41 protein-coding genes and 1 pseudogene are annotated in these 49,908 nt (G+C 66.9%); 24 read left to right on the top strand and 18 right to left on the bottom strand.

The features are described from left to right. The first annotated feature begins 177 nt into the window (after nt 1–177). From VNQ78_RS08820 to VNQ78_RS08805, 4 genes are all read left to right on the top strand, one after another. On the top strand, nt 178–513 hold the full coding sequence (locus VNQ78_RS08820) for a hypothetical protein (protein ID WP_325688766.1): 336 nt from the start codon (nt 178–180) through the stop codon (nt 511–513). Nucleotides 514–596: 83 nt separating this feature from the next. After that, the gene (locus tag VNQ78_RS08815) at nt 597–1,949 is read left to right on the top strand and encodes a ferredoxin reductase family protein (protein ID WP_325688764.1); all 1,353 of its coding nucleotides are present in this window, start codon (nt 597–599) and stop codon (nt 1,947–1,949) included. A 4-nt stretch (nt 1,950–1,953) separates the two neighbouring features. Next, on the top strand, nt 1,954–3,168 hold the full coding sequence (locus VNQ78_RS08810; protein ID WP_325688762.1) for an aldehyde dehydrogenase family protein: 1,215 nt from the start codon (nt 1,954–1,956) through the stop codon (nt 3,166–3,168). A gap of 9 nt (nt 3,169–3,177) precedes the next feature. Beyond that, nucleotides 3,178–4,014 (top strand): alpha/beta hydrolase, encoded by an 837-nt coding sequence (locus VNQ78_RS08805; RefSeq protein WP_325688760.1) that lies wholly within the window; start codon nt 3,178–3,180, stop codon nt 4,012–4,014. Between the two features lie 167 nt (nt 4,015–4,181). Here the strand turns inward: VNQ78_RS08805 and VNQ78_RS08800 are convergent, their stop codons facing one another. The 6 genes from VNQ78_RS08800 to VNQ78_RS08775 all read right to left on the bottom strand — a co-directional run bounded on the left by VNQ78_RS08800 (nt 4,182) and on the right by VNQ78_RS08775 (nt 11,361). Further along, entirely contained in the window at nt 4,182–5,450 is a 1,269-nt protein-coding gene (locus VNQ78_RS08800; protein WP_325688768.1) for an NAD(P)/FAD-dependent oxidoreductase, read from the bottom strand. A 391-nt stretch (nt 5,451–5,841) separates the two neighbouring features. After that, nucleotides 5,842–7,461, bottom strand: coding sequence for an FGGY-family carbohydrate kinase (locus tag VNQ78_RS08795; protein WP_325688758.1), 1,620 nt, complete (start codon nt 7,459–7,461; stop codon nt 5,842–5,844). A 4-nt stretch (nt 7,462–7,465) separates the two neighbouring features. Next, entirely contained in the window at nt 7,466–8,194 is a 729-nt protein-coding gene (locus VNQ78_RS08790) for an SDR family oxidoreductase (protein WP_325688756.1), read from the bottom strand. Nucleotides 8,195–8,209: 15 nt separating this feature from the next. Continuing rightward, a complete protein-coding gene (locus tag VNQ78_RS08785; RefSeq protein ID WP_325688754.1) occupies nt 8,210–9,457 on the bottom strand; it encodes a sugar ABC transporter permease in 1,248 nt (415 codons plus the stop codon). Between the two features lies 1 nt (nt 9,458). Beyond that, a complete protein-coding gene (locus VNQ78_RS08780) occupies nt 9,459–10,250 on the bottom strand; it encodes an ATP-binding cassette domain-containing protein (protein ID WP_325688752.1) in 792 nt (263 codons plus the stop codon). 61 nt (nt 10,251–10,311) lie between these two features. Next, nucleotides 10,312–11,361 carry a sugar ABC transporter substrate-binding protein gene (locus tag VNQ78_RS08775; RefSeq protein WP_325688750.1) on the bottom strand — a complete coding sequence of 350 codons (1,050 nt, stop codon included), beginning with the start codon at nt 11,359–11,361 and terminating at the stop codon, nt 10,312–10,314. Between the two features lie 228 nt (nt 11,362–11,589). Between VNQ78_RS08775 and VNQ78_RS08770 the strand changes: the two genes are divergently transcribed. Then, nucleotides 11,590–12,624, top strand: coding sequence for a LacI family DNA-binding transcriptional regulator (locus tag VNQ78_RS08770; protein WP_325688747.1), 1,035 nt, complete (start codon nt 11,590–11,592; stop codon nt 12,622–12,624). A 116-nt stretch (nt 12,625–12,740) separates the two neighbouring features. Here VNQ78_RS08770 and VNQ78_RS08765 read toward each other — a convergent pair whose 3' ends face one another. From VNQ78_RS08765 to VNQ78_RS08755, 3 genes are read right to left on the bottom strand one after another with little or no spacing between them, the layout of a single operon-like run. Then, nucleotides 12,741–13,379, bottom strand: a complete 639-nt coding sequence (locus tag VNQ78_RS08765; protein WP_325688745.1) for a CDP-alcohol phosphatidyltransferase family protein — start codon at nt 13,377–13,379, stop codon at nt 12,741–12,743. Between the two features lie 21 nt (nt 13,380–13,400). After that, on the bottom strand, nt 13,401–14,351 hold the full coding sequence (locus VNQ78_RS08760; protein WP_325688743.1) for a phosphatidate cytidylyltransferase: 951 nt from the start codon (nt 14,349–14,351) through the stop codon (nt 13,401–13,403). Continuing rightward, on the bottom strand, nt 14,351–14,971 hold the full coding sequence (locus tag VNQ78_RS08755; protein WP_414694053.1) for a lysophospholipid acyltransferase family protein: 621 nt from the start codon (nt 14,969–14,971) through the stop codon (nt 14,351–14,353). The genes VNQ78_RS08760 and VNQ78_RS08755 overlap by 1 nt, the downstream gene beginning before the upstream one ends. A gap of 291 nt (nt 14,972–15,262) precedes the next feature. Here VNQ78_RS08755 and VNQ78_RS08750 point away from each other — a divergent pair, with 291 nt between their 5' ends. Genes VNQ78_RS08750 through VNQ78_RS08740 form a run of 3 tightly spaced genes read left to right on the top strand, consistent with a single transcriptional unit; the run spans nt 15,263 to nt 17,054 of the window. After that, complete coding sequence (locus VNQ78_RS08750) at nt 15,263–16,234, top strand: glycosyltransferase family 2 protein (RefSeq protein ID WP_325688739.1); 972 nt, start codon at nt 15,263–15,265, stop codon at nt 16,232–16,234. 53 nt (nt 16,235–16,287) lie between these two features. Then, on the top strand, nt 16,288–16,704 hold the full coding sequence (locus VNQ78_RS08745; RefSeq protein ID WP_325688736.1) for a DUF6484 domain-containing protein: 417 nt from the start codon (nt 16,288–16,290) through the stop codon (nt 16,702–16,704). Continuing rightward, a complete protein-coding gene (locus VNQ78_RS08740) occupies nt 16,704–17,054 on the top strand; it encodes a hypothetical protein (RefSeq protein WP_325688734.1) in 351 nt (116 codons plus the stop codon). Before VNQ78_RS08745 ends, VNQ78_RS08740 begins: the two co-directional genes overlap by 1 nt. Nucleotide 17,055: 1 nt before the next feature. Here VNQ78_RS08740 and VNQ78_RS08735 read toward each other — a convergent pair whose 3' ends face one another. Genes VNQ78_RS08735 through tssH form a run of 5 tightly spaced genes read right to left on the bottom strand, consistent with a single transcriptional unit; the run spans nt 17,056 to nt 23,943 of the window. Next, on the bottom strand, nt 17,056–17,982 hold the full coding sequence (locus VNQ78_RS08735) for a hypothetical protein (protein ID WP_325688732.1): 927 nt from the start codon (nt 17,980–17,982) through the stop codon (nt 17,056–17,058). An 18-nt stretch (nt 17,983–18,000) separates the two neighbouring features. Further along, the gene (locus VNQ78_RS08730; RefSeq protein WP_325688730.1) at nt 18,001–19,059 is read right to left on the bottom strand and encodes a DUF4150 domain-containing protein; all 1,059 of its coding nucleotides are present in this window, start codon (nt 19,057–19,059) and stop codon (nt 18,001–18,003) included. Beyond that, nucleotides 19,056–20,120 (bottom strand): 3-oxoacyl-ACP synthase, encoded by a 1,065-nt coding sequence (locus tag VNQ78_RS08725; protein ID WP_325688728.1) that lies wholly within the window; start codon nt 20,118–20,120, stop codon nt 19,056–19,058. The genes VNQ78_RS08730 and VNQ78_RS08725 overlap by 4 nt, the downstream gene beginning before the upstream one ends. Then, nucleotides 20,117–21,211 carry a DUF2169 family type VI secretion system accessory protein gene (locus tag VNQ78_RS08720; RefSeq protein WP_325688726.1) on the bottom strand — a complete coding sequence of 365 codons (1,095 nt, stop codon included), beginning with the start codon at nt 21,209–21,211 and terminating at the stop codon, nt 20,117–20,119. Before VNQ78_RS08720 ends, VNQ78_RS08725 begins: the two co-directional genes overlap by 4 nt. 8 nt (nt 21,212–21,219) lie before the next feature. After that, nucleotides 21,220–23,943 (bottom strand): type VI secretion system ATPase TssH, encoded by a 2,724-nt coding sequence (tssH, locus tag VNQ78_RS08715; RefSeq protein ID WP_325688724.1) that lies wholly within the window; start codon nt 23,941–23,943, stop codon nt 21,220–21,222. Nucleotides 23,944–24,117: 174 nt separating this feature from the next. Here tssH and VNQ78_RS08710 point away from each other — a divergent pair, with 174 nt between their 5' ends. The 14 genes from VNQ78_RS08710 (at nt 24,118) to tagF (ending at nt 42,325) form a co-directional block, all read left to right on the top strand. Continuing rightward, on the top strand, nt 24,118–26,340 hold the full coding sequence (locus VNQ78_RS08710) for a protein kinase domain-containing protein (RefSeq protein WP_325688722.1): 2,223 nt from the start codon (nt 24,118–24,120) through the stop codon (nt 26,338–26,340). A gap of 99 nt (nt 26,341–26,439) precedes the next feature. Beyond that, nucleotides 26,440–27,540 (top strand): ImpA family type VI secretion system protein, encoded by a 1,101-nt coding sequence (locus VNQ78_RS08705; protein ID WP_325688720.1) that lies wholly within the window; start codon nt 26,440–26,442, stop codon nt 27,538–27,540. 65 nt (nt 27,541–27,605) lie between these two features. Next, nucleotides 27,606–28,160 (top strand): type VI secretion system contractile sheath small subunit, encoded by a 555-nt coding sequence (gene tssB, locus VNQ78_RS08700; RefSeq protein ID WP_325688718.1) that lies wholly within the window; start codon nt 27,606–27,608, stop codon nt 28,158–28,160. Nucleotides 28,161–28,163: 3 nt separating this feature from the next. Beyond that, on the top strand, nt 28,164–29,678 hold the full coding sequence (gene tssC / locus VNQ78_RS08695) for a type VI secretion system contractile sheath large subunit (RefSeq protein ID WP_325688716.1): 1,515 nt from the start codon (nt 28,164–28,166) through the stop codon (nt 29,676–29,678). A gap of 77 nt (nt 29,679–29,755) precedes the next feature. Then, entirely contained in the window at nt 29,756–30,226 is a 471-nt protein-coding gene (locus tag VNQ78_RS08690; RefSeq protein ID WP_325688714.1) for a type VI secretion system tube protein Hcp, read from the top strand. Nucleotides 30,227–30,247: 21 nt separating this feature from the next. Next, on the top strand, nt 30,248–30,967 hold the full coding sequence (locus VNQ78_RS08685; RefSeq protein WP_325688712.1) for a type VI secretion system baseplate subunit TssE: 720 nt from the start codon (nt 30,248–30,250) through the stop codon (nt 30,965–30,967). Then, a complete protein-coding gene (gene tssF / locus VNQ78_RS08680) occupies nt 30,967–32,820 on the top strand; it encodes a type VI secretion system baseplate subunit TssF (RefSeq protein ID WP_325688710.1) in 1,854 nt (617 codons plus the stop codon). The genes VNQ78_RS08685 and tssF overlap by 1 nt, the downstream gene beginning before the upstream one ends. Continuing rightward, nucleotides 32,784–33,812 carry a type VI secretion system baseplate subunit TssG gene (tssG, locus tag VNQ78_RS08675; RefSeq protein ID WP_325688708.1) on the top strand — a complete coding sequence of 343 codons (1,029 nt, stop codon included), beginning with the start codon at nt 32,784–32,786 and terminating at the stop codon, nt 33,810–33,812. The genes tssF and tssG overlap by 37 nt, the downstream gene beginning before the upstream one ends. After that, nucleotides 33,812–35,101, top strand: a complete 1,290-nt coding sequence (gene tagH / locus VNQ78_RS08670; RefSeq protein WP_325688706.1) for a type VI secretion system-associated FHA domain protein TagH — start codon at nt 33,812–33,814, stop codon at nt 35,099–35,101. The genes tssG and tagH overlap by 1 nt, the downstream gene beginning before the upstream one ends. Before the next feature lies 1 nt (nt 35,102). After that, complete coding sequence (gene tssJ / locus VNQ78_RS08665; RefSeq protein ID WP_325688704.1) at nt 35,103–35,567, top strand: type VI secretion system lipoprotein TssJ; 465 nt, start codon at nt 35,103–35,105, stop codon at nt 35,565–35,567. A 10-nt stretch (nt 35,568–35,577) separates the two neighbouring features. Then, on the top strand, nt 35,578–36,912 hold the full coding sequence (gene tssK, locus VNQ78_RS08660; protein ID WP_325688702.1) for a type VI secretion system baseplate subunit TssK: 1,335 nt from the start codon (nt 35,578–35,580) through the stop codon (nt 36,910–36,912). Nucleotides 36,913–36,918: 6 nt separating this feature from the next. Beyond that, nucleotides 36,919–38,322 carry a type IVB secretion system protein IcmH/DotU gene (icmH, locus tag VNQ78_RS08655; protein ID WP_325688700.1) on the top strand — a complete coding sequence of 468 codons (1,404 nt, stop codon included), beginning with the start codon at nt 36,919–36,921 and terminating at the stop codon, nt 38,320–38,322. Then, nucleotides 38,322–41,846: a type VI secretion system membrane subunit TssM gene (tssM, locus tag VNQ78_RS08650; RefSeq protein WP_325688697.1), complete on the top strand. Its 3,525-nt coding sequence runs from the start codon at nt 38,322–38,324 to the stop codon at nt 41,844–41,846. The genes icmH and tssM overlap by 1 nt, the downstream gene beginning before the upstream one ends. Then, complete coding sequence (tagF, locus tag VNQ78_RS08645; protein ID WP_325688695.1) at nt 41,828–42,325, top strand: type VI secretion system-associated protein TagF; 498 nt, start codon at nt 41,828–41,830, stop codon at nt 42,323–42,325. The genes tssM and tagF overlap by 19 nt, the downstream gene beginning before the upstream one ends. Here tagF and VNQ78_RS08640 read toward each other — a convergent pair. The 4 genes from VNQ78_RS08640 to VNQ78_RS08625 all read right to left on the bottom strand — a co-directional run bounded on the left by VNQ78_RS08640 (nt 42,312) and on the right by VNQ78_RS08625 (nt 48,798). Next, entirely contained in the window at nt 42,312–44,663 is a 2,352-nt protein-coding gene (locus VNQ78_RS08640) for a type VI secretion system Vgr family protein (RefSeq protein WP_325688693.1), read from the bottom strand. The genes tagF and VNQ78_RS08640 overlap by 14 nt on opposite strands. A gap of 64 nt (nt 44,664–44,727) precedes the next feature. Further along, nucleotides 44,728–47,112 carry an ImcF-related family protein gene (locus tag VNQ78_RS08635; RefSeq protein ID WP_325688691.1) on the bottom strand — a complete coding sequence of 795 codons (2,385 nt, stop codon included), beginning with the start codon at nt 47,110–47,112 and terminating at the stop codon, nt 44,728–44,730. Then, nucleotides 47,109–48,059 carry a M15 family metallopeptidase gene (locus VNQ78_RS08630; RefSeq protein WP_325688689.1) on the bottom strand — a complete coding sequence of 317 codons (951 nt, stop codon included), beginning with the start codon at nt 48,057–48,059 and terminating at the stop codon, nt 47,109–47,111. The genes VNQ78_RS08635 and VNQ78_RS08630 overlap by 4 nt, the downstream gene beginning before the upstream one ends. Continuing rightward, the gene (locus tag VNQ78_RS08625; RefSeq protein WP_325688687.1) at nt 48,022–48,798 is read right to left on the bottom strand and encodes a PP2C family protein-serine/threonine phosphatase; all 777 of its coding nucleotides are present in this window, start codon (nt 48,796–48,798) and stop codon (nt 48,022–48,024) included. Before VNQ78_RS08625 ends, VNQ78_RS08630 begins: the two co-directional genes overlap by 38 nt. 94 nt (nt 48,799–48,892) lie before the next feature. Between VNQ78_RS08625 and VNQ78_RS08620 the strand changes: the two genes are divergently transcribed. Then, nucleotides 48,893–49,483, top strand: coding sequence for an OmpA family protein (locus VNQ78_RS08620; RefSeq protein ID WP_325688685.1), 591 nt, complete (start codon nt 48,893–48,895; stop codon nt 49,481–49,483). Between the two features lie 123 nt (nt 49,484–49,606). Then, nucleotides 49,607–49,908 (top strand): annotated as a pseudogene (locus VNQ78_RS08615) (ShlB/FhaC/HecB family hemolysin secretion/activation protein); the annotation flags it as partial.

Genomic DNA, 49,908 nt, shown 5'->3' with positions numbered 1-49,908 from the left:
TCGCCTGAGCAGGGCAAATCGGGACTTCTGTTGGGCGTCGCGACATCACCCACCAGAGCACTCGCAAGATCATGCGACCGGATGATCAATATCATCCGGCGCTTCGTCCGATGACGGGCCGGTAGATAACTCACCCGCATGTGCCACCGGGGGCAACGAGACAGCAGCAGGATCCTGTTGGGTGAATGGAAGGCGAATATCCATACGCTGTCGGCAACCCGTGTCGTCCCAGAAATGAAGACATCCGCTTTGCCGAAGACTGGCGCCGAAACCCGTACAAATCTGAAGCCGGAGGAAAAAGAAACGGCGATGAAAACCGCCGCCTTCGAAAAGAAATCAATCCTTCGCCCTGCCATTCCCCGCCACATGGCTTCCCCGGCCAGAGAGATCGTCAACCGCTTTACCTTCCTGCTATCCCGGTACCCCAAACCGGGTCGGCCTAAATCCATGCCGCCGACCGAAACAGCGGCCTCTCAAATCAACCGGTTTCGCAGCCTGTCTTCAAAGGCTTAGGAAACTGGTCATGCGAGGTTGGTGGGGCGGCGAGGATCGGATATGCTGCGCGGGCCGGATCATTCTGCATAGCGAGGTTCGTCATGGGCAAGCTCACGCGTATCTTCTGGATCATGCTGGCGGTGCCGATCGCCTTCTGGCTGCTGACGGATAGCACGGTTTTCCAGGCCCCATCCTTTTTCCCCCTGCGCAGCGCGATGGTCCAGATTACCGGGATCCTCGCAATCGGCTGCATGAGCGTCGCGACCGTCATGGCGCTGCGGCCACTCTGGCTGGAGGCGCGGGTGGACGGGCTCGACAAGGTCTATCGCCTCCATAAATGGCTTGGCATCGCCGCGCTGGTAGCAAGCGTCCTGCATTGGCTGTGGGCGAAGGGGCCCAGATGGGCGGTGGAATGGGGATTGATGGCGCCGCGTCCCCGCGGACCGCGTCCCACGCTCCAGGACCCTTTGCAGATAGCTTTCAGCCGGCTGCATGGCCCGGCCGAACAGGTGGGCGAATGGGCCTTCTATGCCGTTCTGGTCCTGATCCTTGTCGCGCTTTTGCGTGTCATTCCCTATCGCGCGTTTTACAAAACCCACCGGTTGATCGCCGCTGTCTATCTGCTGCTGGTGTTTCATGCGGTGGTGCTGATGAAATTCTCCTATTGGTCTTCGCTGATCGGTGTTCTGATGGCGGTGCTGCTCGGCTGGGGCACATATGCTGCGATCGTGGCCCTCCTGCGCCGTATCGGTGCAAGCCGGCAGGTGCAGGGGGATATCCGCACGCTTCACTACTATCCCGGCGTTCAGGTTCTCGAAACCGAGATAGGCATAGCCGATGGCTGGCCGGGCCATAAGGCCGGCCAGTTCGCCTTTGCCCGCTCCGATCCATCAGAGGGGGCGCATCCCTATACCATCGCCTCGGACTGGCGGCCCGAGCGGCCGGGCATCACCTTTCTGACGAAGGAGCTGGGCGATCATACCAGCCGCTTGCGCGAGAAGGTGGCAGTCGGGCAGGCAGTGCGGGTCGAGGGGCCCTATGGTTGCTTTACCTTCGACGATGATCGCCCCCGGCAGATCTGGATCGCCGGCGGGATCGGGATCACCCCCTTCGTCGCACGGATGAAACATCTGGCATGGCAATCGCGAGCGGATGGCAGGACGGCGGGACAATCCATAGATCTGTTCCACAGCACGGCCGATGTCGATCGCGAAGCACTCGACAACCTGGCCGCGGATGTCCGCTCCTCGGCGGTCCGGCTGCATCTGATGGTAGATGCGCGCGACGGACGCCTGACGGGGGAGCAGATTCGCAAGGCTGTGCCGGGATGGGAGGAGGCCAGCATCTGGTTCTGCGGCCCCGTCGGCTTCGGGAACGCGCTGAAGCAGGATTTCGCCCGGCACGGCTTTCCCGTGCAGGAACGCTTCCATCAGGAATTTTTCGATCTGCGCTAGGATTGTGCGACGGCTCTACCCGCCGCCGCGAGATCGAGAAGATGCGCCAGTCATCGTGGACCACGTCCAGAATGCGGAACGGCCATCGCAATCCACAAATTTTCAACCGAAAGCTGCGGCTGGTAGCCCCGGCCGCAGCATTTTTTTAAAGGGACAGCTGAACATTTCGCCCGGAGGATCTTGCGATCGGAAGCCGCGCGGGATCAGCTATGTCGGATCTCTGATCACGCCCTGGAACTTTCCAGCGGCCATGGCGACACGGAAGATCGGCCCCGCGCTGGCGGCCGGTTGCACGGTGATCCTGAAACCTGCAACTGAAACGCCCTTGACGGCCTATGCTATGGCCCGGCTCGGGGCCGAGGCCGGAGTGCCTCCGGGCGTCGTCAACGTGCTGACCACGACGCAGCCCGCACCGGTGACCAACGCCATGCTGGCCGATCCGCGGGTGCGCAAGCTTTCCTTCACCGGATCGACGGGGGTTGGGCGGGTGCTTCTGGCCGAGGCGGCCAAAAGCGTTGTCTCATGCTCCATGGAATTGGGTGGAAACGCGCCTTTCCTCGTCTTCGACGACGCCGATCTCGCGGCGGCGCTGGATGGGGCGATGATCGCCAAGATGCGCAACGCGGGCGAGGCCTGCACGGCCGCGAACCGCTTCTATGTCCAATCCGGTATCCATGACGCCTTCGTCCCGGGCCTGACCGAGCGGATGGCGGCGCTGCAGGTCGGTCCGGGCACCGATCCGTCGACGCAGGTTGGCCCGATGATCAGCACGAAAGCCGTGCAGAAGATCGACCTCCTGGTGACCGAGGCCGTCGCCTCCGGCGCCCGCGTGACGACAGGTGGCAGGCCCCTGCCCGGCTCGGGCTATTTCTATCCGCCGACCGTGCTGGAGAACGTCCCCGCCGGCGCCCATATCGCGCGTCAGGAGATCTTCGGGCCCGTTGCTCCGGTCTATCGGTTCGAGACCGAGGAAGAAGCGATCGCGCTGGCCAATGATACGGAATATGGCCTTGCCGCCTATGTCTATTCGGGCGACCTTTCGCGCGCGTTGCGGGTGGGCAGGGGCATCGAATCCGGTATGATCGCCATCAACCGGGGCCTCATGTCCGATCCGGCCGCGCCCTTCGGCGGGGCCAAGCAAAGCGGTCTGGGACGTGAGGGCGGAGTGACCGGCATCCTGGAGTTCATGGAACCCAAGTATTTCGCGGTGAATTTCTAGGGGGGGCGGATGCCGCAGGATCTTTATCACAACCGGAGTTTCATCCCGGATTTCGACGCGATCATGGCCGAGACTGCGGCCCGGTCGCGCGAATTGTCGGCAAGGGTCGATATGCAGGTCGACATCCCGTATGGCCGCGGCCCAAGGGAAAGGATGGACATCCTGTTGCCCTCCGGCATGGCGAGGGGCGCACCGCTCCACATGTTCATCCACGGCGGCTACTGGCGGTCGGGCAGCAAGGAGGACCACCGGCTGGTCGCCGCCCCTGTGCTGGCGGCGGGCGGCGTGGCGGCTTTGGTGACTTATGATCTGATGCCCGCCACACGGCTTGGCGACATCGTGGGGCAGGTCCGTGCGGCGGCGCGGCATCTGGCAAGCCTCGCTCCGGGACTCGGTGCCGATCCGGGGCGTTTCACCGCGTCGGGTCATTCGGCGGGCGCACATCTCGCCTCGTATCTCGCGGCTTTTGGCCCTGGGGAAGAAGCACTTCCGCCCCTGCCCCCGGTGCGCGGCCTGCTTCTGGTCAGCGGCATCTACGATCTTTCGGGTATTCCTGACAGCTTCCTGAAGGATGAGGCCAGGATGACCGCGGCCGAGGCAGCGGCCTGGTCGCCCCTCACCTCGACCCAGATCGACGGACCGTCGCGGATCATCACCCGGGGCGAGTTCGAAACCGCCCCCTTTCAGATGCAGGCCGAAGCCCTCGCGACTGCGCTTGCCGGTGCTGAGCCGAAAAGCGAATTACGCTTGGAAAAAGGACGCAATCACCTGAGTATCGTGCTTGACTTGGCCGGTCCTCGATCACCCCTTGGCGAGCGACTTTCAGGCTTGGTGGCAGGATCATAGGCAACGCGGCCGCCTGACGCGCTTCGAGTGGGGATTGCGACCCGCTTGACGTGTCTGATGCGACATCACCGATAGTTGCCAAGCCTGACCTGCCATCATCCCGCACAGATCGTGCGGGGCAACCACCGCCCCGCCATCGTCGGGGTCCAGCGACAGGGGTATCTCCCCTATCGATCCCGTTCGCCTTCCTTCAGCGTCTCTTTCTGCGTGATCAGCCGGGCCGAGTTCTGCCCTGACAGAAAGGCCCAAAGCCAACTCAGCGATACGAACAGGCGCGAGCGCGTGCCAATCAGGAAATAGATATGCGCGATGCCCCAGATCCACCACGCAAGCCAGCCCCGCATCCTGAAGCGGCCGTATTCGATCACCGCCGCATTGCGGCCGATAGTGGCGAGGTTGCCCATGTGACGATAGCGGAAGGGTCCGGGTGCGGCCGCTCCGCGCAGTCGGGACCGGATGACGCGTGCCGCGTAAGTGCCTTGCTGCTTCGCGGCGGGGGCGACGCCCGGAACAGGCTTGCCGTCGGATTGAACAAACGCGGTGTCGCCCAGCACGAAGATCGCGGGGTCGCTCGGCAAGGTCAGATCGGCCTCCACCCGGACGCGACCAGCGCGGTCGCTTTCCGCGCCCAGCCATTCACTCGCGCCCGAGGCCTGCACACCTGCCGCCCAGATCGTGGTGCGCGCCGGGATGAACTGCCCGGCGACGGTGATGCCCTCCGAGGTGCAGTCGACGACCGGGTGGCCCAGCAAGACCTCGACACCGCCGCGCTGCAACGCCCGGGTCGCGTAACCGGACAGTTCCTCGCTGAAGGCGGGCAGGACGCGCGGTCCCGCTTCGACCAGCAGGATACGGGTCCGATGCGTGTCGATGCGCCGGAATTCCGGCGGCAGGATGCGATGGGCAAGCTCGGCGATGATGCCGACCAGTTCCACGCCGGTCGGACCCGCACCGATGACGGCAAAGGTCAGCAGCGCATCGCGTTCGGTGTCGTCATCGGTAAGCTCGGCGCGCTCGAAGGCCAGAAGCATCCGGCGCCGGATGGTCGTCGCGTCCTCGAGCGTCTTCAGGCCAGGCGCATAGGCTTCCCAGGCATCCTTACCGAAATAGGCGTGCCGGGCACCGGTGGCGAGGACGAGCGTGTCGAACCGGATGCGCCGGCCGCCCTGCAGCACTACCTCGCGCGCGTCGCGATCCACGCCCGTCACGGTGCCGAGAAGCGTCGTCACGTCCTCCCGCCGGCGCATAAGGGACCGAATGGGCCAGGCGATATCCGAGGTCGCAAGCATGGTGGTCGCGACCTGATACAGCAGGGGCTGGAAAAGATGGTGGTTGCGCTGGTCGAGCAGCGTGATCCGACAATTCGTTCCCTTGAGTTGCTGGACGAGCTGCAACCCGGCAAAGCCTGCGCCGACGACAACGATATGATGTGAAATATCCAGTCCTCCTGCCGCTGTTTCGCCCGGGTTTCACAACTGGACGGGACGGAGCGGGTCCAGGTGTCAGCGACACTCTCAAGTTATGGAGTGAAACTGACCAGAGCCACGACAGCAGGAAGGCAGATCGACCCGGCATGATCAAGGTCGTTGTGAACCGCACCGGGTTTGCCCGAGGCTCCAGCTATCGGTGATGCGACGGGCGACCTCACCCTCGAATTGGATGCGGCCCCGAACCGCGAGCATGATCGTGCCGAGGACGATGCACCGAAGATTTGATCGGTGCTAGCCTCGTCCTCAAGCGTGATGGCGATGATACCTTGGCCGCGCCAGGCCGGCTTGTCGCGAGGCGACCGAACCAGTGCCTCGCCGTCAATGCCCCGCGACGCGCTCAGGCCCCGCGCCCGTCCCGCAGCGCCTTTTGCAACGCCTGGAAGGTGGCATAGCGCGCATCGTGGATCACCACTGCGCCGGGATCGGGCTGGTATTCGCGATCCGGGCGTGACATCTCCGCCATCGCCTCGACCATGCCGGGGAAATGGCCCGCCGCGACGGTGCCGAGGATCGCGGACCCCAGCAGCACCGGCTCGGCCGCCTCGCTCGACAGGACGGGCTTGCCGGTGCCGTCCGCCAGAAGCTGGCGCACGAGGTCAAGCTGGCCCGCCCCGCCCGAGATCACGATCCGGTCGACCTGAACACCGGCCTTGCCCTGCGTCTCGATGATCTGGCGCAGGCCATAGGCGATGCCGCAAAGCCCCGCGACATAAAGCGCGATCAGGCTGGCAATGTCGCGCTCCATCCCGAGGCCCGCGATGATCGCGCGGGCATGGGGATCGGCAAAGGGCGCGCGGTTGCCCAGAAACTCGGGCACGACATGCAGGCCATCGGCAAGGGAGACGGCATCGGACAGGGTCCCGACACGGGCGGCCGCGGCCTCGGCCAGCCAGACCGGCAGCGGCTTTCCGTCGGCCTTCGCAGCGGCGCTGGCCTCGGGCAATGCCGGATGGAAGGCCAGAAGCTGTTCGATCGCGGCGCCCGCGGCGGACTGGCCGCCCTCGTTCAGCCACATCCCCGGCACCATGGCCTGATAATAGGGCCCCCAGACCCCCGGCACAAAGGCCGGCTCGCGCGTCGAGGCCATGGTGCAGGACGAGGTTCCGAAGACATAGGCGAGGTTGGTTACCGGCCCATCGCCCATGCCCACGGTCCCGATCCCGCCCGCATGGGCGTCGATCAGACCGGCGCCCACCGGAGTGCCGGGGCGCAGGCCAAGATCGGCCGCCGCCTCGGCCGTCAGGCCAGAGCCAAGCGGCGTTCCGGGCGGCACGATCCTTTGCCCGATCCGCGCGAAATCCTGATCGGCCAGATCGCCAAGCCCGATGGCGCGAAAATAATCCGCATCCCAGCGATCCTCATGCGCAAGGTAGGTCCATTTGCAGGTGACCGTGCAGCTCGACCGCGTCAGATCTCCGGTCGCCCGCCAGCCGAGGTAATCGGCGAGGTCGAAGAATTGCCATGCATTCCTGTAGGTTGCAGGCATATTCTCGTGCAGCCACAGCAGCTTCGGCGTCTCCATTTCGGGCGAGATGACGTTGCCCACATAGCGCAGGACGGCATGTCCGCCGGCGTTGATCCGCTCGGCCTGATCAATGGCGCGGTGGTCCATCCAGACGATGATATTGCGCGCCGCTTCGCCCGAGGCGCTGACGCTCAACGGCCGCCCCTCCGGCCCCAGCACGACCAGCGAGCAGGTGGCGTCGAAGCCAAGCCCCGCGACCTCGGCCGGGTCGATCCCGGCCAGCGCCACTGCCTCGCGGGTCGACGCGCAGACGGCTGACCAGATGTCGTCGCTGGATTGCTCGGCGATGTCCGCGCCCTCGCGCCAGAGGTGGATGTCGCGCCGCGCGCTGGCGAGCATGTGGCCTTGCGCGTCGAAGAGGCCGGCGCGGGCGCTGCCGGTGCCCACATCGATGCCAAGGAAATACGGTCCGGTGCCGGGTGCGCTCGTCATGGCGTTACAGATCGACGCTGTTCGGCAGGATCACCAGATCGCGGATGACCACGTTGCGCGGCCGGGTCAACATGAAAATGACCGCATCCGCCACCTCGGTCGGCTGCATGAGCGAGCCGTTGGCCAGCGCCTCCTCCATCTTCGCCTTGGGCCAATCATCCAGAAGCGCGGTCACCACCGGGCCGGGCAGCACCGCGCCCATGCGGATCCCGTGCTGCGAGACCTGCCGCCGCGTCGCGTGCAGAAAGGCCTGAACCGCGAATTTCGAGGCGGTATAGATCGGCTCCCACACCACCGGCACCACGCCCGCGACCGAGGAGGTGAAGATCACGTCGCCGGTCTTGCGCTCGATCATGCCGGGCAGGACGGCACGCACGCTGCGGAAGGCCGCGTTGATGTTCAGGTTCAGCATCCGGTCCCAGGCGTCGGGATCGCCTTCGGCCGCGGGGCCGCCGATATAGGCCCCGGCATTGGCGTGGAAGATGTCGACCGGACCGGCCAGTGCCTCGATCCCCTTGGCGATGCCGTCAACCTCCGCTCCGTTCAACAGGTCGACGACCAGCGGCTTCGCGTTCGGCCCAAGCTCATCGCAGAGCGCCTGCAGCCGGTCCCCGGCGCGGTCGATCAGCACGACGGTTGCACCCTCGGCCAGCATCGCCCGGGCGCAGGCCAGCCCGATCCCCGAGGCCGCGCCAGTGACGGCCGCGACCTTGCCCTTCAATTGCTCAGACATTCCTGTTCCCTTTCCTTAAGCGCGGCCGTGGCTGGCGCGCGAACGCCGCGCGAGCGAGTCGACGATCACCGCGATGGCCAGAACCGCGCCGGTGATCATGTAGCGCAGCGACGAACTGAGGTTCAGCAGCGTCAGCCCGTTCGAGATCGCCTGAATGACGATCACACCCAAAAGCGCCGACCATGCCGAGCCGCGCCCACCGAAAAGCGAGGTGCCGCCGATCACCGCCGCCGCGATGGCGTTCAGGTTCACGTCACCCGTCCCCGCCTGCTGGCTGGAGGAGGCAAGGCGCGATGCCGCGAGCGTCCCCCCCAGCGCCGCCAGCATCGAGCAGAGCATGAAGGCCGAGATGCGGATGCGGTTCACATTGATGCCGGAACGGCGCGCCGCCTCGCGGTTGCCGCCGACGGCGAACATGGCCCGGCCCCATTTCGTCCGGGTCAGCGCGTATTGCATGATGACGACAAGTGCGACGAACAGCCCGAACATCCACGGAATCCCGCGCCCCATGTTCAGGTAATGGACCGCGCCCAGCAGGATCAGCGTCAGCACCACGACCTTGGCCAGCAGCACCGAAATCCCGCCGGGATTGGACAGGTTCACCGCCGCCCGCCGCCGCATCCGGGCAAGGCCAAGCGCCAGCATCACCGCGCCCGGTGCCAGCGCCAGCAGATAGCTGAACCACGCCGGCATGACATAGATCTGGCCGAACCGAACCATGGGCGAGGCATAGGGCAGGTTGATCGAGCCGGTCCCGCCCAGCAGGTAAAGCTGCAGCCCCAGCATCGCCAGAAGGCCCGAGAGCGTCGAGACGAAGCTGGGCATCCCGAAGCGGTTCAGCAGCGTCGCATAGACAAAGCCCATGACCGCGCCCGCGCCCACCGCGACGAGGATCGCCAGCGGCACCGGCAGGCCCATCCGGACCCAGACCACGCCGAGGATGGCCGAGGCAAGCCCGCTCATCGAGCCGATGGAGAGGTCGATCTCGCCCAGCATCAGGACGCAGACCACCCCTAGCGAGATGCAGCCCACCGCCGCCGCGTCAAAAAGCAGGTTCGCGAGGTTGTTCGGCGCAAGAAAGATCGGGTTCAGCGACCAGAAGACCGTGGCGATCAGGATGAGTCCAACCACCACCGGCAGGATGCCCAGATCGCCCGAGCGCACGCGGTCGATGAAACCTCGGAGCGCGCCCGCGACGCCCTGATCCTGCCGCAGGCGGCTGTCCGACTGGTCGAGGGCGGTTCGGTTCTGCGGATCGGTCATCTCAGCCTTCCAGTTCTTCATGCTTGCGGGCCTGCCGGCGCGAGACCGCGTTCTCGGTCGCGCCGGTGATCGCCGCGACCAGTTCGGCATTCGAGGACTCCGCCGTGAAAACCCCGTTATTCTGCCCCAGCCGCAGGACGACAATGCGGTCCGCGACCGCGCGCACGTCCTCCATATTGTGCGAGATCAGGATGACGCCGAGGCCGCGGTCGCGCACCCGCTCGATCAGGTTCAGCACCTCGGCGGTCTGGGCGACGCCAAGCGCGGCGGTCGGCTCGTCCAGCATGATGACCTTGGGATTGAGCAGCAGCGAACGCGCGATGGCGACCGTCTGGCGCTGCCCGCCCGAAAGCGAGGCGATCGGCTCACGCACCGAGGGGATCCGCGCCGCAAGCTCGCGCAGGAGCGTCCAGGCCCGGACCTCCATCTGGACCTCGTCGAGGCTCCAGGGCGAAATTTCCTGTCCAAGGAACAGGTTAGCGACGACATCCAGATTTTCGCACAAGGCGAGATCCTGAAAAACGGTCGCGATGCCCAGCTCCAGCGCGCTGCCGGGGCTGTCGAGCGTCACGGGGCGGCCCATGAATTCGATGCTGCCCTCGGTCGGCTGGTGGACGCCCGCCAGCACCTTGACCAGCGTGGACTTGCCCGCGCCATTGTCGCCGACCAGTGCCACGACCTCACCCGGATGGACGTCCAGCTCGATGTCCTTCAGCGCCTGAACCGCGCCGAATTGCTTCGAGACGCCGCGCAGCTTCAAGATGGGCGCGGCGGTTTCGCGAGCCTCGGTCATCGCATCTCCTTTCCTTCAGAATGCGTCAGCGCGCGCCAGACAGGCGCGCGCTTCGCTTGGCTTACTGGATAATGCCCAGTTCGCGGCAGGCATCGGCATAATCGGCCGTGCAGATCTCCTCGGGGGTCTGGATCTTCTTGTCGAAGATCTCGGCCTTGATGTTCTCGCGCGTCACGACGGCCGGCACGAAAAGCTGCGAGGGGGTGTCGTAAAGCGTCGTCTTGGCTTCTGGCGTCTCGCCCTTCAGGAAGGTCGCGACGGCCTCGGCGGCGGCGGCGGCCACGATCTCGGACGGTTTCGAGATGGTGTTGTATTGATCCCCCGCGATGATCAGTTGCAGCGCCGCGATGGTCGCGTCGTTCCCGGTGACCGGCGGCAGCGGATCGACGCCCGCAGCCTTCAGCGCGGCAATCGCGCCGCCGGCGGTCCCGTCATTCGCCGCGACGATGCCCTTGATGTCGGCGCCAAAGCGGTTGATCTGCCCAGCCGTGAACTCCTGCGCCTTGGGCGGGGCCCATTCCGGCGTGTCATATTCGGCGAGGGTCTTGTATTCCGACCCGTCCAGCGCGGCGTCGATGCCGTCGCGGATCAGACCCGCCGCCGCATCCGTGGGCGAGCCGTTGATCTGCAGCACCCCTGCCCCGGCCTCGACGCCCGAGGCCTTCAGGTGATCGACCAGCGATTGCGCGATGGCCTGCCCGATGCCCTTGTTGTCGAAGGAGACATAGTAATCCGCCGGCGTATCCGGGATCGGACGGTCATAGGCGATGACCTTGACGTCCTGCGAATGCGCCATCTGCACCAGCCCCGCCGCAGCCGCGGAATCGACCGGGTCCAGAACCACGATCTTCGCGCCCTGCGTGATGACCGAGTTGAACTGCTGCTGCTGCAGCGTCGCATCGGCATTGGCGTTCTGGTAGATCACCGTGCAATCCGGGCACAGCTTTTCCATCGCGGCCTTGAAACCCGGGAAATCATGCTCTTCATAGCGGGTCGAGGCCTGGTCGGGCATCAGGAAGGCGACGGTCGCCGCCTCCTGCGCCGATGCCACGCCGGCCAGCAGCGTCGTCGCAGCCAGCGAGGCCGCCACGAGCGAAAACTTGGACTTCATCTTCCTCTCCTCCACGATGTCGGATGCGACCTTCGGCATGGCCATTTTCCCCCGGCCCCGATCCGGTCGCCCCTTGTTGTTTCCCCGATTCTCCGGCGCACCCCACAGGTGCGCCATCGATGCAGCACGGATGCTCAATCGATGTAGCAAAGTTGTGGCATTTATGCTTAGCTGTCAAGATGATCGTAAATGCAGGTGCAGTGCCGCATCCAGAAGCAATGGCGGAACATGAGCGAAGGCGAAGAAATACCGGCGAAAAGACCCACCATCTATGACCTTGCCCAGATCGCCGGGGCCAGTCCCAGCGCCGTCAGCTCGGTCCTGAACGGGACATGGCAAAAGCGCCGGATCAGCGCCAAGCTGGCCGAGCGGATCAGCCAGATCGCCAAGGAGCAGGGCTATGCCGTCAACCTTCAGGCCAGCATGCTGCGCCGCGAACGCTCGCGCATCATCGGCATGATCATCCCGAAATACGACAACCGCTATTTCGGCGCCATTGCCGAGCAGTTCGAGGCGATGGCCCGCGAACGCGGCCTGTTCCCGGTCATCACCTGCACCCAACGCGACCCCGCGCTGGAGGTCGAGGCGGCGCGCGAGCTGATGTCCTATCAGGCGGAATGCCTGATCGCGACCGGCGCGACCGATCCCGACCGCCTGGCCGAGATCTGCATCGCCGCCGGGATCCGCACCATCAACCTCGACCTGCCCGGCGGCAGCGGCCCCTCGGTCGTGTCGGATAATTTCGGCGGGGCGCGCGATCTCACGCGCCTGATCCTCGACCGGGTCGCGCAGGATTTCGGCACTCGCGCGCCGCTATATTTCATCGGCGGGCGCGGTCAGGACCACAACACGCGCGAACGCCTGCGCGGCTTTCTGGCTGCGCATCGCGAATATGGGCTGGAGGTTCCTGAAGCCCGCCTGCTGATGCGCGGCTATTCCGCCGCCAAGACCGAGGCGACCCTTGCCGCCATCGACCTGCCGCAGGACAGCGGGATCTTCGTCAACTCGACCATCGCGCTGGAAGGGGTGATCCGCTGGTTCCACGCCCGGCCCAACCCGCCCCGGATGCGGTTCGGCTGCTTCGACTGGGATCCGTTCGCGGCATTTCTGGCCCAGAATGCCGGGATGATGCGGCAGGATGTGGGCGCGATGCTGGCGCAGGTCTTCGCCTTTGTCGAGGAACCGCCCCCCGGCGCGCCAAGGATCGAAGTCCCCTGCATCTTCGAACCCGCCAGCGGCGCGGAAACGCTGGTCGGGGACTGAGGCCGCGCGGATCTTCCAGCGGGAGGCGTCGGAGGCGGGTGCCACCTTCGGGGACAAAGCCGTTCGCCCGGATTTTTGCCTGACCCTAGGCGCGCGCCTGCCCGACGGGTTGCCGCCTATCGCTGGCCGCGCAGCTTCCCCACCAGATGAAAGGCGCGGCGCAATGCGGTCAGGGCCGCGCCGAGGCAGACCACCCACAGCGCAAGCGTGAGGATCCCGCCCCGCCCCTGCCACAGGGGCTCGGCCAGCGAAAGGATCGCGGCTCCCGTCACCAGCGCCATGCGGTGCGGCTTGGCCATCGGACCCGAGAAATCGGCCCCTGCCCCGCAATTCACGCCCAACTCGCGCAGATAGGCGGTCAGGAAGGCAAAGCTGACCGCAGCCCAGCCAAGCGCCGGTTGCCCGATCCCCAGCGCCACGCCCATCAGGATCAGCATGTCCGAGACGCGATCGGGAAACTCGTTCCAGAACCCGCCATCGGGCGCGCCGCGCCCGGCCTCGATCGCGACCATGCCGTCAAGAAGGTTGCAGAGCAGCCGCAACTGGACGAACACCGCCCCGCCCAGCAGGAACAGCCAGCGCCCCGGCATGGTCCCTGCGGCCCAGAGGCATAACCCGGCAATCAGCGCAGCAACCATGCCCGCCATGGAAATCTGGTTCGGCGTGATCCGCGTCGATGCGAGCCAGCGGGTGATGCGAGCGGCCCAGGCGCTCTGGCGGCTGGCGAGGGGACGGCGGTTTGCGGTCTCAGGCATGGGGATCCTCGGATCGGCCGGTCATGGCAAGGCCCAGAAAAAGCGCGTGGCATGGAAAAACAGCGGCGCGGCGAAAATGACGGAATCGAGCCGGTCGATGAAGCCGCCATGGCCCGCGATGGTATGGCCCCAATCCTTGACGCCCCGGTCGCGCTTGATCGCCGACATGACGAGCCCGCCAAGGAAGCCCATCAAGGTGATCATCAGCGACATCGCCCCAGCCTCAAACGGCGTGAACGGCGTCATCCACCACAGCGCGGCCCCGATCAGGGTCGCGGAAAGGCAGCCGCCGACAAACCCCTCCACCGTCTTCGAGGGCGAGAGTTCCGGCGCGATTTTTCGCCTGCCAATCAGCTTGCCCCAGACATATTGCAGCACGTCGCTGAGTTGCACGACGATCACCAGATAGGCGATCAGCAGGGCATTGCGCCCCTCATATCCGGGGATCTTCAGGTTCATCAGCGCCGGCACATGCGAGACGCAGAAGACGCAGATCATCAGCGCCCATTGCATCTCGGCCACGCGGATCAAGAAGTTCCGGGTCACGCCCGACAGGGCCGAAACGATGGGCAGGAACAGGAAGACATAGACCGGGATGAAGATGGAATAGAGCCCGTACCAGTCGATCCAGACCAGCCAGAACTGCACCGGCAGCACCACGAAGAAGGCCGCGACCAGCGACCTGTGGTCGGCGCGGGTCGAATTGGTCAGCGTCATGAACTCGCGCAGCGCGGCGAAGGAGCTGATCGCGAACAGCAAGATCACTCCGCCGCGCCCGCCCAGAAGCGCGACCGAGATCGCGAAGGCCATCACCCACCACGCCCGGATGCGGTCATTCAGGTTCTCGATCGCGGCATTGCGGCCATCGGGCGACAGGTGCCATCGCAGCAGCCCGCCGATGACCGAGGCCGTGACCAGAACCGCCCCGATCCCGGCGATGACCCGCAGAAGGTCGCTTTGAACATCCGTCATCAGTCCCTCTCCGTCCGGGGGCGCAAGGCAAGCAGCGCCTCGCGGGCGCGGTCGAGGAAGGCGGTCTTGTCCTCATCCGGGGCAAGTTGCAAAGGCGCGCCGAAGATCACCTTGCACATCAGGGGAACCGGGATCAGCGCCCCCTTCGGCAGGACACGGTTCAGGTTGTCGATCCAGACCGGCACCAGTTCCACGCCGGGCCGGGCCTGCGCCACCCGGACGATGCCGCTTTTGAAAGCGAGCAGGGCCTCGTCGCCAAGATTGCGCGTGCCCTCGGGGAAGATGATGAGCGACGCGCCCCCGTCCAGAGCCTCGGCCATCTGGGCGATGGGGTCGGTGCCGTTCCGGCCCTGCGGGGTGCGTTCGATCAGGACGCTGTTGAAGACCCGCTCGCCGATGAAGCGCCGCAACCGGTCCCTGCGCCAGTAATCCGCCCCCGCCACGGGCCGCGTGCTGTAACGCTCGCGCAATGGAAGGACCGACCAGAGCAGCACGAAATCGCCGTGGCTGACATGGTTCACATAATAGATGCGTCGCTTGTCCGAGGCCGGCTCGATCCCGCGCCATTCGGGCTGAACCGCGGTCAGGAGGCGGGCGAAGGTGGCAATCCCCCAGCCCATTCCCTTTGCCGCAACCCGGCTCAACAGCGTCTGCTTGTCGGTTTCTGCCTGCACTCTTCCCCTCCGCGGGAAGCCGGGGATTCCAACGGCGACCCGCAACCCTTTCATTTCCCGAACGATCCACGATGTCCGAGGCCGTGTCCAGATCCGGCCTGCCGCGAGGCGACCGGAGCAGGCGCATTGCCCAAGGCACCGCGAACAGCGTAAATGACAGCAAAGGCCTCGGGCGTGGAAGAAGAGCAGATGCAGGACATGTCGATTGCGAACCATCCCAATGCCGGCGGCAGATGAATGACTGACAGGTCCGTCGCCCCAAGCCTACAAGCCCCGGAAGGTCAAGTATCGCAGAACGTCCTGATCCTCATGGCGACCCGAAACGGCGCGCGCTTCATCGCCGACCAACTGGAGAGCATCGCCGCCCAGCATCGCGCGGACTGGCGTCTCTGGATTTCGGATGACGGTTCCAGCGACGGGACGGTCGCCATCATCGAGGAATTTGCTCGCAGCCGACCCGAGGGTCAGGTGCGGCTGCTGCGTGGGCCGGGTGTCGGCGCGACCGGGAATTTCCGCAGCCTGCTGCGCCGGGCGGCGCTTGACGGGCAGTATCTGGCCTTCTGCGATCAGGACGATGTCTGGGACCGGGATCACCTGTCGCGCGGAATGGCTATGCTTTCGGAAATTCCCGACTCTCTGGCCATCTATGGCTGCCGGATGAGGATCTGCGACGCGCGGCTGCAGCAGACCGGCCTGTCGCCTCTACCTGCCCGCCCCCTCGGGTTCCGCAATGCGCTGGTCCAGAACATGCTCAGCGGCAATACGATCGTGATGACGCCCGCGGCTGCCCGGCTGCTGCAGGAGGCCGAGGCGGAGGTCGGAGAAATTCCCATCCATGACTGGTGGGCCTATCAGATCGTGACCGGCGCAGGCGGAACGGCGGTTCTGGATGATCAGCCGGGCATCCTCTATCGCCAGCATGGCGCCAATGTGATCGGGGCGAACCGCGGCCTGCGCACTTTTCCGACCCGTCTGCTGCGCCACCTGCGCGGGCGGCACAAGGACTGGGCAGTCCAGAACAGCGCCGCGCTGCGCGCCTCGGCCATGCGCTTCACACCCGAAAACCGGGACCGGCTTACGGCTTTCGATGATGCCCTTTCGGCCCCGCTGACCCGAAAGATCGCGGCGCTGCGCAAGGCGGGCGTCTATTACCAGAGCCCGCAGGCGCGGGCGGCGTTCTGGCTGTCGGTCGCGCTTCGGGGATTCTAGCGACGGGCACTCCCTCCATGCTATGATCCATCCCAGCAGAGGGAGGATGCGGCATGATCGGCGCAGATATCCGCAACGGCGTGGTCATCGGGATGCTGCTTGGCTTCGAGGGCGACCAGCCGCTGGTTGTCTTTCCCGGCAATCCCTCCTCGCAGGCGATCCCCGCCCGCAGCCTCGCGCGCTTCGAGGCCGCCGATATCGGCGCCGAACTGGCGATCCTGTTCGAGGACGGCGCCCCCGACCGCCCGCTGATCATCGGGCGCATCCTGTCACCGGCCCCCGAAGGCCATGTCGTCATCCGTGACGGAGAGCCGCTGCGGATCACCGCACAGGAGCGGATCGAGCTGCGCTGCGGCAAAGCCTCGATCGTCATGGAAGCGGACGGCCATATCACCATCCGGGGCACCTATCTGGTCAGCCATGCCTCGGCCGCGAACCGGATCCGGGGCGGGTCGATCAACCTGAACTGATGTCCCCCCCCGCCCCCGTCCTGCCCGAGATCCTCCGCCAGCATGCCGAGCAGGCTGCGTTCCTGTGGACGATCTACGACCACGCGCTGCTCCACCCTGAGGATAACCCGGAAATGGACGCCCTGCGCATCGCCCGGTTGCTGGAGCGGCTGGAGGCCCATCTTGACGGGTTGCGCGTGGCGGGCCCCGAAGGGCTGAGAATGGCCGAGGCGCGTCTGGCCGAATATCCCGAACCGGGGGAATTGTTCGTGGTGCGCATGCTGCAACCCGGCGCCGAGGGCTTGCGGGTGGCGGGGTTGGATCTGGGGCGGGTCAGGGAGTATCTCGCGGCAAACCGGCCCTCCCTCTGACCTATTGAGGCGTGAAATCGAGGGGAGCGCGCTCGATCAGGTTTTCGAGGTCATCATTCAGTTTTAGATGGACCCAATCGCTGCCGTCAAAAACATATACAGCGTAACCCGCATTTATGGTCAGAAGATCGCGCGCGACATTCATGTTGAACGCATAGCCAGTTTCGAATCGTGGCAGAAATTCATCGCCTTCCCGGCTGTAGATGCCAAAATCGTCGTTACCCCAATACTCACGCCCGCCGAATTCGGTGACGGAATAGAAATCTGCCTCCGGGCCCTCGATACGCTGCAACTCGTCCCCGGCCACGATGAGGCCTACCCCATCGGCGCAGGCAAGCAAAACCGTGCCATCCGATTTCACGGCGAGGGATTGGATCGCTTCTTCGCCACCCAGATCGACGCGCGAGAAACTTTCTCCGTTCCATGACAGGAAAGTGCCGTAATCGCCGGCCGCAAAGCCCTGACCGGGTCGTGGAAAGCTCATGGCATTCAGGGTTTGGTCGGTGCGGGTCAACAGTTGCCGATAGGCTCCGCCCCGAAAGTGGAACGCCTCACCCTTCTCACCGAAAACGACAACGGATTCACGGTCGTAGCCTGCAATGTTCGGAAGATAGGTCTGGGAAGGAAAGCCGTGAAAGGTCATTTCCCCATCGCGGATCATGTGGATATAGCCGCCGCTCGCCAGAATGAAATGCAAGTCAGGCGAGGCGGCATGGTAGTCCAGCGACCCGCTGTCGAACTCATGCAGCACGGAATAGCTCAGAGGCTCGCTGGCCAGATCGACGCGGATCAGAACCGAGGCCTCGATATCCTCGTCGTCGCTGCGCGCATTCACCAGCAGGAACACGGCATCCTTGGAGAAACAGAACGCATTAGTGATGTCGCACTCGCCATCTCCGGTCGCGAGCACTTGAGGAAGATAGTCCAAACGCGATCTCCTTCCGGGCTAGCAGCCGTGGCATTTCTGGCCCTTCGGAGCCTTGCAGATGCCCTTGGTGCAAATCGGCTTCGCGCGGGCCGCGTCGACCTTTTTCTGTGCGGCTTCCTTCGAATCTCCGGGCTCCACTCCAGCCAGATAAGCCATGTTAATAAGCTTCAGGCATTCCGTCACCTGCTCGCGCTCTTTGGGCGTTTTCTTGGAGCTGTCGGTCTTTGGATGAAACTCGGTAGTGGCCTCGGCCCCCACATCTGCAAAAGCGCCTGCTGTCGGCGGAACACAGGCCTTTTTGCAAGAGGTCGTGCCCTTGGCAGTCTTGCAACCCGCCCGCCCTTTGTTGAGCAGATCCTCGACCTTCTTGGTTTTCTTGTCATGGGGCATGTCCTTCTTGGAACGCTCGCCCTTTTTCTTCTTCACCCGCTTGGCGTCCATGCAAATGCATGGCGCGGCGTCCTGATCGTAACCGGGCCATTTCTTCTTGCAGGCCACACCACCCGAACGGTCCGACATGAAGCCGGCGGCTTGGGCCGTATGCTCGGATTCCTTTCCGGTCGTGGTATAGTCGCAGGGGCTTTTGTTATGGGGATGGCCCTGCAGCTCGATATAAACCGCCTTGCAGTCTCCGCCCGCCGTGTTCAGCAACGCGATTTCAACCCAAGGCGGATCGTTTCCCCCCGGCGAGGCATGATTATGCGTGGCGAGGTCCGAGAACCGGATCACCGGCTCTCCGTCGAATTTCACATCGTTGGACCAGGAGTGGAAGTATTTCTTCCCCGTGTTCTTCGAGGTGATGATCCCCTTTTTCGCGGCGCATCCCGCCTCGGTGCCGGATGTCTTCGCCTCGTCTGACTTGTTCTTGATGTTCACGATCTTGCCGCCGATGAAGACCGTGCCTGTCCCGTTTTCGGTGTCCGAGGCCATGCCGAAGCTGGGATAGGGAACCGGGACGCCCGGCGGGGTCGCGGGGTTCTCGGGCGGGGTGAAGCAGGTGTCGGGGAAAGCGGCGATGGTCTTGGCGTCGACCGCCTTGCCGCTGATCTCAAGTCCGTTGGCGAAGACCCCGCTCATGGCGCGGCCCCGGCGGCGAAACGGTCCTCGACCGAGGCGCGCCTGACCGCGCCGCGCACCTCGTGGAGGACCGCCGCCCCGCAAGCGCCGTCATCTCCCGAGGCTTCGATTAGGACCGGCGATCCCGGCGCATAGCCCTTGCGAACCGCCGCCAGCGCCATGCCCAGCATGGCAGGGACGACCGCCGCGCCGATATTGCCAAGGCCCTCGGCCGGGCTCCACAGGTCTTGGAACGCCGTGCGGCCGCGTTCGAGGCGCAGGGTGACAAGCGCGGTCTGCTTGAAGAAATGCTGCTCTCCCGTCAGGTCGGCGATGCGGTATTCGACATGGGCCAAGTCGCACTCGGCCTCGGTCAGGGCAGCGCGATAGGCGGCGACCATGCCATCGGCCCGCAAGGGCAGGTCCGCGCCGTCCTCTCCCCTCGCATTGCCCAGAAACGCCGCCTCGCGCGCAAGGCCAAGGCCGGTCAGCCGCAGCGGACCACCCTTGCCCAGCAGGACCGCGGCCGCCGCCTCTCCGGGGATGAAGCCGTCGGGATTGCCGTCGGCAAGCAGCCGGTCGAGGCCGCCGTAATGCGCGATGGCGGGGCCGGTCAGATAGCTGTCGAGGCCAAGGACGATCACGCGACCTGCCTCGCCCGAGGCGATCATGCGCCGCGCCCGGTCAAGCGCGACGAAGCCCGAGGGGCGGCCATGCGCAACCAGATGGGCGCGCCGTTCCGGCAGGCCGAGGATCTGCGAGAGCATCTTCAGCAGCAGGGGCGGGTCGGTCACCGGGCGACCGGGACGGCTCTCCTCGGCCAGACACAGGATCAGCGCGGCATCGCGCGCCGCCGGATCCTGGCGCAGGATGTCGGCAATGGCTCCGGCTGCCAGATGCGCCATGCGCTTTGGCCCGATCCAGTTGCGCGGCAGTGGAACACCCGCCCCGATGCGCCAGCCGCCGGGGGCGACGAAGCGGGTCTCGGCAAAGCCGTCGAGGCGCGCGCGCAGGGCGGCAGAGGCCGATGCCCAGTCGAGCCCCACCGCCGTAACCATCCCCGCCGCCTCGATCCCGATCATGGCGGGTTCTCCTCGCCGATGACGGCATAGGCGCGGAGATAGCCCCTGCCCTCCTCCTCGGCGCGCAGCATCGCGCCCGTGGGCGCGCCGACCCATGCGCGCGTGAATTCGGCCATGGTCCGGCGGATCGGCGCCCAGACGCGCCAGACCAGCATCAGGATGCGGGCCTCGGTATCAAGAAGCAGGCTGTCGGGCAGGCATTGCCGGTCGATAACCTCTTCGGCCCCGCGCCAGACGCGGATCGGCAGGCGGGTGTCGGGAAGGTGGAACGCCTCGCGCCCGCGCGGAGTCAGGTGGACCAGCACGACCGGAGAATGTGGCGCGGGAAACGGGATCTGCTGGTCGGGCGGCGCGGATTGGTAATAGCGGTCGTCGAAATCCGCGGGCAGGAACGGCGCGGTTTCCTCGATCCATTTCGCATCATAGGTGCCGCCAAAAGGCAGGCGCAGCGGCCAGCCCCGGCCATAGGGGCCAAGCGACATGGGCCGGTAGCCGCCGTAGGGCGAGCTGATTTCCTGCCCCGGCGCCTCGGTATTCGGCAAGGCAAGTCCCGCTGGATTGCCCCCCGTCGCGGTGGCAAAGCCCAGCCCGACCGGGTTCGGGGCATAGACCGGCACATCGGGGCCGGCAGGGCGGCTGCGATCCGGTCCGCCGAAGGCGGTGTCATAGGAAAACGGCATCCGGGTAAAGGGATAGGGCCGGGTCGCGGTGATTGCGGGCCCAAGCGTGCGCCATTCGCGCTGCCCGACCACGTCGAACTGCTTCGACCAGTTCCCGACCGCCAGCCCCACGCGCAGACGCTCGACCGGGCGGCCTTGCGGAGCATGGGCCGCGCCATTCACCACCACGTCGCACATCGGCTTGCGAAAGGCGAAGTCGCTTTCCCAAAGCGGGGCCGAGAAGCCGGGCGCGCCGGTGAACTCATCCGCCATCACCAGCGGGCGCTGCATGTCCAGCGGCCGGGGCAGCTCACTCTCGCGGTCGGGAAAGGCGAAGCTGCCCTTGACGGTCAGGGTCATGTAGCTGCGGCCCGCCACGTCCATGCCCATCCCCATCTGATGGGGAAAGCCGGTCTGGTCCAGCACCTGCATCGCCGCGCCTATTCGATCGCATAGGCAAAGCCGTCCGCCCCGCCCGTGACGCTGACGCGCGAGATGGTCTGACCCTCCAGCCGCGCCTCGAGAACCTTGCGGCTGAGTTCGGGCAGCAGGCTGCCAGTCAGGATGGTGTCGATCATCCGCCCGCCGGATTCGACCTCGGTGCAGCGGGCGCGAATCAGGTCCATCACCCCCTCACCCACGACCAGCTCCGCCCCATGAGCCGCGCCGAGCCTGCGCGCGATCGAGCGCAACTTCTGCCCCGCGATCGCCTCGATCATCGTATCCGAGAGCGGCAGATAGGGGATCGTCACCAGCCGCCCCAGAAGCGCGGGCGGGAACACCCGCAGCAGCGGCGGACGCAGGGCGGCGGAAAGCGCCTCGATCTCGGCGGGTGAGCGGCCGGATTCCGTCATCTCCATGATCTCGTCGGTCCCGACATTCGAGGTCAGCAGGATCAGCGTATTGCGAAAGTCGATCCGCCGCCCCTCGCTGTCATCCATCATTCCCTTGTCGAAGACCTGAAAGAAGATCTCGTGCACGTCGGAATGGGCCTTTTCCACCTCGTCGAGCAGGATGACCGAATAGGGCCTGCGCCGCACCGCCTCGGTCAGCACGCCGCCCTTGCCATAGCCGACATAGCCGGGCGGCGCGCCTTTCAGGGTCGAGACGGTATGCGCCTCCTGATATTCGCTCATGTTGATCGAGATGAGGTTCTGCTCGCCCCCGTAAAGCGCATCGGCCAAAGCGAGCGCGGTCTCGGTCTTGCCGACGCCGGAGGGGCCGCAGAGCATGAAGACGCCGACCGGCTTTTCGGGCGCGCCAAGCCCGGCCATTCCAGTGCGGATCCGGCTTGCGATCGCCTCCATCGCGTGATCCTGACCGACCACCCGTTCGCCCAGCAGCGCGGCGAGGCCGAGGGCGCGTTCGGTCTGGCTGGCCAGCACCCGGCCCAGCGGGATGCCGGTCCAGTCCTGCACCACCGCCCCGACCGCCAGCCGATCGACCGAGGGCAGGATCAGCGGCCTTTCCCCCTGCTGGCCGGCAAGTTCGGCCATCTTCGCGCGAAGCAAAGCCAGCTTGTCGGTGACGTCGACGGGTTCGGGCGCCGGTTCCTCGACGGTTTCGGCAGCCTCCTCGCCGGTCGTCGCACCCGCTTCCAATGCGACCCCCTCGCCGCGCAGTTCCGCGCGCAGCGCAAGGATATCGCTGACCAACGCCTTCTCGGCCTCCCAGCGGGCCAGAGCCGCGCTTCGCTCGGCCTCGGTTTCAGTCCGGGCGGCGAGGTTTGCGGCCGCGCGGTCCTCGGTATCTATGCCGATTGCCGCCTCGCGCGTGATGATGCCGGCTTCGATCTCCAGCATCTGCAGGCGACGCTCCAGATCCTCAAGCTCGGCCGGGGTCGCGTGCTGGCTGACCGCGACGCGCGCGCAAGCCGTGTCCAGCAGACTGATCGCCTTGTCGGGCAATTGCCGCGCCGGGATATAGCGATGCGAGAGCGAGACGGCGGCCCGGATCGCCTCGTCAAGGATCTCGACCCGGTGATGCCGCTCAAGCACGCCCGCGATGCCGCGCAGCATCTCGACGGCGCTGGCCTCCGAGGGTTCCTCGACCTTCACCACCTGAAAGCGCCGGGTCAGGGCGGGGTCTTTCTCGATATGTTGCTTGTATTCGGCCCATGTGGTCGCGGCGACGGTGCGCAGCTCGCCCCGGGCGAGCGCGGGCTTCAGCAGGTTCGCCGCGTCCCCGGTCCCGGCGCTGCCGCCCGCGCCGATCAGGGTATGCGCCTCGTCGATGAAGAGGATCACGGGCTTGGGCGAGGCCTGCACCTCGTCGATCACCGATTTCAGGCGCTTTTCGAATTCGCCCTTGACGCTGGCCCCGGCCTGCATCAGCCCGATATCCAGCAGCCACAGATCGACGGCGGCAAGCTGGGGGGGCACGTCGCCACGCGCGAGCCGCAGGGCAAACCCCTCGACCACGGCGGTCTTGCCGACCCCCGCCTCTCCGGTCAGGATCGGGTTGTTCTGGCGCCTGCGCATCAGGATGTCGATGATCTGCCGGATCTCGGGATCGCGCCCGACCACCGGGTCGATCTTGCCGGCGCGGGCGCGCTCGGTCAGGTTGGTGGCGTATTTCTCAAGCGCCCCCTCGGGTTTGCGGGCCTGCTGGCCCGGTTCGGGGGCGGTGTCGGCGGTGGCCGTCTCCTCCTCGGCCGAGCCTGCCATGATGCCGGGCAGATCCTGCGCCATGCGGTCCACGTCGATGCGGTCGAATTCCGGGCTGATCCGCAGAAGCAGCCCCTCCAGCACCGGGGTCTTGAGGCAGGCAACCAGAATATCGCCCGAGCGGACCTGACCTGACCCACGCTCAAGCGAGGCCCGCGCCCAGCCCTCCTGGATGGCGTGGAAGATGTGGTCGGAAAACTCCTCGACCGCGCTTGCGCCGCGGGGCAACGCGTCGAGCGCGCGGGCCAGATCGCCTTCGATCCGGGCGGCATCCGCGCCGGCGGCGGCGACGATCAGGGCGAAATCCAGATCCGGCGGATCAAACAGCGCCACAATGAAATGCGCGAGTTCCACATAAGGATTGCCACGCTGTTTGGCATTGCGTGCCGCTTCCGAGAATGCGCGCAGGCATTGCGGGTTCAGCCTGCCCACCAATTCCTTGCGCTTGACGGTTTCTCTGGATCCTCGCGGAGCGGCACGTGAAGTCACGGTCGTCATCCTGGCCATCCCGAATAAGAGGGCGGTTGAATCGGAGTGATGAATTCAGGGCTTGCTTTGTGCGGAAGCGGAAGGAAAAATCGGTCCCGTCAAAGTCTATTTCAAAACCACGGTTTTCGGAAATCTTTTCGCGAGGATCTGGTCCATGACCCCGGCTGAAACTGGACTCCGGCAATGATCCCGGCCCTGCCGGGCGATATATTCCGTGAAGGGCAGGTGCTGAACAACACCTGGACCATCGAAGGGGTGCTGGGTCGCGGCGGCACCGGCGAGGTTTACCGCGCCAGAAGCCTCGTCACCGGCCGCGTCGTGGCGATCAAGGCGCTTGCCGCGCAATATTCCGGGGACGAAGGCTATCTCGAGCTGATGCGCCGCGAGGAGGCGATGCGCGACATCGTCCATGACGCGGTGGTGCGCTACAGCGATTGCTCGCGCTCGGCCGAGGGGCATGTCTTTCTGGTGATGGATTACATCGACGGCCCCGCGCTCTCGGAAGTCATGGCCGAACGCCGGCTGGAGCCGCGCGAGCTGTTGATCCTTGCCCATCGCGTCGCCGAGGCGCTTGGCGCGGCCCATGCGCGCGGGATCGTGCATCGCGACCTGTCACCCGACAATATCATCCTGCGCGATGGCCGGGTCGAGGGGGCGACCGTCATCGATTTCGGCATCGCCAAGGACACCGCCGCCGGGGCGCGGACCATCATCGGCAACCAGTTTGCCGGGAAATACGAATATGCCGCGCCCGAGCAGTTCGAGGGCAAGGCGGTCCCGGCCAGCGACCTCTATGCGCTTGGCGCGATGCTGGCGGCCGCAGCGCGGGGCGCGGTGCCCTATGCCGGGGCGACGCCGGGCGAGATCATCCGCCGGAAGGCCGAACCCCTCGACCTTCGCGACCTGCCGGAGCCTCTGTCCGGGTTGATCCATTGGCTGACCGCGCCGCGCCTGCCCGAACGCGCGCCCTCGGCTGCGGCGGTGATCGCGCGGCTCGACGCCTTGTTGAAGGACCGCCCCTCGGCCGCCGCGCGACGCGCGCCCCCTGGCGGGAAGGCGCCCGCATCCGGCGCGCCGCCCCGCCGCTTCGGCGGGCGTGCCCTGCTGGTCGCCGGTCTTGTCGTCGCCCTGCTGGCGGCGGGATGGTGGTTCTGGAGAGGCAGCAGCCCGACCCTTCCCCTTGTCGAGGAATGGCGGCTCCATGCGGAAACCGGCCCGCCGCCCCGGCTCGAGGGGAACGCGCCCGACAGCGAAGCCGCGACCCGCATCGCGGCGGCTTTCTCGGCGGCGAGCGGGGCAGATGCCGGCCCCGGAACCCTGACGCTGGCGCGCGGGATGCCGGTTCCGGGCTGGGCTGCGGCGATCGCCGGGCTGTTCCCCCTGCTTGATGATCTGTCCTCATGGACGGTCGCGGTGATCGCCACGCAGGTCGAGATCGCGGGCACCCCGCGCGCCTCGGCCGATATCGCGGCCCTGACCGTGCGGCTGGAGGATTGGGCGCAGAGCGCGGGGCTGGGGCTTGACCTGCGGCTGACGCCGGAACCGGTCCTGCCCGAGCCCGAAGTAGCCGCCATCCCGGCCCGGCCGGAACCCGCCCCGGCGCCCGTGCCTGTGCCCATACCCGAAGCGACCCCGCCGGTGTCCGCCGGGCCGACGCCGCCGGAACCGCAGCCCGCCAAACCCGACATCGCGGCACTGCTCAAGCGTCATGCCACCTGCGGCGCGCTGACCGTCGATCCGCCGGACCCAGGAACCATGCCCGGCGCCACTGTCACGGTGCAGGGCAGCCTGCCCGTCGAGGCGGCGCGCGCCGCGCTGGCCGAGGATCTGCACGGCGCGCTCGGGGATCGCGAGATCCGCCTCGGGATCGAGGTGCTGAACCCGACCCTGTGCCTGATCCGCGCGGCCATGGACGGTTTGCCCGATGGCGGGGTCACGATCCGCCTCTCCGAGGCCAAGGACGACACACCCTCCCTGACGGGGATATTCCATCCGGGCGACAATCCCCTGGCCGATGTGCTGATCCCCCCGGCGCTGGCCGCCAGCCCCGATGCCGAGCTTTGGGTCGCGGCCGCGCAGGAGGGCAAGGTGGCGAACATCATGCCCAATGCCAGCGATGAAAACCGCCTCGACCGGATCGGCAGCCCCGACGGGCCGCTGCATGTGGTCCGGGTGCTCTGGCCGGTCGAAGGCCGGACGGCCGGACAGATAGCGCTGCGGGTCAATGACAAGGATTTCGGCAAGACCGCGATTTTCGCCATCGTCAGCCGGGGTCCGCTTTTCCCCGAACGGCGGCCGCCCGAGGAATCCCCGGCATCCTTCGTGCAGGCGATCACCGAATTGCGCCAGACCGCCCCCGACCGGATTCTTGCCGTCAGCGAGCGCGTCATGGACCTGCGCCCCTGACCGGGCCAGTCACAGGAATTCGTTGCGTGAAACGAGACTCCGTGCGATGATTTGCTCGTTTCGAGACGTGCATATCACGGCCTTTAAAAGGTTATTGTCATGTTTCTCGCGCCTATTCCCGGGCCGGATTCGGCAGGTCTGGATCTTCGTAATGATATGAGGTTCATGGCGCTCGAACGGGCGCTGGACGGCGCCTCGCGCGCTGTCCGCGAAGATCAGGTCAGGAAAGGGAATACGGGCGACGTCGCGCTGGACTGGGCGCGGCTGATGGCTGAGGCCGAAAGCCTGGCCGAGGCCGGGCGCGATCTGCGCCTTCTGGTGATCGTCGCGCGGCTGATGACAAATATGCGCGGCCCGGCGGGACTGGCCGAGGGGCTGGACCTGCTGGCCGATGCGGTTGAAAACTGGTGGGAGAGCCTGCATCCCGCGCTGCGCGACGGCGACAATCCCCGCGCCTCGGCGCTGCGCCGGATCAACGCGCTCCACCAGATCGAGAATGCCGATGCCGGTATCCTCGGCGATCTGGCCTATAACAGCCTGCTGACCCCGCGTGGGCTTGCCGTCGTGACCGGGGCGGATCTCGAGGCGGCCTCGATCACGCAAGGGATGCTTGAGGCCGAGGGGGCGACCGGGCTTTCCGCCGCCGAACAGGCCAACCGCGCCGCCGATCACGAGGTCCGGGTCAATCGGGTGATGACCTCCTGCCGCGCCTGCCGCGATCAGGCCGCCGAGGAGGTCGCGGCGGTCGAGGAAGGCCTTGGGAATGCGATCGCCGCGCTGCAAAGGCTGGAGACGGCATTGGCCGCCCGCGTCGGCTCCGATCCGCCGGTGCGTTTTCTTGAGCTGGGAAAGGTGCTGGGCCGGATGCAGGCGACGCTTGCAGCACCGGGCGGGCGCCCGGCCGTGGTCGCAACCGAAGCCCTGCCCGACGGTGCCGAGGGCGGGGGCGCCGTCCCCGCCGGCCTGCCCATTGCGCCCGCCGCGGGTTTGCCCGCACGGCTGACCTCGCGCGCCGAGGTCGAGGCCTGTCTTGATCTGATCATCGAATTTTACCAGCGCAGCGAACCCGCCTCGCCCTTGCCGGACCTCGCCCGGCGGATGCGGCGGATGGTGCCAATGACTTTCCTGCAATTGATCGAGGAGATCGCGCCCGGCGGCGTCAAGGAGTTCCGCAGCATTGCGGGAGTTTCCAGCGAATAGCTCGGCCGAGGCAATCCATGGGGCATCTGGCGTGCGGGACACGTCTGAAACCGGAGTGATCCTGAATGAGTGAGAGCAAGGCGAAGGTAATAGAACGCAATCGCGCCCCGCGGGTCCAGATTGCCTATGACGTCGAGCATTACGGCAGTCCGACCACGATCGAGCTGCCCTTCGTCATGGGGGTGATGGCGCCGCTTTCGGGAAAATCGACGACCCGCGAGGCCCAGAAACCCCCGGCCGAGCGCAGTTTCGTCGATGTCGATGCCGGGCGGTTCACCGCCTTCATGGAGGCGCTGTCGCCCCGCGTCACCGCCCGCGTCCCGAACCGCTTGCCCGGCAAGGAGGGTGAGGCGGCCCCGGACGAGGAGATGTTCATCGACCTCACTTTCCGAAACATGGGCGATTTCGCCCCCGACCGCATCGCCGAGCAGGTGCCGGAACTGGCCGAGCTGATGAAGATGCGCCGCAAGCTCGAGGAGTTGCTGGGCTTCATGGACGGCAAGTCCAGCGCCGAGAAGCGCATTGCCCAGCTTCTCAATGACGAGCCGCTTCTGGCCCGCATCGCCGAGCAGGCCGTCGCGGACGAGGATGCTTCCGACAGCGACAAGGCGGAGGGCTGAGACATGGCTGACGAAGAACTCAAGACCAGCCCGGAAGGCGCGGCCGAAGCCGCCGAAGTCGATCTGGACGAGTTCGGCTCGCTTCTGGAAAAGGACTTCCGCGTCCGCGAGGACGAGGGCGCGCGGCTGCGCGAACTGGTCGCGAACCTTGCCCTTGCCGCGCGGGAAAAGACCGGCACGGCGACGATTTCGGGCAATGCCGTGCGCTCGATCAAGGGGCTGATCGCGGGCATCGACCAGTTGCTCAGCGAGCAGATGAACGAGATCCTGCACGCCCCCGAGGTGCGTGAGATGGAGGGCGCGTGGCGCGGCCTGCATTACATGGTGAACAATACAGAAACCGACACCATGCTGAAGATCCGGGTGATGAACATCACCAAGGACGAACTTGCCGACCAGCTCGAGGATTTCGAGGGGCAGATGTGGGACCAGTCCCCGATGTTCCGCAAGCTCTATACCGAGGAATATTCGAGCTTTGGCGGCGCGCCCTTCGGCAGCCTGATCGGCGCCTATGAGTTCAGCCACCATCCGCGCGACGTGGGCCTGTTGCGCAACCTTTCGGGGATCTGCGCCTCGGCCCATGCGCCCTTCATCGCCGCCGCCTCGCCCCGGCTGTTTCGCATGGAAAGCTGGCAGGAATTGCCCAATCCGCAAGACCTGAAGATGGTGACCTCCTCGCCCGATTATGCCGCGTGGCAAAGCCTGCGCGAAAGCGAGGATGCGCGCTATATCGGCCTCACGCTGCCGCGGGTTCTGGCCCGCCTGCCCTATGGCCCCGACACAATCCCGGTGAAGGGCTTCGATTTCCGCGAGGTGATCGACGGCAAGCATGACCATTACGTCTGGATGAATGCCGCCTTTCCGATGGGGGTGAATATCAACCGCAGCCACAAGCTCTATGGCTGGGGCAGCCGGATCAGGGGGGTGGAGTCTGGAGGGGTCGTCACGAACCTGCCGGTCCACACCTTCCCCAGCGATGACGGCTCGGTGGTGATGAAATGCCCGACCGAAATCGCCATCGACGACCGGCGCGAGCATGAGTTGGCGAAGCTCGGCCTGATGCCGATCCTGCATCGCAAGAACACCGATGTCGCGGCCTTCCTCGGGGCGCAGACGCTGCAGGATTGCGAGGCGCGGGCCGGGCGGCTGGTCGATCCCGACGCGCAGGCGAACGAGAGGCTTTCGGCCAATCTGCCCTATCTGCTGCCGGTCTGCCGCTTCGCCCATTACCTGAAGGCGATCGCGCGGGACAAGATCGGCACTTTCAAGGAACGCTCGGACATGGAGCGGTGGCTCTCGGAATGGATCAACCGCTATGTCCTGGCCAATACCGCCATGGCGAACGAGGCCGCCAAGGCCAAGCGCCCGCTGGCCGCTGCCGAGGTCCGGGTTGAAAGCGTCGAGGGCCGCCCCGGCTATTATGCCGCGCGCTTCTACCTGCGCCCCCATTACCAGCTCGAGGGGATCAACGCCTCGCTCCGGCTGGTTTCCGAACTGCCCTCGGTCAAGGGGGTATGAGGCTCGCCTTCGGACCGGCCACGGCCCGAAGGCCTTTGCGATACTGAACCCCGCCTTTCCTCAAGAGGAGTCATCAAATGGCAACCGGCACCCTCAAAGTTCCCAAGATCAAAGGAGAATCGCGACTTAAAGGCCATGAGGATGAAATTGATATCGACGCCGTGAGCTTCGGCGTCGTCCAGCACGCCACGCGCGCGAAAGGCGGCGGGCATACCGGGGCACATGCCAGTTTCGGCGATCTCGTATGCAGCAAGACCTATGACGCGGCCTCGCCCTATCTGGCGCTCGCCTGTATGAATGCGCAGGCCTTTGACGAGGTGGTCTTCACCGCACGGAAAGATTCCGGCGAGGAGCATCTGGATTATCTGATCATCACCCTGACCGATTGCATTCTCACTTCCTATAATGCGAGCGGCGGCTTCGACTCGTTTACAGAAAGCTTTTCGATCTCCTTCAAGAATATCGGCATCAAATACACCGTCCAGAAAGACGACCAGACCGGAGGCGACGAGCATGAGGTTGAATATAACCTGATGGAACTCGCGTGATATTCGCGGGTGCAATGTCAGATGGCCGGCCAGATCCCAGAACACCCGCAAACCGTCGCCCCCCTCGCCGCGCGGCGGGAGATGGTGCAGCCTAGCCTCTGGGACCGGCTTGTCGATGACCTGCCCGGGATCGGCGCCGAGATCGCGCGGCTGGAAGCCGCCCTCTCGGCGCACCCGGAAGACGCCTCCGCCGAGAACCGGAAGGACGAGAAAGCCCGCGACAGGGCGGCGCTTGCCCAGCTTCGCCAGCGCCATGCGCTTTTGCAGGAGCAAGGCATCCTCGTCACGCCCGCCCGGCTGCGCGAGGCGGTGCGCCGCGATATCGAGGATCTGTTCGGCATCGAACGGCTGGAGGCGCGCTATGAGTTCAGCGATTTCGAACGCCGCAACCCCTCCGCTGGCAGCGCAAGCGGGGCCGAGGATCCGGCCGACCTGCTTGCGGATTTCCCCCAAGTCCGCCGCTCGGTCCTGAATTTCGGCGTGCCCTCATTTGCCGGGCGGCGCGCCGGGGATTTCGACCATGAGGCGCTGGCCCGCGAGCTGCGCGAGGTGCTTGCCACCTATGAGCCGCGGCTGCGCCGGGACACGATCCGGGTCACGGTCGCGCCCGGAACCAGCGTCGGCCTGCGCATCCAGATCGAGGGGCTGCTGATGATGACGCCCGCGCCGGAACGGCTGCGGCTGCTCACCACGGTCGATCTGGACACCGGCATGGCCGTGACCGCGCTAGAGGATGGCTGATGGATCGCGCCTTTCTTGCGGCCTACGAGGCGGAACTGGGTCACATCCGCGAATTGGCCGGAGAGTTTGCGGCCCTCCATCCCAATGTGGCGCGCAACCTCTCGCTCGAATCCCAGCCCTGCCCCGACCCCTATGTCGAGCGTCTGCTGGAGGGGGTGGCCTTCCTCGCCGCCCGGACCCGGATCAAGGTCGAGGCCGAGGGGCAGCGTTTCACCGCAGGCGTTCTCGATACGCTCTGGCCCGATCTCGCGGCGCCGGCGCCCGCCATGTGCATGACCGTCCTCCATCCCGGCCCGCAGGTGCAGACCATGGCAAACGGGCATGTCGTGGCCCGTGGCAGTCGTTTTTCCGCCGCGAGCCATGAGGGGCTGGCGACCCGCGCGACCTACAGCACCGCGCAAGACGTGACGCTCTGGCCGATCGCGCTGAAATCTGCCGCCTATCTGCCGGACCGGGGCGCGCTCGCGGCGGCGGGCATCGCCGTCGCCGGGGCCGAGGCGGGCATCACCCTCACCCTGCAGGCGGCGGGGCAGGTCGGGCTTGCGGCAATGTCGCTCGATCGTCTGGACATCTGCTATGCGGGAAGCCCGCGCGCGCCCGCGCTTTTGGACGGGGTCTTCGGCCATGCCATCATCACGGTCCTGCGACCCGCCGGCGCCGGGGCGCATCCCGGCCTGATCGCGCCGCCCCCGGGCATGGTCGGCGTCGATGACAGCGAAGGGCTGACGCCGCGCCTGCGGCAAAGCTTCGAGGGGTTTCGCCTGCTCCGCGACTATTTCCTGATGCCCGAGCGCTTCCATTTCCTGCGACTGCATGGGCTTGCCGACGCGGTCCGCGCTTGCGGCGAGGGCGAGGCCCTCGACATCGCGATCCTCTTCTCGCGCCCGCAACCGGGGCTTGCGGGGCTCTCGGCCGCGGATCTGCGGCTTTTCGGCGTCCCGATGGTCAACCTCTTCGAGAAAGAGTGCAATTTCGTCGAGCTTGAGCCCCGCGCCACCGCCCATCCGGTCCATGCCGATCGCGGCCGCACCCGCGATTTCGAGATCTTCCGCCTGCTCAGGGTCGCCGATGCCGACCGCGAGGGCGAGGCGGCGGTTCTCTGCCCGGTCCACGCCCCCGAGGCGCGCAGGCGCCTTGGCGCGCGCTGGTGGACCGAGCGCCGTCCCCGTCGTCCCGCCAGCGACGAGGTTAGGCGCGGCCAGATGCGCAGCTCCTATCCCGGCGACGATCTGTGGATCTCGGTCTCGCGCAGCAGCGAGGCGCCCCGGCGTCTGGACATCCGCGCGCTTTGCACCAATCGCGACATCCCGATCCTCGACGACACGCCGCGCCTGACGCCCGAGGGGGCCGAGCCGGTCAGCCGCGTCGAGCTGCTGGGTACCATGCGCCGGCCGCAACCGGCGCTGTCCGGCCCGTCGCCTCAGGCGGCGGGGCGGCGCGGCGATGACCTGACATGGCGGCTGGTCGCGCAGCTCTCCTCGGGGCACCTGTCGCTGGCCGAAGCGGGGCGCGACGGTGCGCCTCTGGCGGCGCTGCTTGGCCTTTACGCCGATCGCGGCGATCCGGCGCTGGCGCGTCATGCGCGTGCCGTCGCCTCGGTTTCCAGCAGGCCGGTGATCGAGAGGCTCGCCCTGCCCGGCCCGCTGGCCTTCGGGCGCGGGGATGAAATCACGCTCGAAATCGACGAAAGCATGCTTGCGGGGGCAAGCCATCTGCTCTTGCCCGCGCTGCTTGACCGGCTGTTTGCCCGTCACGCTTCGGTCAATGCCTTCGTGCGCAGTCGCACCCGCCTTATCCACAAGCAAGAGGAGGTGACATGGCCGATGCGTCCCGGTCTGCGCGCCCGGATCTGACCGATCTGCCCCCCACCGTCGAGGCCTTCGAGCTGATGCGGCGGATGGAGAGTGCCGCGCAGGGTTTCGGCCATGCCGGCAGCGCGCAGGAGGAACCCGCCCGCCTTGGTCAGGAGGTGCGGCTTGGCCCGGCCCCTTGCGAGGTTTCGTCATGGTCCGCAGCCCAGCCCGACGCGCCCGCCCGGATCATGCTGGAAACCACCGGCCTGTTCGGCCCGGAAGGCCCGATGCCCCTGCATCTCAGCCGGCGCATCCTCGAACGCCTCTCGGAGCGCTGGTTCAGCGGCGACGACAAGGCGGAGCCGGGGGCCGATCGCAGCTTTCTGGAGTTCTGCAACCTGCTGCAACATCGGATGATGGCGCTTTACTACCGGACCTTTGCCGATGCTCAACCCGCCGTCAGCGCCGATCATGGTGACGGTGGCCGCTTCGCTTCAATGCTGGCGGCCATCGCCGGGATCGGGCTGCCCGGAACCGCGCTCTCGCTGGACGACCCGGAGCTGGCGCTGCGCCACGCCACCTCGCTCGCGGGCAGTCTGCGCAGTCCCGAGACGCTTGCGGAACTGCTCTCCGACCAGCTTGGCGCAAGGGTCGAGATCGTCGAGTTCGCGCCCCATTGGCAGGCCATCCCCGCGCATCTGGCGACGCGCCTTGGGTCGGCCCATGCCGGATTGGGGGCGGGCGCGGTGGTCGGCCCGCGCCTTTACCAGCCCCAATCGCGGGTCGAGATCCGGGTCGGCCCGTTGGACCTGCCCCAATATCGCGCCCTGATGCAGGACGGTCCCGCGCGGGCCGCGCTGGTCCGGCTGCTGGCATTCGTCATGGGCGAGGCGCTTGGCTTCGACCTGCGGCTTGTTCTGGCCGCCGGGGCGGTGCCCGCGCCGGAACTGGGGCGCGGGGTCGAGCTGGGTCGGCTGGGTTGGCTTGCCGCATCCGGGGCGCGCGATCGCAGCGACCTTGCGCTGCCGCTGGATCAAAGGCGGGCCGCGTGATGGGAGTGCTGCGTCTCATCGTGCTGTCGAGCCCGCTGCCCCAGCCGCAGACCGAGTTCCGGCTCGAGGCTGGCCATGCCGTTCTGGGGCGCGAGCCGGGCTGCGACTGGTGCCTTGTCGATCCCGAGCAATTCGTCTCGCGCCGGCATTGCCTGATCGCCGCGGCGGGCGAGGGGTGGACGATCACCGATACCAGTTCGGGCGGCCTCTTCCTCGACCTGGCGAGCGAGCCTCTGGGCCAGGGCCAGAGCGCGGCGCTGCGCGACGGGATGCGCCTGCGGCTGGGCGATGTCCTGCTGGGGGTCGAGTTTCTGGCGGCAGAGGATCCCGCCTCCCCCGCGCCGGCTATCGGCGAACCGGCGATGGGGCTCGATCCGTTCTTCGCCCCGCACGAAGCGCCCGCCGAGCCGCCGCCCCGCCCCGCCGAACTGCCCGAGCCCTTCGAGAGGACGACAGGGCGCGATGCACCCGAGCCGGTCGAGGTCGAGCGGGCAAGTCCGCCCGCCGATTTCGACGATCCCTTCACCCTCGACCCGGTTTCCACCCATCTGGAGGCGCTGGAATCCGCGTCCGACGACTGGGGCTGGGGGCCGACGCCGGTGGCCATTCCGGCAACGGTCCCGCCCAGCCCGGCAGCGGTCAACCCCGCGGACCCGACGCCCGCCGGTCCCGAGGCGAGGCCACCGCCGCCCCCCTCCGACCCGCCAGCGCGGCAGGCGGTGGAGGCCGCCGAAGCCTTCCTCCAAGGCGCGGGGCTGGAGATTTCCGGGGCCGAGAACCTCGACCTCGAGGCGATCGGCCGCCGCTATCGGATGCTGGCCGAGGGGATGGTCGCCTTGCTGCGCATCCGCGCGAGCGAAAAGGGATCGTTGGGCGTGGCGCGCACCACCCTTGGCCCGGAAGAGGTCAACCCGCTGAAATTCCTCGTCCTCCCGGAGGAGCAGGTACAGGCGCTGATCGCGCATCGGGGTGCCGGTTATCTCGACCCCGATGCCGCCATCGCGGAATCCTTCCGCGACCTCGCCGACCACCACATGCGAAGCTGGCAGGGTCTGCAATCGGCGCTGCGCCAGATGATCGATCGTTTTTCGCCCGAGGCGATCGAGGCGGAACTGGCCGAGGCGGGGACGCTGCGCAAGCTGATGGCGGGGGGCAAGTCCGCGCTGCTCTGGGACGCCTATGCCGAGCGCTGGAACCAGATCGCACGCGCGGCCGAGGACCGCTTCCTTGGCGAGGTCGGCGCGGATTTTCGCAATGCCTATGAAATTTCAAACAAGGAGGAGACATGACATGACCCGCACCCTCTTCTCGCGCCGGGCCACACTTGCGGGGCTTGGAACGCTGGCGCTGATCGCGGCCTGCGGACCCAAGGGACCGGGAACGGTCGATCTAAGCCTGTCGAACACCGCCGACGCCAATCCCGGCCCGGACGGCAGCGGGCGGCCCCTGACCCTGCAGATCCTGCAACTGCGCGGCGCGGCCGCCTTCGACGCGGCCGATCCTCTTGCCCTGCAGGATCCCGCCACCGCGCTTGGCGCCGATCTGGTCAAGGCCGAGTCGGTGACGCTGGCGCCGGGCGGGACCGCGACCAAGGCGCTGGTCCTCGATCCCTCGACCACGGCGGTCGCGGTCGTCGCGGGCTATCGCAACCCGGCGGGGAAATCGGTTCGGGCGAAGGCCGCAGTGTCTCCGACCGGGAAATCCGCCTTCGCCGTGACCGCAGGACCATCCGGCGTCACCATGACCCCCGCCTGAGGAGCGCATCATGGCCGAAGGCAACCGCGTCGTCTGGTCCGAGGGACTTTTCCTCAGACCGCAGCATTTCCAGCAGCAGGACCGGCATTTCGCCGCGCTGTTGCGGGCGATGCTGGGCGGGCTGCCGCATCAGGCATGGGGTTTCGTGACGCTGGCGCTGGACCCCGCCGCGCTCGATGCCGGGCAGGTGGCGCTGGCCAAGGCCGAGGGGCTGCTGCCCGACGGGACGCCCTTCCGCATCCCGACCGATGCCCCCGCCCCGCAGCCGGCGACGGTCGGGCGGGCGACGCCCGCGGGCGTCGTGCGGCTGGGGATCGCGCCCCGCCAGCCGGGCGCGCCGTCGATAGATCCGGTCCATGCCGATCCCGCAGGTGCGCGCTGGCGCGGCGAATGGGTGACGCTGGAGGACGAGATCCGCGGCGGATCCGAGCCCGCCGAGGTCGAGCTTGCGCGCCTTTCGACCCGCCTCATCCTGCCCGGAGAGCCGGATCACGGCGCGGTGACGCTGCCGCTTACCGGGATCGACGGGCTTGCCGCAGATGGCCGCGTCGCCCTGACCGAAGGCTGGCTGCCGCCCGCGCTGCGGCTTTCGGCAGCGCCTTGGTATGCGGGCCTCCTGAAGGAACTGGTCACCGGTCTCGACCGCATCATCGAGGCGCAAGGCGGGATGGTGCTGGGCGGCACGGGCCGTTCGGTCGAGAACTTGTTGATCCTCGACCTTGCCAATGCCGCGCGGCCGCGGCTCCAGCATCTTCTGGCGCAGGATCAGGCCCATCCGTCCGCGCTTTTCGAGGAGCTGGCCGGGCTGGCGGGGCGGATGGCGACCTATGGATCGTCGACGCGCAGGCTCTCGACCCTGCCCGATTACGACCATGCCGATCCGCGGCCCGCCTATGCGGCGCTTGCGGATGCGCTGCGCTCGCTCATCCTGTCGCTGCGCCATGTCGAGCCGAAGTCGCGCAGCCTGCCTGTCGCCCGGCACGCCCCGAATGTCTGGAAGGTGCGGATCGACAATCCCGAATTCCTGCGCTCCAGCCGGGTGGTGCTGCGCGTCGGCTCGGAGATGTCGGATGACCGGCTGATCCAGCTTTTCACCCGTCAGGTCACGGTCGGCGCGGCGGATGAGTTCGAGACGCTCTGGACCTCGCGCCTGCCGGGTATCCCGCTCCGGCCGCTGCATTCCCAGCCGCGCGAGATCCCCTATGACGGCGAGCGTCTTTGTCTGGAACTGGACCGGAAATCCGAACATTGGACCCGGCTGCAAAGCGCGCCGGGTTTCGTTCTGGGCGTGTCCGGCACGCTGGAGCGCGAGCCCGAGATCGACTGCTACGCGATCAGCAGGTAGGGGGCGATGGGCGACAGCAACGATCCCTTCGGCCTTGGCGACAGCAACCGCACCCGCATCCGTCCGCTGGGCGCGGGACGCGCGGCGACGCCCCAGACGCCGGGCGGACCCTCGACCCCGCCTGCGGCATGGCAGTCGCCCCCGGTGAACCAGCCCTCATGGTCCTCCGGCCCCGCTGGACAGGCGCCGCGTGCGCGGCCGGGAAGGCTCCACCCCAACCCTCTGGTCGCAAGTCATGCGACCTTGCTGGAACTCGCCCCGGAACTCGAGCGCGCGAACCCGCCCGACCAGCCCGACGCGCTGCGCGCCCGGCTGCAGGCGGTGCTGACCGAGGGGCGCGATGCCTCGGTCGCCAAGGGTCTGGCGCTGACGCAGGCCGATCAGGGCGCGTGGTTCGTCGCGGCGCTTCTGGACGATCTTGCGCTCAACACGCCTTGGGGGTCGCAAAGCGCGTGGCCCCGGCATCCGCTGGTGACGCAGATCAGCGGTGAGGTCGATGCCGGCACGCGCTTTTTCGACCGGCTGGACGGGTTGATGCGCAATCCCGCCGTCGAGCGCGACCTGCTGGAACTGGCATGGCTCTGCCTCTGTCTTGGCTTTCGGGGCAAGTATCGGGTGCAGGGCAGTCAGGGCGAAGGGGCGCTGGTGGCGCTGCGTAGCCAGATCGCAAGGCTGCTGCGCGACCCCGAGCGCGAGGCGGCCCCGCTTGGCCCCCATGCGGCGGGCGTGGCCGCACCCGATACGCCAAGGCGCTTCGCCGTCCCGCTCTGGACCATCTGGCTGGGCGCGGCGGGGCTGGTGCTGGTCATGCATACCGGCCTTTCGATCCATCTGGCCGGCAAGGCCGAGGGGCTTTTCGCGCAGGTGGCGGGGCTGCCACCCCCCGACCGCGCCGCGATCTTCCGCCCGCCCCGGCAAAGCGACGTGCCCGCCCTGCCCGCCGCGCCCGTGACGGATGCCATGCTGCCGCTGTTCGAGGCGGCCGTGCCCAAGGCCCTGCTGCCGGCGATGCAGGGCAAGGAGACGGCGGCGCTGGTCGTCCTGACCGTGCAGGCCAGCAATCCCGAGGTCTTCCGCTCGGCCAAGGCCACGCTGAACCCGGCCTATGATCCGCTGATCGACGCAATCGGCAAGACCATCGCGGCCAATATCCACCGCGTCGGCGGCGTCTTGGTCAGCGGCCATACCGACAGCATTCCGGTCCAGCGCAGCAATCCCTTCGCCTCGAACCAGGGATTGTCGGAGGCAAGGGCTAAGACCGTCGCCACCGCGCTGGCCGAGGCCGGGGTTCCCGCCGAACTGGTCCGCTCCGACGGCCATGCCGCGCTGAAGCCGGTCGCGGATAATGCGACCCGCGCGGGTCAGGCCAAGAACCGCCGGGTCGAGATCCTGATCGAGAAACGCCAATGATGCGGGTGATCAAAGCCATTTTCCGCTTCCTGCTGTCACGCGGCTTCTGGACCTTCGTGGGGCTTGCGCTGCTGGCCGCGGCGATCTGGTTCTATGGCCCCCTGATCTCGGTCGGGGAAAGCGCGCCGCTGGAAAGCGTCGAGATCCGAGTGCTTTGCCTTGGCGCGATCCTCGTCCTGTGGCTGGTGATCCTGCTGATCGGCCAGATTCGCGCGGCGCGGCGCAACCGCATGTTCGTGACCGAGCTGGCCGCGCCTTCGGTGATCGCGGCCGAACCCGGCGCGGGGGACGAGATCGGGACGCGCTTTCAGGAGGTTCTGGCCTCGCTCGCCCGCTCGCGTCTGGGCAAGCGGCGCTTCCTGCGCGAGATGCCGTGGTATGTCATCATCGGTCCCCCCGCGACAGGCAAGACCACGGCCTTGCGCCAATCCGGCCTGAATTTCCCGATCGCGCTTTCCGATGACCTGAAAGGCGTCGGCGGCACCCGGAATTGCGACTGGTTCTTCACCGAAAAGGCGGTGCTGGTCGATACGGCCGGGCGCTATACCGACCAGTCGAGCGACGCCCAGCAGGACGCGGCGGAATGGGGCGCGTTTCTGGACCTGCTGAAGAAGCATCGCGGCAAGCGCGCGTTGAACGGCGTCATCGTGGCCCTGTCGATGGAAGACCTCCTCTCCTCTGAGACCGTGCTGCGCCGCCATGCGCGCGAAATCCGCAAGCGGCTGGCCGAGATCGGCGAGCGGCTGGAAATGCAGCTTCCGGTCTATCTGCTGCTGACCAAGGCCGATCTGCTGCCGGGGTTCGAGGCCTTCTTCGGCGCGATGACCGCGCATGAGCGGGCGCAGGTCTGGGGCGCGACGCTGCCGGTCGATGCCCTGCCCGAACCGGATGCGGTCACGCGCGAGGTGCATGGGCTCGGGGCCGTGCTGGAGGGGCGGCTGGATGCCCGGCTGGCCGAGGAACCGGCGCTGGCCCAGCGTGCCGCGATCTTCCGCTTTCCGGCCGAGTTCGAGCGCATCGACCAGCCCTTGCGCCTGCTGATCGAGGCCGCGTTCAGCGAGAACCGCTATGAGCAGGCGCCGTGGCTGCGCGGGATCTACCTGACCTCGGCCACGCAGGAGGGCTCGCCGCTGGACCGGATGCTGGCGGGTCTGTCGGCGGGCTTCGGCCTTTCGCCCGCGCCCGCGCCCCATCGCGCCATGGGCGAGAAGCGGTCCTTCTTTCTGCATGACCTGTTCGACAAGGTGATCTTCGGCGAGGCCGGGCTTGGCATCTTCGACCCGCGCGCCGAGGAGCGCCGGACATGGTTCTGGCGCGGGTCGCTGGCGGCGGCGGGACTGCTGGTCCTTGTGGCGGGTCTGGCGTTCCTCTTCAACTTCACCCGGCAATCCGGGGCATTGGCCGACCAGCAAAGCCTGTTCACCGACCTCTCGGGCAGATTGTCGGTCGCCGCCTCGCGTCAGGTGCCGGTCGATCGGCTTGACCTGCCGGTGGCGCTGGATGCGATCACGCAGATCGAGGCGGCGCGCACGCCACTGCCGCAAGGCAAGCTGGCGCTGATCGGCCCCTCGGCTGCGGCCGAAATCAATGGCGCGAACCAGCAGGCCTATGATCGGGGGCTGCGCAACCTGCTTGAGCCGCGCATGGTCGCGCTGCTTGAGCAGACGATGTGGCGCAATATCACCGACCCGGAATTTCTGCTCGGCGCGCTCAAGTCCTACCAGATGCTGACCGGACTTGGCCCCTATGACCGCGCATGGCTGGCCGAATGGTGGCAGCAGGTTTTGCCGGGGGCGGCGGCGACCCCGCCCTTCCCGACCGATTCCGCGCGCGATCACCAACTGGCCGCGCTGGACCGCCTCGCCTCGGACGAGACGCGGATCGCCCCTGACCCGGCCCTCGTCCAAGCGGCGCTCGAGGCGATCTGCACGGTGCCGCTGGCCGATCGCGCTTATCGCAGCCTGATGTCCGAGCCGGAGATCACCGCCCTCGCGCCCTGGATACCCGCCGAAAAGGCCGGGCCGATGGCGCCCAAGGTCCTGACCCGGCTTTCGGGCAAGAACCTGCGGCAGGGCATTCCCGGCGCCTTCACCTGGCAGGGTTTTCACGAGGTGGTGCTGCCGCTGCTGCCCAGCGTCGCCGAAATGGCGATGCATGACCGCAAGGTGTTCTCGGGCGGTTGCGCGGAAAGCTCGGATGCCTCGGTCGAGACGCTGCAGACCGACATGCTGAAACGCTATCAGGACGAGTTCATCAGCCAATGGGACAGCTTCCTGCAGGACATGCGCCTTGCGCCGATCACCGACCTCGCGACGGCGACCGAGAACCTGAAGGATCTTGGCGGGCCTGACAGCAGCTTGCGGCGGCTGGTCATCGCGATCGTGGCCGAAACCGACCTGACCCGCCCCGCCGAAGGGGGCGGCGGGCCGACGGTCAGCCCCGGCGTTGTCAAGAAGGTGATGGCGCGGCTGGGACTGGCCAAGGCGGGCAAGGTCGCGACCGGGCTGGCCAAGGCGACGGCCTCGGGGGCCGAAGCGCCGCCGCCCGGCATCGGGATCGCCCAGCATTTCGCCCCAATCAAGTCCATGGTGGTCGAGGTCGAGGGCAAGCCGCCGGGCCTTGTCGATGCCGAGACGGCGCTTGCCGCGCTTTCCAAGGAATTGCTCGCCGTGCAGGCCAGTCCCGACCCCAAGGCCGCATTGCTGGCGCGCGGCGGCCTGCCGCAACTGACCGGAGATCTGCGCAATGTCGCCGCGACGCTACCACAACCCGTCGACAAATGGCTGGACAGCATCGCTGGTGACACGATCGGCGTGACACGCGACGCGATCATCGCCCAGCTCAACGCGCGGTGGCGGGCGGATGTCCTGCCCTTCTGCCTGCGCGCGACCGACGGGCGCTATCCCTTTGTCGCCGGTTCCCTGATCGACGTGACCCAGCAGGATTTCCAGCTGCTTTTCGGCCCCGGCGGCCAGTTCGACCTCTTCACCACCGAGGCGCTTGCCCCCTATATCGACACGGCCAGCCGCCCTTGGCGCTGGCGTGCCGATCTGGGTCTGGACGCGCGCAGGCTGGCACCGTTCGAGCAGGCGCGCAAACTGCGCGATGCCCTGTTTCCGGGCGGAGCCGGTCCGGTCATGGCCTTTGTCCTTGAAGCCAAGGATCTGAGCCCGAATGCCGGACGGGTGACGCTGGACGTGGACGGCCAGACGATCGTTTATAACAACGCCGCCACCCGTCCCGTCGCGATGACCTGGCCGGGCAAGAACGGCACCAACATGATCTCGCTGAGCTTCTCTCCGGTCGATGGCTCCGGCGAAGCCTTCCAGCAGGAGAACGGCCCGTGGGCGTGGCTGCGCCTGATCCGCAAGGCGGGGCTGACCCCCACCGCACGACCTGAAGCCTATGGGCTGCGGCTTTCGAACGGACCTTACGCGGCCAATTTCGAGTTGCAGGCGGCCTCGGTCGTGAACCCATTCGACCTGAAGATGTTTGGCGATTTCAGATGTCCGGAGCAGTTCTGAACCCGGTGACGGGCTTCTGGGGCAAGCTGCCCTCACGCGGAGATTTCGTCGGCCGTGGCCTGCCCGATCCCTTTCGCCGGAAATGGGACCGCTGGGTCGCGACCCATCTGGCGGGGCGCCGGAACTGGCCCGAGGGTGGGCTGCGGCTGCGCATCGCCTCGGACACATGCGAGGCAGTTGGGCTTCTTCTGCCATCCACGGATGCGGCGGGCCGGCCCTATCCGCTGAGCCTGTTCCTGATCGCCGATACCCTGCCCGGACCCGACGCGCTGGAGGCTTGGTGCGAGGCGGCACTGGGCGTCGGGTCGGAAACCGATCCCGACAGGCTGCTTCTGGCGCTCGGGGCGCTTCCCCTGCCCGAGGCGCAAGACGTCGCCGCCCCCCCCGCGCTGATCTTCTGGCGCCGGGGCGGAGAGGCGCTTGCCGCCTCGCCCGACAAGCCCGGAGTGGCGCTCGACCGGATCTTCAGTTCTGGTTGATCTTCGAGCCTTTGATCGTCGTCTCACCAGATGCGTTGACGTTGATCTTGCCCGAGCCCTTGATCGTGATGTCCTTGCCCTCGATGGTGATCGTTCCGTCCTTTTTCATCACGATCGCCGCCGAGCCGCAGGTGATCGCAATGGAATCCGCCGCGACGATGGCAAGATCCTTGCCCACATCCAGCACCATCTTGCCCGTGACATTATGCGCCTCGTCGCCGCCAACCTTGGTCGCGCGGGTCTTTGTGACGTCCAGCAGGGATTCGCCGCCGATCTTCTCGGAGCGGTTCCCGTCGGCGGAATGGGTGCGGTTTCCCCGCACGCTGACCGTCTCGTTTCCGGTGATGCTGGTCATGCGGTTGCCGCCGACCGTCCAGCCATCGTCGGCGCTGATATTGTGGCTCTGCCCCGCCATCACGGTCATGCTGCGCTGGCCGGTGACGGTATTGGTCTGCGCCGCACCGACGCTGCGGGTTTCGGTCGCGATGACGCTGTCGACGCGCGCGGCCTTGACCGTCACGGTCTGGTTCGCCCCGACGGTCTGGGTATGCGGGCCGTCGATATTCTCGGTCGAACTGGCATGGATATGGATCGTTTCGGTCGCATGGACCTCCAGCTTGCGATGGCCGCCGACCGTCTCGGTGTCATTCACCCCGATCGAAACGGTGCGGTTCGCCTTCACCTCGGTCGACTTGTCATTGCCGACGCTTTCGGTGCGGTCATGTCCGACCGACTGGGTGGCGTCGTTGACGACATCCTCGATCCAGTCATGGCCGATCTTGCGCGTTTCGTCATTCTTGACCAGTTCGTTGTGATCCTTCTGGGCCTGAAAATACACCTCCTCCTCGCCCGCCCTGTCCTCGAACCGCAACTCGTTCCAACCGCTGGCATTGGGCGAGCTCTGGGATTTCCAGCCCGACTGGGTCGCATTGCCGGGCAGCTCATAGGGTGGCATCTGTTCGGCATTGTAGACGCGGCCGGTGATGATCGGACGGTCGGGATCGCCGTCGAGGAAATCCACGATCACCTCTTGCCCAATGCGGGGGATCTGGATGAACCCCCAACCCGAGCCGGCCCAGGTCTGGCTGACCCGGACGAAACAGCTTGAATTCGCATCGCGCCCGCCCTGCCGGTCCCAGTAGAACTGCACCTTCACCCGCGCATATTCGTCGGTATGGATCTCCTCGCCCGCGGGGCCGACGACCAGCGCGGTCTGGGGGCCGCGCATCGGGGGGCGCGGCGTGCGCCGCTCGGGGCGAAAGTCGATCCGGGCCGGGGCGCAGAGAACCCGGATGCTGCAACCGACAAGGTCGTCCTCCTCCCCCTCACGCACCCGGCCGGAGCGGATCTGGGAATCCCACAGGTGATAGGCGGCGCGCAGGACGATATGCCGCTCGTTCTCGGCCTCGCGGGGGAAGCCCTCCAACGTGAAGCTGCATCCCGGCTCCAGCGTTCTGGCCCAGCCCTCGGCCTCGACGCGCTCATGCGCGGCCTGCCCCTCCTGCAGGCGGATCGCGGCCAGATGTTCGCCCCGGTCACGCTCCAGATGGCGGCCGGGGTAAAGATAGGAGGCGCGCGAATCCTCGCCATGCTCAAGCGGCTGGCGCCGCGTCGCCATCAGGTCCGAAGAGGGCTTCAGGAAATCGTAATCGGTCTGCGCAAAGCTGCCGATCCGCACCGCGGCCTTCGGGATCCAGCTTGTCAGGCAGTTCTGGTCGCGGGCGAGGGCCGGGCTGTGCGCCTCGAACAGGACCATATCGGCGCCCGAGGCGGCCTGCATGGCAGAATTGTTATCTGCCAATATGGTAACATGCTTTCCCTCGAAATGTTCGAAGAAATAGAAGATCCCCTCCTCCTCCATCAGGCGATGCAGGAAGTCGAGGTCGCTTTCCCCGAACTGGACGCAATAGTCGCGCTTGGGATAGCGGTCCGTCAGCCGTTTCTCGATCACGACGTCGGGATAGGCGCGCAAGACCTGATCGATGATCTCGACCACGCTGAGATTCTGAAAGATGCGGTTGTCGGTCGCGAGGCTCGCAAACCACAGCGCCGGGCGCAGCAGCATCCGGTAGAAGGCCAGATCCTCCCAGATCTCGACCAGCCCGAATTCGCTGACGAAGCCGTCGAAATGGCGCGGCTCGATCGCGCCGTCTCCGGCCACGCCGACCGTCGCCCGTTTGCCCAGAACCGAGGCCGCCTTGAGGTCCAGCGTCCGGGCGGCGATGAACAGCTCGAAAGCGAAGGGGGTCGAGATCTCGGCCACGCCTTCCATGCGCTCGAAGTCGAAAGGCTCGGTGATGCCGGAAATCTCGGTGGTGATGTCGCGGGCCTGCAGCATGTGCAACTCCTGCCTATCTCAGTTCGAAACTGCCCCGCCGCATCGGCGACGAGGCGATGAAATCTCAAAGCACCTGCGGACAGCTCAGCCCGGAAATCAGCCGCCTTGCCGAAAGCGGGTTCGCTGGGCTGTCGAAGCGCAGTTCGACGAACATCCGGGCGCCATCCTTGCGCATGTCGATCAGGAACCGCTGCCCGCCCTCACGCTCGCGCAGGCGCAGCGGCGCGAGGAGGCGCAGCAGCCCCCATTGGCCCGGCTGTTCCAGCACCGCATTGCCGCCGGGGCCGGTGAAGCTGACCTGTATTCCGCGCGCCGGCTCTCTGCCGGGCCATTGCAGCGGCAACTCATCGCCCGTGCCGCCCAATTCGCCGCCGTCGCCCCCCAGAAACATCGCCGCCCGACCCCGCAGGGCAAGCGCCGACGCACCGATCCTGCGGCCCTCGACCATCGCCGGGCCGGCCGCCATCGCGCGCTGAAGGAAGGCGGCGCTTTCCGGCGACAGTCCGTCAAAGCGGGCCTCGGGGTTCCAGCGCCATGGGTTTTCGTCGCGCAGCAACATGTCGGCGGCGTTGAGGCCGACAAAACGCTGGATCGCCCCACCCGGCCCAAGCAGCGCCGCGACTGCCGCGGGATCAGCGTCGGGCCCCTCGGCAAAGGGGAAGCGCCCTGCAAGTGCCGGTCCGCAAAGCGGCAGAACCTCGTTCTGCCACGCCTTCGTCAGCGGATTGGTCAGGTTCGAGGTTTCCGCAGCCCGGCTTTCAGCCAGCGTATCCTCGACCAGATGCCCGATCAGCGGCGGGGCCGAGCGCAGCACCCGGACCGAGCGCGCCTGCCCCTGCACCGAAAGCAGCCGCCGCTGAGCGTCGATGGCGTCCCGGTCCATCAGACCCAGCGCGACGTTCAGCTCGGCGAAAAGCTCTCCGATCCGGTCGATCCTGCCGGTCTCGACATATTGGATCTCGGGGCCGAAGCGCACGGCGATCTGCTGCTGCAAGGCAAAGGGCCGCTGCCGGTCGGTACCGCCCACCTGATGCCAGACTTCGGAGATCAGTGCCGCGAGCGGCGTGTCCGGGCGCGAGAGAAGCCCCGACACAAGCACCGCCCTGCGGCGGTCGTCGAATGAACGCAGCCGCAGGTCCGAAAGCCAGCCCTCCCATTCCTCCAGCGTTGCCAATTGCAGCAGGGCAAGCACCCGGTCCCTGCTGTCCGCCTGCGCCGGCAGCGGCGCGTCGAAAAGGCGGAGCGATGCCTGACGGGCGGCCTCCACCGCCCCCTCCGCCCCGTCGCGCAGGGCCATGTCCCAACCCGCCGCGGTATAGAGCCCGGCGATCGGCGTCCGCAGGTCGCGGCCCGAGCGGCGCTCGGCTATCTCGGGCAGCACGGGCAGCGCGGCCTCGGGCTGCCAGTCCGGCAACGCGGCGGCCGCGCCCGAGCGGCGCAGTTCCAGAAAGGCGCGGTCGGCCTCGCTTGCCTCGGCGGCAAGCTGCCGGGCCTGCGCCAGCAATTCGGGATCGACCTCGGGCAGGCTGGTCGCCGGTCGCCTCGACAGCGCGAGAAGATGCGGCGCGAGCCCCGCGAGGTTCGGATCAAGCGCGGCGCGGTCGCTGGCCCAGCCGGCAAGCCAGGCGGGTTGCCAGTCCATTGCCCCCGTCAGGATCGACCAGGCGCGCAGCGTGTCATAGGCCGCGCCCGGCTCGCCCTCGCTGGCAAGGGCGCGGCTGATGCCCTGCGCCAGATTGCCGGACAGATGCAGGATGCGCGCCGCCTCCAGCGTCTCATATGCGCGGCGCGACGGATCGCGACCCGTCACCGCAGCAAGGGGCCGCAGCCTGATCTGCCCCACCCCCTCGGAGAGGCGGTCCGCCGCCAGCGCCAGCCGATCGAGGCGCGCGCCAAGATCGGGAAAGGCGGCGGCACGGTCCAGCCCCGAGGCCAGCGCCTCGGCCTGAAAGATCTCATCAAGCGCACTGCCCTGCCGGTGTTCGACCCAGAAGGCCCAGCAAACAGCTGCGGCAAGCCAGGTCGAGGCCAGAACGGCCAGCATCCCGCCCCAGCCCGGCGAGCGGGTCTGGCTGAAGGCGCGCCGCTGCGCCTCGACCCGGTCGAGGCAGTCCTCGACCAGCCCGCGCACCGGGTCGAGCGCCGCGCCACCCCGCGCCAAAGCCTGTTCCAGCATCGCCGGTTCCATCGCATCGAAGCCCCGCGCCGCATCCTCCCAGCCCGAGAGGAAACGGTTCGCCGAACCCGATTCCAGCAAAAGCAGCGCCAGCGCGCCCCGCGCCGCGACGACGGCCTGCGGCTCCAGCCCGGCGCGCTGCGCATCGGTGCGAAAGCGGTCGAGCAGCACCCGGCCATGCGCGGCCAAGGGCGAGGCGGCCTCGGCCACGGTCGGAAGCCGCGCCGCATAGGCGAGGACCGGCGCCGACAGCCTGTCCAGCAGCGCGCTCACAGCTTGCCCTCGGCCTGCCACTTGCGCAGGGTCTCCTCGCCGACCTCGAAATGCATGGAATCCTCGCGGCTGTTATAGGCCGCGCCCCAGAACCACCCCTCCTCGTTGAAATATTCCGCAAGGATCAGCAGGCCGAATTGCGTGCCGCCGTCCCCGAAGCCGTCAAGCTGCTTTTCCAGCGTGATGTCGATTGCCGTGCCCCAGGAATGGTTCGAGATCGAGGTCGAGGAGCCGCGGATGAAGCGCGCGCAAAGCGCCCCCGCCGTCCCTAACTTGGCATAGATGTCGGGATCGCTCGCCTTCAGCTTGTCGAGAACCACCGTCAGGCTGTCCAGCGCCGGCTTGAGCATCGTGACCGTGATCGGGCCGATCTGGCGCGTCTCCTTCAGCGCGCTCAGGCGCGGATTGGTCAGGGGGCGGCAATCGGTGCCGTAATCCTCGCGCGGGTTGCCCAGAATGGCGAACATGGTCGCGTTTCGCGGCTGGGTGATGCCCTTGTTGAACTTGGCCTTGGCCAGCTTCATCTGTTCGGTCAGCGCCTCGGTCGGGGTCTGCTCGAAATCCTCCGAGCCGAGGTCGGCGGGCATGTCTGCCCCCACGGGCGGGGCCACGACCGGCGCGCGGTTCGCCATCAGGCTGACCTCGTCGCGCAGGCGCGCCATATCGGCTTGCAGGCCCAGACGTTCGGTCCGGGCCGAGGCCAGTTCCTCGCGCAGGGTCGCGCTCTCGGCCTCGAGGCGGGCCAGCCTTTGCTCGACCCCCAGATCGGCGCTGTCGAGGAGCCAGGTCGTGACGGCAAAGCAGATCGCCCCGACGACCACGCCGATCGCGACGATGATCGGCGCGGCGAGCGAGCCCCCCGAACGCGATCCCCTGACCGGGCGGGACGTCGCGGCGGGGCGCGGAACCTCAGCCCTCCGTGATGTCGATGACGATGACCGAGACATTGTCTGGGGCTCCACCCGCAAGCGTCTGGCGCAGCAGCATGGCGCTGGCGGCATCCGCCGGGGTTCCGGTTGCGATCGTCGTTCCGGGGCGCGTGGCATGAAGGACCGCGATCAGCGCCGCGTCCGGCAGCACATTGGTCAGCCCGTCCGAGCAGAGCAGAAGCCGGTCCCCCGCCTTCAGCCCCACCACCCGGAAATCCGGCTTGCCGCCCGTCCCGACGGCGCGCGTCACGACATTCGACTGGGGATGGCCGCGCGCCGCCTCGGCATCGACCTTGCCCGCATCGACCATTTCCTGAACCAGCGAATGATCGCGCGTCAGTTGCGAGAGCCGCCCTTCGCGCAGCAGATAGGCCCGCGCATCTCCCGCCCAGGCCAGCACCGCCTCGTCCGTGCGGATCACGACTGCGACCGCGGTGGCCCCGATCAGCGCCCCCTCCGCGGCGCCACGCGCGGAAATCGCCGCATCGGCCGCCGCGAAACGCGCGGCCAGCTCCTCGGCGGGATCACCGTCGTCGGGGATGCTTTCCAGCGCGTCGATAACCTGCTCGGCCGCATAGCCGCCCAGCATGTGACCGCCCATGCCGTCAGCCACCGCCCAGACCCGCCCGGATGGATCGACAAGGATCGCATCCTCGTTCTCGGGCCGGACGGCGCCGCGATGGGTCAGACCTGCCCCTCGGGCAACAAGGCCGCGCTGCGTGATTGGACCCTTGATCGAATGATCATTTGCAGGCACGCGAGCCTCGCTTGAAAACGGCACGATCATTGAAAACGAGACCATCCTAGCGTAGAATCCCCCGAATAGGATGCAGTTTTTTCGTGGAGCTTGAATGGCCCGTTCGTGTTGCGTCTTATCTGCTTTTCTATTGCTGTGCTTTGCGCCCGCATTTGCGCAAGACCTGACCGAGGAACAGATCCTTCAACGGTTCGAGGCGCAGCGCGAGATCCTGCGAGATAACGAGACTGCGCCAAAGACGCGGGGTTTCGACATGATATCCTCGCCCGATTCCACCAACGACTTGCCTGCGGGAACGCAGAACGCCGGAAAACCCGCAAGCGAGGTGGTCTTTGCCGAAGTTTCGCCGGAATTGCAGGTCAATCTGGCCATCCGCTTCGCCTTCGACTCGGCCGTGATCGCACCCGATCAGCGGCCGGCGCTGGAAAAGATGTGCGCGGTCATGCGTAAATCCGATATCGGCATGTTTCGCATAATTGGCCATACCGATGTCAAAGGCAGCGCAAGCTATAATGAAAATCTTTCACGGCTTCGGGCCGAGGAGGTGCGCCGCTGGCTGATCAGCGATTGCGGTATTGCAGCCACTCGCATGGAAGCCATTGGAATGGGCAAAAAATTTCTGGCCAATCCAGCAAATCCGCTGGGATCCGAAAATCGTCGTGTCGAGTTTCAGGCAATAAGCTGACAAATTCGCCGAGGGCCTTGGCAAAACCGTTATTGCGCCTTCGGGCCGCATGATAATCTGAGTCGCAGTTATTCTGGAGGAGCAGGTTTGGCTATTTTGCGACACAGACTCGGGACTGCCTCGGTGGCGATCACTGCCTTGCTCTGCGGCGCGGCTTTGGCCCAGACGGCATCGCAGGTCACGAAGCCCAGCTACCAGCCCCCGCTGCAACGCATGACCGGCTCGCTTGTCTTCAGCGGTGCGCCGGGTCTGGCGGCGCCGGAGGGCGCGGATCGGCTCAGCGTCCAGTTGTCCGGCGTCTCGGTAGATGGCGCGCTGCCGGGGGGCGAGGCGGCGGTGGACAGGATGCGCCAGCGCCTGACCGGCAAACGCGTTCCGGTCTCCGAGATATTCACTGCTGCCTCCGATCTCGAGGCGGCCTATGT

The organism is Paracoccus sp. (in: a-proteobacteria), assembly GCF_035556475.1.
Classification (GTDB): domain Bacteria; phylum Pseudomonadota; class Alphaproteobacteria; order Rhodobacterales; family Rhodobacteraceae; genus Paracoccus.
The sequence above is the reverse complement of the archived record's forward strand: the minus strand, read 5'-3'. Positions and strand labels throughout refer to the sequence as shown.

What these genes read in the sequence shown, in the direction of transcription:
- VNQ78_RS08795 (WP_325688758.1), bottom strand. Translation starts at nt 7,461, where the DNA reads ATGACGAGCGCACCCGGCACCGGACCGTATTTCCTTGGCATCGATGTG.
- icmH (WP_325688700.1), top strand. Translation starts at nt 36,919, where the DNA reads ATGGGCGACAGCAACGATCCCTTCGGCCTTGGCGACAGCAACCGCACC.
- VNQ78_RS08815 (WP_325688764.1), top strand. Translation starts at nt 597, where the DNA reads ATGGGCAAGCTCACGCGTATCTTCTGGATCATGCTGGCGGTGCCGATC.
- VNQ78_RS08720 (WP_325688726.1), bottom strand. Translation starts at nt 21,211, where the DNA reads ATGCAGGTGCTGGACCAGACCGGCTTTCCCCATCAGATGGGGATGGGC.
- VNQ78_RS08770 (WP_325688747.1), top strand. Translation starts at nt 11,590, where the DNA reads ATGAGCGAAGGCGAAGAAATACCGGCGAAAAGACCCACCATCTATGAC.
- VNQ78_RS08780 (WP_325688752.1), bottom strand. Translation starts at nt 10,250, where the DNA reads ATGACCGAGGCTCGCGAAACCGCCGCGCCCATCTTGAAGCTGCGCGGC.
- tssC (WP_325688716.1), top strand. Translation starts at nt 28,164, where the DNA reads ATGGCTGACGAAGAACTCAAGACCAGCCCGGAAGGCGCGGCCGAAGCC.
- VNQ78_RS08685 (WP_325688712.1), top strand. Translation starts at nt 30,248, where the DNA reads ATGGCCGGCCAGATCCCAGAACACCCGCAAACCGTCGCCCCCCTCGCC.
- tssK (WP_325688702.1), top strand. Translation starts at nt 35,578, where the DNA reads ATGGCCGAAGGCAACCGCGTCGTCTGGTCCGAGGGACTTTTCCTCAGA.
- VNQ78_RS08805 (WP_325688760.1), top strand. Translation starts at nt 3,178, where the DNA reads ATGCCGCAGGATCTTTATCACAACCGGAGTTTCATCCCGGATTTCGAC.
- tssF (WP_325688710.1), top strand. Translation starts at nt 30,967, where the DNA reads ATGGATCGCGCCTTTCTTGCGGCCTACGAGGCGGAACTGGGTCACATC.
- VNQ78_RS08710 (WP_325688722.1), top strand. Translation starts at nt 24,118, where the DNA reads ATGATCCCGGCCCTGCCGGGCGATATATTCCGTGAAGGGCAGGTGCTG.
- VNQ78_RS08640 (WP_325688693.1), bottom strand. Translation starts at nt 44,663, where the DNA reads ATGCTGCAGGCCCGCGACATCACCACCGAGATTTCCGGCATCACCGAG.
- tssG (WP_325688708.1), top strand. Translation starts at nt 32,784, where the DNA reads ATGGCCGATGCGTCCCGGTCTGCGCGCCCGGATCTGACCGATCTGCCC.
- tagH (WP_325688706.1), top strand. Translation starts at nt 33,812, where the DNA reads ATGGGAGTGCTGCGTCTCATCGTGCTGTCGAGCCCGCTGCCCCAGCCG.
- VNQ78_RS08755 (WP_414694053.1), bottom strand. Translation starts at nt 14,971, where the DNA reads ATGGGCTGGGGGATTGCCACCTTCGCCCGCCTCCTGACCGCGGTTCAG.
- VNQ78_RS08745 (WP_325688736.1), top strand. Translation starts at nt 16,288, where the DNA reads ATGATCGGCGCAGATATCCGCAACGGCGTGGTCATCGGGATGCTGCTT.
- tssM (WP_325688697.1), top strand. Translation starts at nt 38,322, where the DNA reads ATGCGGGTGATCAAAGCCATTTTCCGCTTCCTGCTGTCACGCGGCTTC.
- VNQ78_RS08740 (WP_325688734.1), top strand. Translation starts at nt 16,704, where the DNA reads ATGTCCCCCCCCGCCCCCGTCCTGCCCGAGATCCTCCGCCAGCATGCC.
- tagF (WP_325688695.1), top strand. Translation starts at nt 41,828, where the DNA reads ATGTCCGGAGCAGTTCTGAACCCGGTGACGGGCTTCTGGGGCAAGCTG.
- VNQ78_RS08630 (WP_325688689.1), bottom strand. Translation starts at nt 48,059, where the DNA reads ATGTCTCGGTCATCGTCATCGACATCACGGAGGGCTGAGGTTCCGCGC.
- VNQ78_RS08730 (WP_325688730.1), bottom strand. Translation starts at nt 19,059, where the DNA reads ATGAGCGGGGTCTTCGCCAACGGACTTGAGATCAGCGGCAAGGCGGTC.
- VNQ78_RS08690 (WP_325688714.1), top strand. Translation starts at nt 29,756, where the DNA reads ATGGCAACCGGCACCCTCAAAGTTCCCAAGATCAAAGGAGAATCGCGA.
- VNQ78_RS08750 (WP_325688739.1), top strand. Translation starts at nt 15,263, where the DNA reads ATGACTGACAGGTCCGTCGCCCCAAGCCTACAAGCCCCGGAAGGTCAA.
- VNQ78_RS08725 (WP_325688728.1), bottom strand. Translation starts at nt 20,120, where the DNA reads ATGATCGGGATCGAGGCGGCGGGGATGGTTACGGCGGTGGGGCTCGAC.
- tssH (WP_325688724.1), bottom strand. Translation starts at nt 23,943, where the DNA reads ATGACGACCGTGACTTCACGTGCCGCTCCGCGAGGATCCAGAGAAACC.
- tssB (WP_325688718.1), top strand. Translation starts at nt 27,606, where the DNA reads ATGAGTGAGAGCAAGGCGAAGGTAATAGAACGCAATCGCGCCCCGCGG.
- VNQ78_RS08760 (WP_325688743.1), bottom strand. Translation starts at nt 14,351, where the DNA reads ATGACGGATGTTCAAAGCGACCTTCTGCGGGTCATCGCCGGGATCGGG.
- VNQ78_RS08620 (WP_325688685.1), top strand. Translation starts at nt 48,893, where the DNA reads ATGGCCCGTTCGTGTTGCGTCTTATCTGCTTTTCTATTGCTGTGCTTT.
- VNQ78_RS08765 (WP_325688745.1), bottom strand. Translation starts at nt 13,379, where the DNA reads ATGCCTGAGACCGCAAACCGCCGTCCCCTCGCCAGCCGCCAGAGCGCC.
- VNQ78_RS08785 (WP_325688754.1), bottom strand. Translation starts at nt 9,457, where the DNA reads ATGACCGATCCGCAGAACCGAACCGCCCTCGACCAGTCGGACAGCCGC.
- VNQ78_RS08705 (WP_325688720.1), top strand. Translation starts at nt 26,440, where the DNA reads ATGTTTCTCGCGCCTATTCCCGGGCCGGATTCGGCAGGTCTGGATCTT.
- VNQ78_RS08790 (WP_325688756.1), bottom strand. Translation starts at nt 8,194, where the DNA reads ATGTCTGAGCAATTGAAGGGCAAGGTCGCGGCCGTCACTGGCGCGGCC.
- tssJ (WP_325688704.1), top strand. Translation starts at nt 35,103, where the DNA reads ATGACCCGCACCCTCTTCTCGCGCCGGGCCACACTTGCGGGGCTTGGA.
- VNQ78_RS08775 (WP_325688750.1), bottom strand. Translation starts at nt 11,361, where the DNA reads ATGAAGTCCAAGTTTTCGCTCGTGGCGGCCTCGCTGGCTGCGACGACG.